Below are 57,671 nucleotides of genomic sequence, written 5' to 3'. Positions count from 1 at the left end.
GGGCTCCCGGTAATACCTGTGCTGGCGCAGGAAAGCAATGCAAGTATCAGAGAGTTAAAAGCGGTGATAGGGAAGTACCCTGATAGCCTGGGAGCGCATCACCAGTTTATAGCGGCATTCCGTAAAAGTATTCCCAACGCGTCTTTCCGCAATGGCGATTCTGTGGTGTCGCTGCTGAAGGGGCAGTATGAGCAATGGGCAAAACAATTTCCCAAATCAGCGATTGTGCCCTTTGCGCTGGGCGAAGCTTTTGCGGATGTAGAAAGTCCGAAGGCCAGACCGTACCTGTTAAAAGCGGTAGCATTGAATCCGCGCCTGGCGCCGGCCTGGAGGGACCTGTCTATTGATGCAGACCGCTGGGGAAACCAGGACGGAGCAAGAGAATATATGGGCAAAGCTGCTGCCGCCGATCCTTCAGAACCGGGCTACGCTTTTTATTATGCCATGGACTTTGAGCATGTTGACGGAAAGAAATGGCGGACCATGTTGTATGACCTGGCCAAAAAATTTCCGCAAAGCGAGCGTGGAGCGCAGGGGTTATACTGGCTGGGCGCCCGGAGCCGGGATACAGCAGAAAAAATTACGGTGTATGAACAGATGCGCGCGGCCTATCCGCCGGCAAAGTTTAGCTGGTCGTCGGGAGGCATGGATGATTTATTTAGCATCTACCTGAAAACTAATCCTGTCAAGGCGCTAGCATTGGCGGGAGCCCTGAAGAGCCAGGAAGGCTGGGGGGCAAAGGATACCCTGGCAGGAAAGATTGTGACAATCAATACCCTGATGGAACAGCGGCAATTTAAAGAAGCCGCTGATATGCTGGCCGGCATAAAACTGCCCCGCTATTCAAGACTGACCACCTTTATTGCTCAATTGAAAGCCCAGGCAGCCCACGGTATGGGCAATACCCTCGAAGCATATAATAGACTGGCCACTATTTACGCTAAGGAACCAACAGACGATTTATGGAAAGGGCTGGAAGTGTATGGAAAGGCCCAGGGAAAGGACCATCAGCAGATAGAAAATGATATATGGCAGATAAGGCAACAGACCATCAAACCTGCGCCTCCTTTCAAACTCGGCCTGTATACTTCTTCCGGAACTGCCTCCCTGGAAGATTATAAGGGGAAAGTAGTACTGTTGACTTTCTGGTTTCCGGGCTGTGGTCCCTGCCGCGGCGAGTTTCCTCATTTTCAAAGTGTAATGGACAAATTTAAAGGACAGGACGTAGCCTATGTGGGAATTAATGTATCGCCCGACCAGGACGAATATGTAGTGCCATTTATGAAAGGAACGGGCTATTCCTTTACCCCGCTGCGCGCCGACGGCGATTGGGCCGCCAAGGTATACAAAGTGCGCGGAGAGCCTACCAACTTCCTCATCGATCAAAATGGGCAGCTGGTGTTTACCGATTTCCGGATAGATGGAAGTAACGAACGGACGCTGGAATTGATGATTGGATCGGTATTGAAACGGAAATAATTTTAAAGGGCCAGCAGATACAAATCTGCCGGCCCTTTACTTTTTAATTTACTTTGCCAGTAACGCTGTTCCTTCCAACACAACCCCATCCCAACCATGCGTCATAAACTGCCGGATATTCTGGTGATCTGTTCCCTCCGGATGCTGTAACACCGATTGATAATGCTCCGCAAATAAATAAAGCGTGTCTTCTTTACTTAACTGCTGCAGCTTCGCAAATGCAAATACTTTGGCGCTGCCCTGGTTTTGCGTGGCTTCATTATAGGTGTCGCCGTTTTTAAACGCAGTGGGTTGATGCCGGTAATATGTTTCTATAAATTCAATCACCTCTTTGAAGGTGGTGGTGTTGTCTTTTAAATGCTTAAGTAAAGTAGTCAGTGCTTCTTTCATGTAGTATGTAATATTTAAGGGGAGCGGCAGTCCTTTTTTAAGGTAGCAAAAATAGAAATTTTCTTCAAAGGGTTTATTTAATACTCACTTCCGGTAATTTATACGCTGCCACGGCGTCTACCAACTTACTTTTTTCTGCCGGTAATTTTTTCAGAAAGGCAGTTATTGCTGGCCCATATGCCCGCTGGCTGGCGGCGAAGAGTAACAGGCCCTTAACGCCGTTGTTATCAACAGCATGATAGCGGTATACATTTCTTTCTATAATGGCAATATCTTTCCCATCTGCGGAGGCCTGACTGATAAGGAAGTCGAGGATGTATTCCTGGTTTTTTTCGTAAACGTTGTAATTAACCATTGGGTTGGTGGTTTTCAATTTCTTCAATTCTTCCACTTTCTGACCAGCCAGATCCCGGGGCTGGAAATTCCCCTGGAGGAAATCCACCGTAACGAGCGACTTAAATTTTTCCAGGTTGTCGCCGGTCGCCAGGTATTCCTGCTTGTAGTAGTTGTTGTTGGGGTGGGAGGTCCATGCCAGGTTGTAGCTGGTGTTGTTCAACTGAATAGGGCCTGGGATGTGGAGGTAGTCGTTTACTTTGGATTGTGAAGCTGCGGTAGTACTCCAGAGGCTTAGTGCGAGGCTGAGTAGTTTTATTTTATTATTCATGGATGAATGTTTTCCATCGACGGTACCTGTGTTAATACCGGATGGGGGTTAGCAATATGATTTTTCAAGGATCAAATATAGTGGCTTTGGCGTTAGTGGCAAAAAGGATGGACCGGCGCAAATGCCGGTCCGGTGAATTTATTATTGTTTTGTTTTCAGATAATGGTGGGTAGCATTTTGTATGAACTGTGCCAATTGTCTGTTTGGGAGACCATCGGCTGGCATACCTGGATTATTTTCGGCATATAGTTCACCGAGCTTTCTGAAGTATTCCAACTTGCCGGTTTCTATTTTGCCGCCAGTAAGGCGGGTGATAATCTGGTAACGGAGTGCAATACATTGTTGTACTTCCTGATTCCCCGGATCTTTCGACATCAGGGTCGTAAGCCGGGTGGAGATATCATGGAGAGTCGTTTGCATTTTCTCCATTTCGTCTTTACCCAGTTCGCGTAGCGTACTTTCCACGGCTGAAACAGTTTCATTGCCCCATTGGGAAATGGCTGCGGTTCTATAGGCTACCACTTTTTCTCTTGGTATACCTTCGTATAAATCTTCTGCCTGTAACATAGTTTGGTTTTTAAGTGTTACCAATGTTTTTTCTATGGTACCAATCAATGTATTTATTCTTTCCTTCCGGGCTAACAGCGCTGTTTTATGTCCTTCCAGGGCCTGCAAAAGATCAAATGTAGGATCATCCAGGAGAGCACCTATCTCTTTAAGCGGAAAATCAAGTTCCCGATAAAAGAGAATCTGTTGCAGCCGCAGCAATTCTTGTTCGCCATAAAGCCGGTACCCGGCCACGGTACGGACAGAAGGTTTTAATAAGTCCATCTTATCGTACAGGTGTAAGGTGCGCACGCTGACACCTGCCAGCCGAGATAACTTTTTTACAGAATAGTTGTCCATCGTTTGGATTTATACCTTTCGGAACAAATATAGGGTATGACGTAAGGTAAGAGTCAAGAGGGGAAAATAGATTTTTTAAAAATTGTTGTGCGTTTATGCCATCTTTCTTCCCATGATAATAAATACCTTAAATCAATAAATAAAATGAATAAAAATGGAATTGTATTCCCATTTTTTATGATTTTCCGCAATTATTTTTCCTATTTATCGAATAAAATTCGGTTTTTGCCCCTTTTTTCTGTAAAATTTTCGGTTATGATGAAAAATGTTTAATAATTTCGTTCTTTTGTTGAAATTTATGCAGTTAAAGGACTATTTTAGTGATTATATATATCGCCAAAACAATCATTCTTCATTTTTATCAAAATTTAAAAAGTTATTGCATCATGCAGATGACAAAGCCAGCTGAAGTATCTAAAGAAGAACTGCTTTACGGGGAAAAAGGCGTTTCCCTGATAAAGGATTATTTTTCCACACAGTTATGTAAACAGCTCTCCTTAACCAAAGTATCCGCGCCGCTATTTGTGAAATCCGGCACCGGGTTTAATGATGACTTAAATGGAGTAGAACAACCCATCCGCTTTAACCTGAAAAATATTCCCTACCAGGTAGAAATTGTTCAGTCACTCGCCAAGTGGAAGAGAATGCGCTTACACGAACTGAACATGGAGCCGGAAACCGGCATTGTGACTGATATGAGAGCTATCCGGCCCGATGAGGTGGTATCAGATATACATAGCTTTTATGTAGACCAGTGGGATTGGGAAAAATGTATCCTGGATGAACACCGGAACATCGCTTATCTGAAAGAAACGGTGAAGAAAATTTACCTGGCCATCCTGGATACTAATAAAATGCTGGAAGAAAGGCATGTACGGGTGTTAGACTTACCGGAATCTGTATATTTTATACACAGCGAAGAGCTGCTACAGCTGTATCCCGACCTGGACTGCAAAGAACGCGAAAACCGGATCGCCAAACTTCATGGCGCTGTGTTTATTATGGGTATTGGTGGAAAGCTTTCTAACAATGCCGTACATGACGACCGTGCCCCGGACTATGACGACTGGTCGTCCGACAACGAAGATGGCTACCAAGGCTTGAACGGCGATCTGATTTTGTGGAACCCGGCACTCGATAGGGCACTGGAAATATCTTCCATGGGGATACGGGTAAATGCCGCGTCGCTGAGCAGTCAACTTGCATTACTAGGTTGCGAGCAGAGAAGCGGTTTGCAGTTCCACAGCAATGTGCTCAATAACGTGTATCCGCTCAGTATTGGCGGTGGAATCGGGCAATCCAGGTTGTGTATGTTCCTGCTGCAGAAAAAGAAAATTTCAGAAGTACAGTCAGGCATCTGGCCCGACGCATAATAAGCAATATCTTATTATAACCGTTGCCGGTTGCTATTAGCGGCCGGCAACGTTTTTTTTATTCCGGTTGGACTACCTGTTATCGGCTAACTGGACTACTGCCACCTGGTTTGTGTAACGTACTTTTACCGGGTAAATGAATGATCGATGAAACATCAACAGCCATTGCTGCAATTATATTTAAGATGGGCGCTGGGCGCCAGCTATCTCTGTGCCGGACTGGATCGCCTGGGTGTTTGGGGCCCTCCCGGAGGCGCCCGTGTCAGCTGGGGCGACTGGCAGCATTTCATGACCTATGCCTATCAATTGATGTCCTTCTTGCCATATAAGATGGCCGAGTTTTTTGCTGCGGTAGCTACTGCCGGAGAAATTGGCTTTGGATTGCTATTGGTTATTGGGCTATGGACGCGCCTGGCCGCCCTGGGTAGCGGCATCCTGTTGTTATTATTTGGATTGTCCATGGCCGTAGCTTTTGGTATTCAATCTCCATTGAATTACTCCGTATTTACTGCCAGTGCTGCCAGCTTTTTGTTATCCTCACTCTCCGGGTATAAATGGAGTGTGGATGCGCTCAGGAGCAAGCAGTAAACTCACGGTTGGACGGGAGGATCGTATACGATCTTTACCAGGTTATTGCGTTGGAAATCTGTTTTCAGTTCCAGTGTTTTAGCCTGTGTCCCAAACCGGATGCGGAGTGCCGCCGTATTAGGCGGAATGCTGCCGAGGTTATCGGCCATAAACAGCAGCGCATTTTCGCCGGGTTGCAGCGATATTTTTATTTGCTGTACCGCTTTCTTTACCGGCAGCCCGGTGGCTATCCAGTTATCATTCAGTCGCAAGGAAATGCTGTCTCCATCTTCCTGTTGGGCATCCCATAATTCCAGTATAATATCTGCCTGATGTACAGTAAAACTGGTAAGTGATTCATTTTTCCGGGTTGTTGTTGGTGGGGGAAGCGCTTTGATAGCGCTTATGGGCACGGCGGGCTTTCTATAAAATTGCGCTACCAGGTAGGTGGCATACCAATTGGCACGGTGTGCAAAGTCAAAAACATGTGTTTTTCCTTCGGTGGTGATCCGCATATTGCCGGTATTGGGAGGGAGGCCTCCATAGTTGTCGGCAAAAAAGGTGAGGATGTTCATGCCAGTGTCCAGGTGGATGCGTTGTTCACGGGTTTGATCGTTCATCTCCATACGATGTAGCAATACGCGGCCGTTATGTACGAGGGTAACGGTATCTTTGTCGAGCTGGTCATCGTCTTTGATGGATAATTGAACGACGCTGTCGGAAGTAATCACCTTGTCGTAAATGCCAAAGTAAATGCTGTCTTCTTCGGGATGAATGATCCTGTTGGTATGCGGGCCTGTCCAGGGTTGTGCATTGATCTTTTTCAGCCGTATGCTGTCCTGGTATAGTAAGCCTCTGAGCGTAACCTTGGTACTGGTGTATATTTCATCATCGTCATCCAGTCCTTTCATGAAAAGGCCGAAATCCTTGATCCACATCCGGCTGAGCTGCATATAGGCGGGACCGTTATCAGGCTTACTATAGTTGAAGGTGCCATTCAGATACAGCATCCAGGGGCCGAGGCGGAACGGCGTTTCACTAACAGGATATTTAAACCGGCCAATGCCCAGTTGGGTAGCGCTTTTGGTGGCCAGCAGCAATTCATAAACGCCGTGAAAGGTATTGCCATAATCCAGTTTTAGTAACGCGGGATACAGCGTTTGCTGGCCGGGCAGTCCTACCTGGAGTGCTATCACAAGCGGAGGGCGGCCCGGCCAGGGCTTATATTCCATACGCCAGGTGCCGGTCCATTTATCGGCCTGTGCGTTGGTATGGGCTGCCAGGCCCAGGAATAGCAACAGTACGATGCAAAATATACGGTTCTTCATCAGTTAACTACAATGGACGGCAACATACGTCTTTTTCTTCAACACTACTTTATTCACTTTTCATCTGCCATGATTTTGTTTTGGTAAATGCCCGTAATCCCTGGTGGGAAAGGGTAGCGCCAAAACCGGAATGTTTCCTGCCGGCCCAGGGAAGGCCTGCTGTTACGCGGTCGCAACAGTTCCAGTAGCCGGTACCGCTGTTGACCTGCGACAGGATTTGTGCCGCCCTTTCCTGGCTGGCTGAGTATACCGCAGCGGTAAGGCCATAGTCTGTATCATTCATGAGGTCTACGGCCTCCGCATCGCTATGCACTTTCATGATACCGATAATGGGGCCAAAGCTTTCTTCCTGCATCACTTTCATTTTATTATTTACATCCGACAGGATAGTAGGCTCAAAAAAGTTGCCCTCGTGTTCAATACGTTTTCCGCCCAGCAACAGGGTAGCACCTTTGGCTCTTGCTTCGAGGATTTGGTCTTCCAATACTTTTAGCTGATCGGGGCGGGTGAGGGCGCCGAAGTAAACCCCTTCTTCCGTTGGTAACCCTAACTTCCAGGAGCGGACGGAGGCCACAAATGCGTTTACATATTCGTCGTATATTTTTTCGTGAACGTATATACGTTCTACGGCACAGCAACTCTGTCCATTGTTATAAAACGCACCGTCGGCGGTAGCAGCGGCTACAGCGGCGACGTCCTTAATGTCGTCGGCCACATATAACGGGTCTTTGCCTCCCAATTCCAGTTGGCAGGGCACCATTTTCCCTGCTACTTTTTCGTAGATATATTTCCCGGTTTTGTAAGACCCGGTAAAGAAGTAGCCATCCAATTTCATGCTCAGCAGTGCTTCGCCGGTTTCTTTTCCACCAGTAGCCACGATGAAAAGATTGGGGTCGAGCCCGGCCTGCACCAGCAGGCTTTCTATTTCCATACCGGTGAGGGTGGCATATTCCGACGGCTTATACAATACAGCATTGCCGGCCAGCAAAGCGGGTATAAATACATTCACGCCTACCAGGTAAGGATAGTTCCAGGCAGAGATATTGCAAACGATTCCCAGTGGCTCGTAGGAAATTTTTTCTTTTAATGCATCCGAGTTGGTGACCCATTCATCTGCCAGGAATTTTTCGGCATTGTCCAGCATCCATTGTATGCGGGTGCGGGCGCCATTGATTTCATTCCTGGATTGCTGCAAGGGTTTGCCCGTTTCTGAAGTAAGTATGCCTGCCAGTCTTTCTATATGGGTTTGCAGCAGCTGGCTGAATCGGGCGATGATCTTCATACGTTCTGCGAGGCTGGTACCAGCCCATTTGGGCTGTGTTACCTTCAGGCGCATGTACAGGTCCTGCAAGGTGTCGCGGGTATCATCACGCAATATTCTCAGGGTGGCGCCGGTGGCGGGATTAATGACTTTCATTTTGTATGGTTTCTTACTTCCTGGATAAATTGTGTTTTAATTTTCTGAGAAAGCGGATTTACTTCTTTCTCCGGCATTCTTTCCGGATGCCACTGTACGCAAAGCATGAAGGCTTTGCCTGTTTTATCCTTGAATTCAATGCCTTCAATAATGCCATCGTTGGTGTCGGAAGTAGCACTCACCATGAGGTTATTGCCCAGGTGGGCGGGATGAATACCCTGGTGATGGGCGCTGTTAACCTGCCCGTGGGTAGTGCCGGTAATAGCGTATAAGAGGCTGTCTTTGCGGATATTGACACCATGTATTTTGTCGGCGGTTTCTTTCTTATGAATTTTATTGGCTGGCTCTCCAATGTCTTCATATACCTTTCCTCCCTCCAGTATATTGATATACTGTAATCCCCGGCAAATGCCTAATACTGGGATACGTTCCTGCTGGGCATACTCATAGATCTTTTTTTCAAAAGCATCTCTTTCCGGTAAGAAGTGGTCAGGTTGATGGGGATAGTGTTCGGCGCCGCCATATAACGCTGGTAAAACATCTACGCCCCCGGTTAAAACAAATCCATCGCAGGCATAGATATCGTCCACATTATTGTTGATAAAGGAGAGACTGACCAGCTCTATATCCTCTCCCAGCTCTGCGGGCAGGAACCAATTTTGGTAATTAGCGAAGCTGGCTTCTGTATAACTGATACCAATTTTTTTCTTCATGATTATAAAGCGTTTTGGTACAGCTGTTTGAAGTCGGCCCTGGTGACTGGTTTCGGATTGTTAGGGTGTGCGAAGTCGGCAAAAGCAAGATCGGCGAGTGTATCGATATGACTTTCTTTTACGCCGATGTCGCTGAGATGGTGGGGTATATTCACCATAGTATTAAGGTCGAATAAATACTTCACCACGGCTTCCCCGGTTTCTTCTTTTAGTTCCAGTGTTCTGGCAATGCGGCGGAATTTATCTTCAAACCCGGCGATGTTGAACCGCATACCGTAGGGAATATTCACCGCATTGGCGAGGCCATGGTGGGTATCCAGCAGGGACGACAGCGGGTGTGCCAGTGAGTGTACTACGCCCAGTCCTTTCTGAAAAGCGATGGCGCCCATCATGGAGGCCATCAGCATATTGCTCCTGCTTTCGATATCAGGATTGTTAGTGGCTTTTACCAGGGAGTTTTTGATGAGCCATATTCCTTCCAGGGCAATCCCATCGCAAAGGGGATGTGGATTTTTGGCCAGGAATGCTTCCATGTTATGGGTCAGCGCATCCATACCGGTAGCAGCTGTTACGGAAGGGGGAAGTTCCATCGTAAGCAGTGGATCGGCAAATACGATTTTCGCCATTAGTTTGGGAGAGAACAGTATTTTTTTCTGGTGCGTTTCATCATCTGCAATGATGGCGCTTCTGCCTACTTCGCTGCCGGTGCCGGCGGTGGTAGGAACGGTAACAAAATGAGGTACATCATTGGTGACATAAATATCGCCGCCAATAAGATCATCGTATTTAAACAGGTCCTCCCGGTGATGCACGCGCAGTACGATGGCGCGGGCTACATCCAGTGCGGCGCCTCCGCCGATACCGATGATGCTGTCGCGCTGTGTATGATCAAATACCTCTGTGCCTTTATACACATCACTTTTTACCGGGTTTTTATGGATATCGCTGAATACTTCTACAGAAAGATGATGTGCCTGCAGATCGTTGACAATCGCTTTGAAAAATGATAGTCCTGCCACGGTAGGATCTGTTACAATCAAGGGCTTCGATAATCCGTTTTTCTGAAGATAGGCGGGAAGTTCACTGATAACGCCTGCTCCGAAGCGGATGGTAGTTGGAAAATTAAACTGAGCTGCCATATACCTGCTATTAAATGATTTCAAAATATCTTTTCAGTTCCCAGTCGGTCACTGCTTTTGCATACTGTCTCCATTCCCATTCCCTGGTAAGGGTAAAATGTTCAACAAATGAGGCTCCAAACAGTTCTTTTGCGATGTCGGAATGTTTCATTTGCTGGGTGGCGGCATGGAGATTTTGTGGTAATACACCATTGGACGTGTCTTTGTACCCGTTGCCAATGGTAGCTTCTTTGTGGAGTGGAAGATTATTTTTTACGCCATACAATCCTGCGGCGAGGCATGCCGCCAGCGCCAGGTAGGGGTTGGTATCTGATCCCACTACCCTGGTTTCCAGCCGCGTGGCTTTTTCGCCGCAGGGCAATGCCCGGAGCGCTACTGTCCGGTTATCTATTCCCCAGGTGAGCGTGGTAGGCGCCCAGGCGCCTTCTACCAGCCGTTTGTAGCTGTTGACGGTAGGTGCAATCATAGGCAGGATATGCGGTAGACAATGCAGTTGACCGGCGATATAACTTTTCATTACCGCGCTCATTTTGTGCGGATCTTTATCGTTATAAAACAGGTTTTGTTTGCTGTCGCTGTCCCAGAGACTTTGGTGTACGTGCCCGCTGCAGCCAGGGAGATTTTCATTTATTTTGGCCATGAAAGTAGCCATGATGCCGTGTTTGTAAGCAATTTCCTTTACGGCTGTTTTAAATAACAGGGCCCTGTCTGCCGCTGTTAATATTTCCCCGTATTTGATAGCGGCTTCATATACGCCTGGGCCGGTTTCTGTATGCAATCCTTCAACCGGTATATCAAATTTCACCAGCCATTCAAACAGGTTACTCATGTATTCATTTTTCAATGCACTACGCAGGATGGAGTAACCAAACATGCCGGGAGTAAGGGGAGTAAGATCGTGGAAATGTTTTTGGTGGGCAGTATCCGGCGTCTCAGAAAAATTAAACCACTCAAACTCCTGTGAAAAATAAGGCTTACATCCCAGTTGCGCCGCATCTGCCATCACTTTACGCAGCAGTTGCCTCGGGCAGGTATATACCGGCGAATGATCTTCCAGCACAAATTCTCCCAGGAAAAAAGGAATATCATTTTCCCAGGGAATGCGGCGAAAGGTGCTGAGGTCCAGGCGTACCAATGCATCGGGGTAGCCGGTATGCCAGCCGGTGAATTTCACATTATCATATACCACATCGCTCATATCCCAACCGAAGGTGACGTCACAGAAACCTAGCCTGCTGTCGATGACAGCGGCAAACTTGTCGGCCGCAATGTATTTGCCTCTCAATACACCATCAATATCAGCAACAGCTATTTTTACCTTACCGGATGGATGTTGCTTTACATACGCTAATATTTCGGAAGTTGTCATGTATTGGCGGGTTTAAAGATTTTGTATAGCAAAAAGGTGATGGCTATTACGGAGAAGTAGATGAGCCCTAATATACCATTGAAGATAAACATGGCAATAATAGAAACCGTGGCAATGACCAGGGCGATGATAGGAAACGCTGGGTACCAGGCCACTTTAAAGGGGCGGGGTAAATCCGGTTCGCGTTTTCTCAACACGATAATCGACACCATGGAAATGATATATAAGGTCAGCGCGCCGAAAACAGATACTACGATGATTTCGGCTGTTTTGCCCGACAACAGGGCCAGGATACCGATCACCATGTTACCGGTCAGGGCGTTGGCGGGCGTTTGAAAGCGGGGAGATATTTTGCCGAGGAAAGCGGGCAGGTTATGCACCCTTCCCATTTCATAGGTAGAGCGGCCGGCGGCGAGGATCAAGCCATGAAACGAGGCTACCAGGCCAAATAATCCCACGGTGATGAGCAGGTGATACATCAGGTGATTATCGCCCGTAATTTTTGCCATGGCGAGGGGCAAGGGAGAATCGGAAGTATCACCACTGACCCCGTTTTTATATACAATAGCTTCCCAGCCTGCAATGCCGGTAGCAGCTATAAATACCAGGATACATAAGATGGCGAGCGTAAGGATAGCCCAGCCAAATCCTTTGCTGATATCGCGTTGCGGATTTTTAGTTTCTTCGGCTACGTTGGCGATGCCTTCGATGCCCAGGAAAAACCAGATAGCAAAGGGAATGGCGGCAAAGGCGCCTCCCCAGCCATTGGGCAGGGCGTTGTGGGTGAGATGTACCGTTTGAAATTTGGGCAGGGTAAGCCCGGAAAATAGCAATAATTCTCCCACTGCGAGTACGGTAACAATCATTTCAAAAGAAGCAGCAGCTTGTACGCCATACACATTTAATGCAGTAAAAACGAAATAGATGGCAATGGCACTGGTGAGAATGGGCACCTGGGGAAAGAATGCGTTGAAATAGGCGCCGATAGCAAATGCGATGGCCGGGGGAGCCAGGATGAATTCAATGACCTGGGCGATACCTGCAATGAAGCCCATATCTTTTCCCATGGCCCTGTTCGCGTAGTCGAATACCCCGCCCGCTTTTGGGATAGCGCAGGCCAGTTCTGCATAACTAAATGTAAAGGTTATATACATCAACATGATCACCACCGTGGCGATAGCCATTCCCCCGGCACCGCCTTTTTCAAGGCCCAGATTCCAGCCAAAGTACATTCCTGAAATTACGTATCCTACTCCCAGTCCCCACAACATAAAGGGAGTAAGTGTTTTCTTTAAGCCCTCGTTTTGTGTCATTAGAAAGATCTCGATTGTGTGTGTCTCTAAATATAACGTAAAATAAAATATTATTATACTCCCTCTTTTGTGAGAAAATTTTAAGCACTGTTGCCCCTGGCATATTTGTAAGTGGTAACACCAGCCAATTTTACTGTTATCTTTAGGGCACACCGATACTGTATAACATGAAACTGATAGCCAACGGGCGCATCTGGATAGAAACTACCGAAGGGCCTTTCCTGGGATATGGAAGAATTGAGCTACTGGAGAAGATCGGCGAGTTAGGGTCTTTAAAAAAGGCAGCTACCGCCATGAAGCTATCTTACCGGCAGGCCTGGGATTTTGTAGACCAGATGAATAAGCGGACGGGCCATCCACTGGTCATCATGGAAAGGGGAGGGAAGAATGGCGGCGGCGCCTCGCTGACGCCGAAAGGCGAAGCCGCCATCCGGCTGTTTCACGAGCTGAATGCTTCCTTTCAGCAATTCCTGGTAACCGCAAAGGCCCGTATGGAAGAATGGCCCTGATATTATTCCTTCGCAAAACGTATCGTCATGGCCGTAACCTCCCAGATCCAGCGGGCGGGCTTTTTCTCACCAGGCACTACGATCCGGAACGGTCCTTTTCCTTCAGGCAACGGCTGCCCGTCTACCTGGCTGGCCAGTATCACCACACGATCCGTAAAAGCCGCATCGAGTTCGGGCAAAGAAAACAATACCTCATATCCATCACCTGATTTTATCAGCAAGTATTTCGACATGTTTTCTCCGCGGAGCTGTGCTCCCATGGTAACCCCTGCCCGTTGCAGGATATCAGCTACCGGTACGCCTGTGTAGCTATGTGCTTTCCCATCACGATCGGTGGCCTGTACGGTTACTTTTTTCATCGCAGCAATATCGGCGGCGCTGAGTTGCAGCGGATGGGCTACTTCTCCCGTTACGCTGATAGTGGCCGATTGTGCCGATATGCTGCTATGCAATAAAATAGTGGCCCAAAAAAGAAGCAAAGTATATTTCATGGATGCATCAATTAAAAGGATTGGAGAATTGTGGATTATTGATAAACGTTGAATCGGTGAGCAGTTGCAAAAAGGCGATAATATCTTTTTGTTCGCTGCGGCTAAGTTTAAGCGAGGTGCCGTTCATGTCGTTGGATGTATTGCGTAATACGGGACTTAAGGATGGGCTCTGGATGATATGCTCGCTGTAATGATCCAGCACTTCCTCCAGGGTGCTAAAGCGTCCATCGTGCATATACGGCGCCGTTAACGCGATGTTGCGGAGCGTTGGAATGCGGAACCGGCCCCTGTCGGCCGCAAGGCCCGTGAGCTTTTCCCTGCCAGGGTCCAGGGGCAGGCTATCCAGGCCATTGTTATGAAACAATTCCATGTACAATTTTGGACTACCATGACAATGGGCGCAGTTAGCGCCGCGTATCTTTTTTCCCGGATCTGGTGCAGTCATAAACAGCTGCATGCCTCTTTCCCCAGCCGGAGGGAGCTGGTACTGGCCGGCGAGATAGCGGTCGTATGGCGCGTTGGCAGAAATTAAAGTTCTTTCAAATTGTGCCAGGGCGTGTACGATCTGGTCGCCGGTGATGTTGCTGTTGCCAAAGGCAGCGTTGAAAAGAGCCGTATAGCGTTGACTGCGGCGTAGTTTTGATGCACTGATATCAAGCGGCTGCCCCATTTCATGCAATGCGGTAAGCGGCGTAAGGGCTTGCTGTTCCAGGCTTTCAACCCTGCCATCCCAAAAGAAATGGCGTACCCATAACAGGTTGGCCAGCGACATGCTATTGCGTTCTGTGGGGATGCTATCTATGCCGGTGCTGAATTTTTTTCCGTCGGTAAAAGCGCGCTGCTGCTGGTGACAGCTGCCACAGGATATTTTGTTGTTGGCAGAAAGCAGCGGTTCATAAAACAACATTCTTCCCAGGAGGACACCTTCTTTGGTCAACGGGTTATCTGCGGGGATATTTAACCGGTTGCCGAAGTTGGCGGGGTATACCGGCACATAGGGTTCGGGCATTGGCAGCCACCGGCTGCCCGTAAACAACAGGGCGGCCATACCAAACCATAGCAGGAGCCAGCGTTTATTCATCTCTCTAAAAATAAGTATAATTGAAAAGTACCCTGGCAAAATAATTCCTGCCCTGCTCAGGGTATCCTTCGGTGAGCATATAATTTTTATCAAAAATGTTATTCACGCCTCCTTGCAGCTTCAGCGAGTTGGTGAGCTTCACCATGGCGCTGGCATGCAGGAGAAAGAACGACGGCGCTTGGACGCCATAGCTGGTGCTATAGCGGTCGGCGTTGTATTCACCGTTCAACAGGATGCTGAAGCGGGAAATATGGTATTGCAGCCAGCCGATGGCTTTATGTTCCGGTACATCAGTAAAGCGGATGTTGGGGTTATCGAGATTTTTACGTTTGATGAACGTATAATTTAACCCGCTGGCAAAGGCAGTGCAAATATGCCAGGTGGCTGCTATTTCTGCGCCGTAATACGCTGCCCGTCCTTTGTTCTGGGCTTGCGACAGCCATTGGCGTTTGGTGGTGTCATACACGACATTATTCACATTTTGAATCACATCCTGTATGTGACTGTAGAAGATACTAGCGTCGAGGTTCACCTTCCTGATTCGTGTGTCGGTGTATTGCAGCGCAAAGTTCAGCGTATTTTCAGCCTGTAGGTCCGGGTTTGGGATGGCCGTACCCAGCCTGTAGGAATAACGGTCTTTGATGGTGGCAAATCGCGTCATACGGTCTGCTGAAAGCCGGAAGTCGCGGCCGGCTACAGGTGTATATACCAGCTTAGCCTGGGCGTTTATAGCGTGGCTGTTGTTACCCGGAAAATCGGTGATGGTTTTGGTTTGACTGTTATAGTTCTGTGCATCCAGACTTTGGCGATAATTAAACGCAGCGCCTCCATGTAAAGTCCAGTGCGTATTAAAGGTATGCTGTTCGGTGATGCCGGCGGATAAAGTATTATCGGATACTTTTCTTTCCGGTTCGCCTTCATTGTGTTCGCGGTGCACATCCTGTTTGAAATGAACGGCCCCTTTCAATTGGTTTTCGGCAGATAGCGTATAGCCGTATTCGATATTGCCACCCAGCGTATAGTCGTTATAGTAACTGGTGAAGGCATAGGGCTTTTTCTGTGTGGTATATGTGGCGTCATCGAAACTTTTCAGTACGTTGATAAACCGGTCGTAATACAGGCGCGTTTTTAGGTGGCTGTGGTCGTTCAGCGTACTATTCGACAAGAAATACACACTTTCTTTGTTCCATTTGGGCCATTGCCAGTAGCGGGGACTTTTATACTGTGAATTGAGTGTATCCGTGCCCGTATACACGGGCGTGCCTTTGGAGCCTTCCTGATGGGAATACCCGATAGCCAGTTCATTGCGGCTGTTGGGAGTAAATCCTAATTTGAAACCAGAGCGCCAGTCGTTGTTATAGGAGTTGTCTCTCCGGCCGCCATCTTCTGTTTTAGTGGATTGAAAATCTTTAGACAGATTGTAATAATCGCGTTGGTACCGGGAAATGTCGCCTTGCAGATAAAACTTGTTCAGCCGGCTGCCTATGTTCAGCGCTTCTTCGTGGCCCCCGGTAAGCCATCCGGCGGAGGCGTTTACCTCCAGTGTATGTATAGGTTTGGCCGAGATGAGGTTAATAACGCCGCCCATGGTGTTAGGGCCGTATAATACAGAGGCGCCGCCTTTTTCCACTACTATCTTCGACAGGTTGAAAGTCGTAAACCTGGCCAGGTCTACATACCCATCGTAGGGTACATATATGGGTATCCCGTCTATAAATACCGGCGTTTGCCGCAGGTCGAACCCACGTACATAAATCATAGATTCATTACGGGGGCCTACATTGGATTGACTGATGCCGGGCAGCAAGTTGAGTGCGGTGGCCACGTTCAGGCGATGAAAGGATTGTACCTGGCCAGGTGAAATGGTGCTAACGGAGTCGGTGTGCCGGCCGTAGGATACTACTTCTCCAAGAGTAAATACGCGGCTGCTGTCTTGTTTTACCTGGGCTGCTGCGGGAACGATCAACCCCATGGCCAGGGCAATGCTGAGTAACGCTTTGTGCATATACGTTTATTTTCGTTATTCATTTTTATGAATAACGGTTAAAAAATGCTTACCAGGCTGCACTGACAATGACACAATAACCGGGATGGAAAGCTGGGAAAAAGCTGAAGTGTTAGGGTGTATGGTTGAATCCGGATACAATGATAGGGGGAAATTGTTAAAAAGTCAATCGATTACCGGATTATAAATTTTTTAAATAAACCTGGAGGTAAAGTTAAAACGAGTATCTTAACAACCATTTTAAAGAGATATTCCATGTTAGGTAACAAGTCCGTTTTTGCAGGCCTCCCATTGCTATTGGGTGGCTGTTTGCATGCACAGCAACCCGATTTTTCCATTACACTGAACCAGGCGGGTTTTTATCCCCATGCGCCGAAAATAGCTGTGGTAACGCGACCCGTGAAGGGCGACAGCTTTTATATTACCCTTCCTCATTCGCAGCAAGTTGTTTTCCGCGGCCGGTTAGGCGCGGCCACCCGCTCTGCGCATTCATCCACTACTACCCGCATCGCCGATTTTTCGGCGTTTACCACACCGGGTAATTTTGTGGTAGTGGTGCCTGGTGCAGGACCGTCGCCGGTTTTTCCTGTCAATGCCAACGTGTATCATCCTGTAGCCGTGGCAGCGCTCAAAGGATATTATTACCAGCGTTCCAATATGCCGCTGGAAGCCCGCTTCGCGGGTCAGTGGCATCGGCCGGCCGGGCATCCGGATACGGCGGTGCTGGTGCATCCCGGGGCGGCTAGTGCTAACCGGCCTGCGGGTACGGTGATTGGCACGCCCGGCGGCTGGTATGATGCCGGAGATTATAACAAATACATCGTTAATTCCGGTATTACCATGGGTACGTTGCTCTCTGCCTATGAAGATTTTCCTGATTATTTCAAACAGTTAAACACGAACATTCCTGAGAGCAGCGATGCCATACCGGATATTTTAAACGAAGCAGTATACAACCTGCAATGGATGCTTACCATGCAGGACCCGGCTGATGGCGGGGTGTATAATAAATGTACCAACGCTGCTTTTGACGGGATGGTGATGCCGGGAGTAACCAAAGCACCGCGGTATGTAGTGCAGAAAGGCACCGCTGCCACGCTGGACTTTGCCGCCGTTACTGCCCAGGCAGCCCGCATATTGCAACCTTTCAATCCCGCATTGGCTACCCAATGCAAGGAGGCGGCCGGAAAAGCCTGGCAATGGGCACTACAGCATCCGGCGATGCGTTACGATCAGGACAGTCTCAATAAAGTGTACCAGCCTGCAATTACCACCGGAGGATATGGCGACCGGTCCTTTGCCGATGAATGGCTGTGGGCAGCATCGGAGCTATATATCACCACCCGTGATCCGCAGTTTTTCAGTGTGGTAGAAAAACATTTAGGCGACCGGGTTAGTTTGCCCGCCTGGGCAGATGTGGGTATGCTGGGGTACTATTCACTGCTGCGGGCGAAAGACCTGCCCGGCAGTACCGCCACGGTAATACAACAAATGAAGGAACGGGTACTGGCATTGGCCAACGAATACTTGATGGCGGCGAATACGAGCGCTTTCCACACAGTGATGGGACAATCGCCCCGGGATTTTACATGGGGTAGTAGTTCCGTGGCAGCCAACCAGGGGATTGTGCTGTTGAATGCGTATAGGCTTACCCGTGACCAGCGATATGCATATGCTGCGTTGGGTAACCTGGATTATTTGCTGGGCCGGAATGCCACCACCTATTGCTTTGTAACAGGTATCGGCAGCAAATCGCCCCTGCATCCGCATCATCGCCTTTCTATTGCCGACGGCATCACGCCGCCGGTACCAGGCTTGTTGGTGGGAGGGCCTAACCCGGGACGGCAGGATAAGAGCAGCTATGAGTTTACTGAACCGGAAACGGCTTATACCGATAAAGCCGACGCCTACGCCAGCAATGAAATTGCCATCAACTGGAATGCGCCACTGGTATATCTTGTAAGCGGCATCGATGCACTGAAACAAGCATTAGGTTACCAGTAAACATATCATGGTTTGGATACAGGTAATTTATTGTTCATGTATTGTTGGGGAAATGATAACAGGGAATAGCAAAATTGTATTAGCATTTTCCGGGAATTGATGCTTAAATTACATGGCATATAAACCGATGCTTCGATGAAACCTGGAAAAATAATCCCCGCCGCCATTACCATCTTTGGCGCTAAAGGAGATCTGACAAAAAGAAAACTGATTCCGGCACTTTACAACCTGTACACCGACAAACATCTTCCACCTGTATTCACCATCTATTGCGTGGATTTCCTGGAAGAAGAGGAGGCAGCCTTTAAACAGGATCTGCTGGCTGGTGTAAATGAGTTTAGCCGGAACGGAAAGGCCAATGACGAAGAATGGAATGAGTTCGCCAAGAATATTGTGTACCTGCAGGGCGATTTCGTGAAGGCAGAAACGTACACCGGTTTGAAAGACAGGCTGGACGCGTTTGAAAAGAAGCAGAAACAGAACGCTACCCGCATTTTTTACTTTGCAGTAGCACCCCGCTTCATTGAAATTATCGCCGAAGCATTGTCTAAACACAATGTTTGTAACCGCGATGAGCTGGATCGCATTGTAGTGGAAAAGCCTTTTGGTACCGACCTGGATACCGCTAAAAAACTGAACCGCTTTTTAGGAAAACGTTTTTCTGAAAAACAGATCTATCGTATAGATCACTACCTGGGAAAAGAAGCGGTGCAGAACATTATGGCTTTCCGTTTTGCCAACTATGTATTTGAGCCATTGTGGAACAGGCAATACATCGATCATATACAAATCAGCGTAGCAGAAGAAGTAGGCGTAGGGAAACGCGGCGGCTATTACGATGGCAGCGGCGCGCTGCGCGACATGATACAAAATCACCTGTTGCAGTTGTTGTGTATCATCGCTATGGAGCCTCCTAAATTTTATAAGTCAGAGCTGATCCGCGATGCCAAGGTAAAAGTGCTGAAATCCATCCGGCCGCTTACGCCCGCACAGGTGCTGAAAAGCGTGATCCGTGGCCAATACACCGCCGGCAACGTACATGGTACGCCGAGGGTGCCTTACCGCAAAGAAGAGCATGTACTGTCGTCCTCCAATACAGAAACCTTTGTAGCCGCTAAATTGTTTATCGATAATGAGCGCTGGAAAGGCGTACCATTCTTCCTGCGCACAGGAAAGTCAATGCCGGTACAATCTTCCGTGATAGTGGTACAGTTTAAAGACTCTCCGCATAAAATTTTCAAAGACGACCTTACGCCCAACCGCCTAATCATCAGCATACAGCCGGAGCTGGAAATAAGTTTATTGTTTGAAAGTAAAGTACCGGGGCTGAAGATGAAACTGAAACCGGTAGAAATGGATTTCACCTACCAGGAGTCGTACACAGAAACTATTCCCGAGGCATATGAAGCTTTGTTGCTGGACGTGCTGGATGGTAATACCACCCTGTTTATGAGGGCCGACCAGGTAGAAGCTGCCTGGAAAGTAGTGATGCCGATACTGGATACGTGGAAGAAATACCCTGCAAAAGAATTACATCTCTATAAAGCCGGTACCTGGGGCCCCACAGCGGCTACCGTCTTACTGAAGCCTTATGCCAAGGACTGGTTCCGGTTGTCGGCCAGGGAAGAAAGCATCAAGTAGAGCAGAAAGCTTAAAGCTATCGTAGCAAATAACCAACGCGATTTTTTATTCGCATTAATCATTTGCTACGATAGCTTTTAGCTTTTAGCTTTTAGCTTTCCGCTTATCAGGGGGTATACTTTACCGTGCTTCCATAAAGGATATTAGATACCCCTGAAAAGTAGGTATGCTTATCTGTGCTGGTAAGATTGTACCAGAGGTACACCCCATAACCATTATTTTTCGTTTGTGTCGCCAGCGAATTGGCAGTGCTTTGAGAAGTAGCCTGTATATCTACTGCGGCGGGTCCCAGGTTGCTCTTCGGTAACCCCGCTACATTAGGAACGGAGTAGCTACCATAAATAGCGTTCCAGCTATAATTAGCCATATCACCTACCCGCTTACCGCCCCATGACAAGCGGGAGGCCGCAGGGCCATAGTAATAGAAAGAAATGATCTTGGAAGGCATCAGCTGATGCAATTCATCTACCAGCATTACAAACGAGCTATCGTTGGGCTGGGTCGTGTTATTGTTACCATATTCGGCATACTCGTCATCGAAGTCGATGCCGTCCAGGCCATAGTAGGCTACGGTATCGCTGAGTTGTTTGGCAAAAGCATGTGCGGCGGATCTGCTGGTAAAGTTGCAGATGCCGGCGCCCTGGTGATTTCCCAGTATAGACAGCAATACTTTCATGCCTTTGTTTTGCAGGGGCACTATCTGTGTGGCTTTGTTGGTTAACACAGCAGATACGTTGGGGTTGTTGTACAAGACCGCCTGCTGGGTGGTGGTGTTGTAGTTGATATTGGCGGCAAAGATGATGGCAATGTCAAACAGTTGCTGACCACCGGTAGTAAGGGTGTATTTGCCGGTGTTGAGTAAACTGTTACTGTTTACTTCCACGTAGCAGACGGAGATGCCTCCTGCTTTGGTAACGGTTTCCGTTTTTGCCCCGGTATTTTTAACAGACGATGGGGCGTTATTTTCTTTTGTACAGGCAGCTGCGAGGAATAGGGCCATAGCAGCAGTGATGGCTACGGCAGTACGCCGCAGTGGGTGGAATTGTTGTTTCATACCAACTTGCTTGTTTAAATGAATGAAAAAATGTGGGTTCGGGTTTTCGTACTGGGTCTCCTTGCTAATGATACAAACGATGGGTGCTTTTGTGATAGTGCTCAGGCTAACGTTGAATTTTTTATAAACCCGGTGGCTGGTACTGTGTCAGCCACCGGGGTGGGTATTATCAGGCTTTATTTACGGGTATCCCACCAGAGCGGCGTACCACCGTTGTCGGCACCATTCAGCAGCTTTACTGCGTCGGCTACTGTTTGTGGGTTCGTATTATATTCATTTTGCGGGAAGGGCAGCCTTCTGATCTGCAGACTGGATGAAATGGCCGGTAGACCTTTATTGACTACTACTTCGAAGAGTTTAGGATAGCCGGTCCGACGGAATTCTGTCCAGGCTTCCTGTCCTTCGGGAAACATCGCAATCCATTTCTGGGTGCTGATACGTTCCTGCTTTACTGCTGGTGAGGCGGCGTCATCCCATTTGATGGTAATGGTAGACGGCCTAAGTGCATCATTGGCGGAGTTTTTTGGATCCGTGTAGGCATCCGGGGTGCTGGTACCATCGTTGATGTATCCTGGCGCGGCTACGTTCCATTGTTGCATAGAGGTAGCGATACCCTGCTCATATAACTGCTGTGCAGTACCGCCTGCATTAGACCAGCCTTGTAACGCTGCTTCTGCGCGCAGGAAATATACTTCTGCCGCATTCATCAGCACAGGAGCTGTTTTCAGGCTAAATGCCGGTGTACCATCGTTGAGGTTAAGGTTAGAGTATGTTTTGTATTTGTCTTTATCTACTACGCTACCTATGCGGATGCCTTTGTATTTGCCGGCCAGCGCGGGATCAGCGTCGGTGCTTTTATCCATGTAGCGGGCAATGCGCGGATCTTTATAACCGGTGAGATAACATTGAATAGAGGCGCCGATGCGGATATCTGCCCAGTTCTGCGCGATGAATACCAGCGGATTGGTAAAGTTACCGGTTACTTTCACAGCCATATTGCCGCTGTTGTCGGTGATCAGGCCGCCGTTAGCAGGGTCCAGTGCTTTTTCTGCCTGTATTTTTGCGGTGGCCTGGTCTACATTCCGGATGTGCATGGCTAAGCGTAAACGCAGGGAATTGGCAAAGCGCAACCACTTTGTAAAATCACCATCGTATATTAGGTCAAAGGTGGAAAAGTTGAATGGCAACTTGGTTCCGCTGTTGATTTGGGTACGCAGTGCCTGTGTGGCTGCATCCAGTTGTTGAAAGAATTGATTATATACGTCCTGCTGGCTGTCGTAAGGAACGGTAGATAAACCTTCTCCTACATGTTTGTAAGGAATAGGGCCGTATACATCTGTCACCCGCGCCATAGCAGTTACCTGTACAATTTGCGCTACAGCCCATACTGCCGGCGTTTTTTGTTCGATACCGGTAGCTTTCAGGTTTAGTATAGGAGACATTACACTCAGGTATCCTACTTTGTAGGTTTCGCCATTCCAGCCGCTTACCAGTGAGTAGTTGGTATTATTGGCATTACCGAATGCATTGGGCGTCATGAAATACCCGGAGTAACAGTCCGCATTCAGGTTTTGTTGTAACTGGTAGGAGTTGGGATCGCCACCCCCGGAAAAGTTATAGATGGCCATCTGGGCAGATTTCAGGTAGAGCCCGAGCGCATTGTAATCAGGGCCAAACTGGCCGTTGGAAACACCGGTATTATCTGTATTGTAACTTTCAAAATTCTTGGTACAAGCACTCAATCCGGTCACGAGTGCAGCTACTGCGATGAGCAGGCCTGATCTGTGACTTTTCATTTTATTATAAAGTTTCATCTTTTTCAGTTTTTCGGTGATTGATTTAGAAAGCGGCATTTAATGTAAGACCATAGCTGCGGGTAGCAGGTAACATAAATACATCTACGCCTCCCAACCCATTAGCAGTAGACATGGTTTGTTCAGGATCAAACGGTGCTTTCTTTGAAATGTAAAACAGGTTACGGCCGGTGAGCGACAGCTTCAGTGATTTTACCACAGAGCGGCTAACAGGGAAGGTATAGCCCAAGGCAGCTTCTCTCAATCTCACGGTAGTGGCGCTGTACATATATTCGCCAGAGACGCCGTCTTTACCCCCTACGATTGAATACCAGGATTTGGCATCAACAGAGGATACGGCATTGCCATTTTCATCTACGCCATTGATCTTCACTCCGCCGGCATCACGGGCATCGCCACTGGCTTTGGAAACGCCGTAGCTATCCATGATAGCCTGGGTAACCGACATTACTTTTCCGCCGAATTTACCGTCGATCAGGAAAGAGAACGTAAAGTTGTTGAACACGAAATTGTTATTCCAACCCAGTTGCCATTTGGTATTAGCATTGCCCAGGTATTGCATGTCGCCGCCTTTTTTGCTGGGAGAGCCTTTGGTAATTTTCACGCGGCCCTGATCGTCGCGATCCAGCACTGTACCATAAATGTCTCCAAAAGAGCCACCTACTTTAAACAGGGATGCATAGTTGGCGCCGGAAGCACCGCTCAGCGTAAAGCGATCTACCTGCGGAGAAAGGGCGATGATTTTATTGTCGTTGGTAGCGAAGTTGATACCGGTATTCCATTTCAGCTTGGTATCTTTCAATACATCATATCGGATCATCGCTTCTACGCCCTGGTTCTGGATATTACCAGCGTTGATGAAATAGGTATTGTAGAGTGTGGCGTTAGGTGCGGCAATTTCCAGGGTCTGGTTGGTAGTATTCGTTTTGTAGTAAGTAACGTCTACTCCAAGGCGATCGCCAAAGAAACGCCATTCGGTACCCAACTCGAATGATTTGGTTTTTTCTGGTTTAAGCGTATTAAAAGGCCCTGCTGTTCTTACAATCGGGTTGCCATCGGTACCCAACAGGTTTTCAGGCGCATTACTCTGATAAGCCAGCGGAGAGTTGCCTACGATGGCATAGGAGCCGCGTACTTTGGCAAATGAAATAGCCCTCGGCAATTGCAATAACTGGCTTAACATCACATTCAAACCTGCGGAAGGATAGAAATAAGACAGCTGGTTAGTAAATGCCAGATTGGAAGCCCAGTCGTTACGGGCGGTGAGATCCAGGAATAACCATTCTTTATAAGAAATGTTGACGCTCGCAAATACGGATTGCCATTGGCTGTGTTTCTGCTGTAAGGTACCGGAGTTGCGGGCATTGAGCGCCGACATATTCTGAATAGTGAAGATGTTCGGTAAATGCAGGCTATCTTGTCCGGATACGAGATAATCGCCAGTGGTTTTTACATCACGAATACTACCTCCTACTAGACCTGTAAAGTGGAAGTCTTTCGCTGGGATGTTGAAGTTGGCAATCAGGTCGCCATACTGTTGTGTGGTCGTATTGTTGTTGTAGTTATAACCGCCGTTCCTCGTAGCCAGTGCCTTCTGTGAGCTGGCGTATATTTTCTGTTCGTAGAGATCGTTGATGCGGTCTATACTTCCTCTTGCCTGCACATTCAACCAGGAATTCACATCATATTTCAGGCTGGCATTAGCCAGTATCCTGTTACGTTTGAGTGAATTGGGATTGCGGTTGATGATCCACCATGGATTCTGTTGCAGGTCTTCATCGAAAGGCCAGTTTTGTACCGGCAGAAAGTTCCTGGAAGGATCGGGAATTTCGAATTGGTTTTTATAAGGCCGGATATCTTTACCACGTGGGAAAAGATACAGGCCGGTCAGCGGGTTGAAATAATAACCAGTCAGCGGTGTATTGTCAATTTCCTGGGTCATGTAGTTTACATCAGCAGACGCAGTGAGCTTATCGTTCAGGAATTTGCCTGTTTCTTTAAAGTCGAGGTTATGACGGCCCAGTTTATTGCCAGGCTCAATGCCCCTCGCAGAAGTGTTGGCATAAGAAAAATAAGTCTGCATCTTATCAGAGCCGCTGGACATACTGATGGCGTTGGTAAAGTTCTGACCATTCTGGAAGAAAGGAGAGAGGTTATCGCCTGCCGGACTGCTCAGTTTATCGCCCCAGCTTTGGCTGGCTACATCTTTCGACTGGCCATAGTTGTTCTGGAATTTGGGCTGGTAAGCTGCCTGGGTGATGTTAAAGCCGGAAGAGATATTAATGGATGCGTGACCAGCTTTACCGCTTTTAGTGGTCACAATAATCACCCCGTTGGCTCCCTGGCTGCCATACAGTGCAGCTGCTGACGCGCCTTTTAATACTGAAATGCTCTCGATGTCTTCCGGGTTCAGATTGGAGATAGGATCGCCTCCATCGTAGGAGGTGCTACCACCGTAGATGCTGGAAGGCTGATTGGTTACGGCATTGTTCATGGGCACCCCGTCGATCACGTATAACGCCTGGTTGCTTCCCAATCCTGATTTGCTACCCCGGAGAATTACTTTCGCAGAGCCGCCTACGCCGGAAGCGCTGGAAGAGATGGTTAAACCGGCCACTTTACCGTTCAGGGTATTTACCAGGTTGGCATCTTTTGCTTTGGTAAGTTCTAACCCGTTGAGCTGCTGAGTGGAATAGGTAATAGATTTCTCAGACCTTTTAATACCGAGGGCGGTTACTACCACGGCTCCCAGCTGAGAATCCTGGCTGGTGAGGGTGATTGGCAGGTTGGTATCTGTACCTACCGTAATGGTTTTGGTTTCGTAGCCAATGAAGCTTACGATCAGGATATCGCCGGTATTGGCGGTCAGGGTAAAGCCTCCGTTTACGTTGGTAATGGTGCCTTTACTGGTGCCTTTTATTTGTATGGATACCCCCACCAATGGCTGTCCTTTGCTATCCGTTACTTTTCCTTCCAGGGTAATGGGTGGTACTGCTACGGTAGCGAGATTGGTGGTTGGGGGCTTTGGACTGATCACGATTGTTTTGTCAACAATGCTGTAGTTAAACAGTTTGCTGTTCAGGCAGGCGTTCAGTACTTCGGTGAGAGGGGCCTGGGTCATGTTCAGGTTTACCGGGGCTGCCTTCCGGAGTAAATTTTCATCATAGATAAATTCATAACCTGTTTGCCGGCTAATACTATTGAATACATCATAGAGGGGGAGATGTTTCCCTTTGATGGTAACAGACTGAGAGAATGATTTGGCGCTCAGATTAAGGGTGAATACCAGTGTCAGTATTGCAGTTAATCGCATAATCAGGAGTAATTTTCTTTGCATACGGCCTCCTTTACAGGGGACTTTGCAGGTACCAGGTAGTTCCATACTTTTGTGTTGTTGGCTTAATAATTCAATTTTCTTTGATTCAGGGAGTTGGGTTGCCAGCTATAGCCGGGAGCATTGCAGTGCTTCCGGTTTTTTTTACAACCGATGGTGGAATTATTCACGTCTTCATAACTCAAATAATTTTAAAAGTTCAATTCATAAGTGGACAAATAGTTGTTATTGTGGATCGTACGGACTTACCACGACCCGGTTGTCATTGATGTCAAAGTGAACGCGTTTTGTTGTGGATAAAATTTTTAATAAGGATGCTGCATTCTCTCTACGGGAAATGATCCCGGTTAAGCGTATATCAGACAAATCGCCTTCGTAGGCTACTTCTATATTATACCATCGGGCTATCTGGCGCATAATGGTTTGTACGCTGGTATTGCGGAAGCGGAACTTGCCTTCTTTCCAGGCGAGCGCCTGTTCCATGTCTGCTTTTTCTACCAGGAAGTTGTGCTCACCGGCAGCGAGACTACCGCCAAATCCTGGTTTTAGCAAGGTTTTGGTGTCGTGATGCACCAGTTGTACAGCGCCATCTTCCAGTGTAGTGGTAATGGTTTGTTCATCAGCATAGGCCATGATATTGAAGCTGGTGCCCAGTACATTCACTTCCATATCGGTGTTACCTTTTACTTTTACCCGGAAAGGTTGCTGTGCATTGCTGGCTACCTGGAAATAGCCTTCCCCGGAGATTTCGACCACTCTTTCGCTGCCGGTAAAGGAGGTAGGAAAGCGTATGCTGCTGGCGGCATTTAGCCAAACCTTGCTGCCGTCGGCCAGGGTGAGCTGGTATTGTCCGCCGCGGGGTGTTACTACGGTGTTGTATACAGGGGCAGCAGGGCTGCCATCTGTTTTGTAGGAGAGGCCCTGGTGAGTATTTACAATACTGGTATTGCCTTGCTTGGCCAGTGAGCCGATATTGGCGCTATCCAACGGAATGGTTTTGCCATCTGCCAGTACCAGCATGGCTTTATTGGTGCCCGGATCCAGTGGTGATAGGTTGCTGGCAGCCAATGGCGCCGGGTGCCGCAGTTGCCGGGTGATATATAAACTGCCCGCCAGCAGGGTCGCGCCCAGCAGGCAGGCAGCAGCGGCATACCATAGTTTCCGTGTAATGCTGCGGGGTTTGGTTTGCAGGATGGACTGCAATATTTTTTCGCTGTCGGCTGCCGGCCAGCCGCTATCCGGTACGTTACCGTGCAGGGCCGACAGGATGTCTGCTTTTATCTCTGGTGCATAATCGTCGGTTGCTACCATCGCTTTCAGGCGCAATAGTTCTTCCTCACTGATCTGGCCATTTTTATATTTTTCAAGTAATAACTGTACTTCTGTCATGGACATATACAAGATTTTGGAAGGGTGATGTGGGTAAAGACGCGCGACAAATAGAAAAGGAGTATCCGTGGTGGAAATTTTTTTTGGGCGAAGAAAAAAATTATTTCCGGAGGGTGAGCAGTAACAGGAGGAAAGGGATAACATCGTTATGGAGACGGGCCTTTACAAAGGCGCGTACGGCGTTCATAGCCAGGCTCATTTGTTTTTTTACCGTATGCACGGAAATATTGAGTTGCAGCGAGATTTCTTCATTGCTCCAGCCTTCTTTCCGGGCCAGGTATACTTTTTTTCGCTCAGGGGGAAGCCTGGCTACCGCCTTGTTTAGCATGGCGTCATATTCCCGTTGTAATAAAAGATGGTCGGTATCATTCCGGGTAACTGGCTGGTGTTGCAGGTGAATATCATAGGCTTTCAGCCGTACCAGCTGCTTTTTGAAGCTGTCGTAAATATGATTGCGGGTGAGGATAAAGAGATAATCTTTGAAGCTTTTCACCTGGTCCATCTCCGTTCTTTTCAACCAGACTTTCAGGAATACTTCCTGTACTATTTCACCGGCCATGCCTGTATCCTTCAGGTACACCATAGCCACGTCAAATACCTGCCGGCTGTAGTGTCGGAACACAAGGGTGTAGGCATCCCCGTTGCCTTCGGCAACCAGTTGCAGCAGTTCACGTTCATCTGGTAAGGAGTTGTTTGACAAATTTGGTGGTTTTGGTGCCCTTACAAATCAATACACAAAGTAAATTTAGGGGACACCGATTTAATAATAAAATAATTTATGTAGATAGGATCAGCGCAAGTGTGTATAATTAGGATAGAATTATTACGTAATTTCACTATATGCCGCAACGTTATACTGATATCCAATGGGTGGTTCAGCGGAACCTTACTCATGCGAAAGATCTTGAAAACCTGGAGTTAGCCTGTAAACAAAAGGGCATCCCGTTTTTAATGATCGATATCATTCCTTTTGCCGGAGAACTGCCGTATTTTGATACCAGTCGCCGCAGCATTTTTTACGGGTCAACGACCTTTTGTGCATTAGTGGATGCACGGCCGGAATTGAAGAGTGGATTGTTTTTTGACAATACCCGGTTTTCTATAGCGAATTATATTGGGCAGTGGGGAAAGCATATGCTGAATGCAGATGCGCAGATTACCAGTTTCCGGGAATTGATGTCGAGGAATGAGGCAGTGGATAAGTTGTTTTTTATTCGTCCGGATGATGATAATAAAGCATTTGCAGGGGAAACAAAGTCATTTGGCGAACTGAGAAAATGGTATGATCAGTTGTCCATGTGGGATAACACCAGTTTGTCGCCTGAAAGCCGTATTGTAGTGTCTGCACCCTATGATATCCGCTATGAGTGGCGGTTGTGGATTGTAGCAGGAAAGGTGGTGGCAGCCTCAAAATACAGAACTTATTTTAAGCTGACAAAAGAAGCGGGTTGTCCGCCGGAAGTAATCGCTTATGCGGAAAACCGTTGCCGGGAGTACATGCCGCATGATGTGTTTGTAATGGATATCTGTTTGTGTGGAGAAGAATTTTATATTGTGGAGTGTGGCTGTATGAATGCGGCCGGTTTTTATCACGCGGCAATTGCCGATATTGTGGAAGCGGTATCGGGGTATTTTATAGGTAGAAATGACCAGACGTAATGTGGCTACGCAATTCCAATGCGTTTGCAAAGTCTATATTGCGTTCATCATACTTAATTGTTACGCTTATGAATGAAAGCAGATTCTGGGAGATTATAGAACAGGCATGGCAAGCTTCTCCGGCATTGCTGGAAATGCGTAGTACTGCATTGGAAACCAATGATGCAGTGGTGATAGAAGATCTTACCAGCGAGGTATATGGCGCTATTACGAACAATATCAGGGATATTTTATTAGGGCTTGATAAAGAGGCACTGACCGGGTTTAACCATCTTATGGAAGAAAAACTATACCATATCGACAGAAAGGATATTCACGCATATACGGACGGCTCAGATGATGGATTCCTGTATTGCCGTTGTTTTATTGTAGGCATGGGAAAAAACTATTATGATAAGATTGATCGGGATCCGGCCATGGCAACCAGTGATGCGGAGGCGGAAATCGTAGGTTTTATCGGCTACATGGTTTACCAGGAATTATTTGGCGAAGAATTTGAACGTAATACTATTCATTGTATTGAAACCTGTTCCAACTCCCGGGGATGGGAAGCATAATTAACCGTAAATACATTCCTATGAGTGAAGAAATTTTTGGTATTGCTAAAGTGCATGCGCATCCACGAGCCGTTGCACTGATGCAGGACGAGTTTTTCTGGGATTGCTCAGATGAACTGGCCCCTTTCGGCTCCGATGAAGGGGAAAACGCCCTGACTGAATTCCTCGAATGGCGGAAGACCCATCCGCATACCCCTACTATGGAGTGCCTGAAATGGGCCATTGAATCCATTGGGGATATGCCCTTTGAAGACTACAATGAAACCTTGCTGGACCGTGACTATATCGCGCAGCAAATGGAAGACCCGGCATTTGACGCTCACCAGTGTATATTCATCCTGGATACGGCCATCATTGCCACCGGTTTCGGGCAACTGGTGCTCGAAGGCATTATTGATGAAGAAAATAAACCAGTGATTACCATTGCACTGGAACGCCAGGTTTGTTGGGCCCTGCTGTCAGAAAGCTGGTCTTATGCTGAACAGCGCATTGGCTACCTCAATATCCTGAAGCGCGCGCTGGAAGAAGCGTAGTCATCGGACCAGTACAGTATATCCACAGCGATACGGTGTTTGTAAATCCCCCTGTTAACCTTTTGTCGCCGCTATTGATTTGCTGTAACCTGGTAATGTTCCATTGCTGTGATAGGGTTGTAAAAGCCTTTCACCAGCCGAAAGAAAGGAGAAAGACTGCCCTTTTGCGAATGCCGTCCGGGTGCGTTTCTATGGAAGTACGGCTAAACGTTGTTATCTTGTAGTGGCTTTTTATACCGTCGTTTATGATTACGCTTCACGATAAAACCTACACCTGTCCCGTAGACGTAACCCTGGGATTCATTGGTGGAAAATGGAAACTGTTAATCCTTTTTCATCTCCACTATTTTACAAAAAGAAGTTATGCAGATATCCGCGATAACCTGCCCGGCGTGTCCGAGAAGATGTTAAGTCAACAGTTGAAAGAACTGGAAAGGGACCGGCTGATAGAAAAAACAGTGTTGTCTGCAAAACCCTACAGGGTTATGTATGAGCTGTCGGCTATGGGTAAATCCCTCGCGCCGCTTTATGAGTTTGCCAGCGAATGGGGTATTACTTACCTAAAAACGCATGGTATCGATTATATACAGGATCAGCATCTGTATAAGTAATCTGCGCTTCCTTTTCTGCCATCTATATGTTATCTTTTATCATTAAAAGCTATGTTATGAAAAAGCTATTCATATGTTTAACCTGGTTGCTGGCATCGCTGAGCGTAGTAAAAGCGCAAGAATCGCCGGTAGGGGCATGGACAGCCACCTCCGGGGATATTACCAGCGTGTTGTTGATAACTCCCTCCTGGTTTACGGTAACGGACTACCGGGCCGCAGACTTTGTAAGCACCTATGGTGGTACCTGGCAACAGGCAGGTAATGGAGAAACAACGGTTGCTATTTCGTTTAATACAGCCAATCCTAACCAGGTGGGACAAGATGCCCGTGTGCCAGTAACGATGGAAAATGGCCAGCTGGTTACCAGCACTGCCGGCGGAGGTAGCCAGCGGTGGACCCGCCTCGATGATGGCAGCGGCCCGCTCGCCGGTAAATGGAAAATTACCGCCCGGGAAAACAACGGGAAAATGAATACTATCCCCGATGGCCCCCGCCAAACATTCAAGATCCTTACGGGTACCCGCTTTCAATGGGTGGCAGTGAACTTATCTACTGGCGAATTCTTCGGAACAGGAGGAGGTACCTATACATTTGATAATGGTACTTACACAGAAAAGATCGCCTTCTTTTCCCGCGATAATACCCGGGTTGGAGCAGCGTTGTCTTTTAAAGGCAAAGTAAACGGCAACGAATGGGATCATAGTGGACTGAGTTCCAAAGGAGATCCGATTCATGAAGTGTGGACTAAAACACAAGAATAGATAGAGAGCACAAAGCATAAAGCACAAAGCTATTGAAGCGAATGATCTTTGCGAATATTAAAAATCGCATTGGGCATTCGCTTCAATAGCTTTGTGCTTTATGTCTTATGCTTTACGCTTTATTACGTTACCAGCCTATTCCATAATCCTCGCCATGGTTACTGCTCCCGCCCCAAATGCTGCCATGCGCGCGATCTATGTAAATAGCGTTTACAGGACCGCTGGTGCGCTCTCCAAAGCTGAGGTGATACCCCATCTGCTCCAGTGCCTTACGCGTTTTTTCGCTGGTATTATTATTCAGTAATATGCTTCCGGGGCGGGGCTCCCTGTCTTTTATCGTGCTGCCTCCCAGCGATAGCCACAATTGATTGGTATTGAAATTAGCAGCTTCCGTGGCTTGTTGTACCGTCATCCCAAATTCCACTACATTCAGGAAGAACTGTAACAAGTTTTGATCCTGTGTATCGCCACCCTGCACGCCAAAGCAAAGAAACGGCTTACCTTCTTTCAACGCCAGTGAGGGCGTAAGGGTGACCCGTGGACGTTTGCCGGGAGCAATAACGTTGAACGGACATACAGCAGAATCCAACACAAAGCTTTGTGCACGCTGACTCATACCAATGCCTGTTTTCCCTGCAATACAGGCGGGCAGCCATCCGCCACTGGGAGTAATAGATACCACCCATCCGTCTTTATCGGCGGCTTCCACGCTGGTAGTGCCCCGCCATAGCCGGTCCATATAGGCGCTGTCTACTTTGTTGCTGGCGTATACCTGGCTTAGGTCAGCGCCAGTTTGTTGCCACGCGGCATCATGTTTGGGCACAAAGCCTCCCGGTTGCCGCCCGTTGCTGGTATCAGTGAGTTGAGTACGCTCCTGCAGGAAGTGCAGGTAGGGATTGGTTTTACCAATGTAAGGATAAGGGTCGCCGGGACCTGCACCGGCATCATTGTGCGTTCGGTTAATCTGTTGCGCCCTGGCTTTTGCATACTCCTTGCTCAACAACCCCTGGATAGCAGGGTTTTTATTGAAAGCAGGATCGCCGTAATAAAAATCGCGGTCGGCAAAGGTAAGATTCATGGTCTGGTACAGCGTATGGATATATTCGGTGCTGTTATACCCCATGGCTTTCAGGTCAAAATTTTCAAGGATATTGAGACTTTGCAGCAGCATGGGGCCCTGGGTCCATTCCTGTAGTTTATACACGTCTATGCCCTTGTAATTTACATGCAGGGGCGTTTCTTCTATTGGCTTCCATTTGGCCAGGTCTTCCAGGGTGATCAATCCTCCTTGTTCCTGGCAGCCCCTCACAAATTCAGCTGCGATATCGCCTTTATAGAAGCGGTCGTACGCCGCCATGATGGCTTCTTTCCTGCTTTTATGCTGATGTAGGGCGTTTTCTTCGGCTGCTACTAATTTATGGAGGGTGGCCAGCAGGTCTTTCTGCACAAAGATTTCTCCCGCTTCAGGTGCTTCTCTTTTTTCACCGGGGTGGGTCAGGAAGACAGCTTTGCTATAGGGCCATTCTTTGATATATTTTTTACCACGTTCTATGCTGTTGGCGGTTTGTGCTTCTATGGGGTAGCCGGCGGCCATTTCCATAGCTGGCGCCAATACCTGTTTCAGGCTCATGGTGCCATATTCGGCCAGCATATAACAGAGTCCTCCTACGGTGCCGGGTGTTACGGCGGCCAGGGGGCCATATTCCGGTGGAAAGTCGTAGCCTTTACCTTTATAAAAGGCAGGGGTGGCGCCGGTAGGAGCTACGCCCAGGGCGTTGATGGCGATTACTTTGCCTGTTTTCGGATTATAGATCAATGCCTGGGTTTCGCCGCCCCAGCTGAGTACATCCCACATGGTGCAGGTAGCGGCCAGCATGGCGCAGGCGGCATCTACGGCGTTGCCTCGTTGTTGGAAGATTATGGCGCCGGCGGTAGCGGCCAGCGGTTTCCCGGTAACGGCCATCCAGTTTTTGCCATGTAACGGCGGTTTCTGCGTTTGCTGTGCCTGCATACCGGTATAGCTACCCAGCAACAGGGAAAGGACGAGTAAGCGTTTCATGGCGCTAATTTAAAGGATTACGACAGTACTTTTACCGTCACCAGTAGCTGGCCCGTATGCCGCATAGTATGCTCTGCTGCATGAAACAGCAAGCCCAGTACGGTGGAAGGAAGTTGTTTTCGGCCCACGCCCCGGAATTCGGTGAGGGTATTTTCTGGTGTGGCCGACAATTGCAGCAGGGTTTTATGTACCTGTGCATCAAATTGTTCGAGCAAATCGTGCAGGGTGGCGCCGGGAGTACCTTCGGCTTTCAGTGCTGCCAGCTGTGCTTCGCTCAGTGCTTCTGCCCGGGCGTAGGTACAGAGGCGGTCCAATACACCGCTTACATGCTGCAGGTGAAATCCGGGAGAAGCAACACCAGCAGGTCTTTCCCACAACTTTTCTTCGGGGAAGTCCTGCATGAGATGATTAATTTCCAGGTTGGCCTGTAGCAACGCATGTGCTACAGGCTGGAGTAATGCCGGTATATTATCTACCGGCCCACTCATCCAGTATTCTGTTGCCATAGCGTATAATTATACTTCTACTGCATCATATACAATCACTTTTTCCCACAGGTGGCTGCAATTCTTCACAAACTCCAGGTGTACGGGGTGAGTCTGGTAAGTGGCCTGGCCGGCCAGGTCGCTGAAAAATATCAGCTCAGACACTGCCCAGCTGTTGTCTACCACATCTCTTTTTTCCGTACTCGCTACTACGCCTACACGCAGTTCCCGCACGGTTTCAATTTTTGATAATGTTTTTACACCGGCAATCAATTTGTCGCGGTCTTCTTTGGAGTCCGGGTTTTTCAGCCAGAAAAATACATGATGTACAATCGGATAACGTTTTTCCATATTTGCAGAAGGGATTGCTGCAGCGGCGGCTGTGCCGGCGGCCAGCGCGGCTGCGGTTCCTAAAAATTTTCGCCTGTTAGAGGTATTCATACATATAGTGTTGAAGCGATGAAAATAATAAAGATTGGCGATTTATTATAATTATTGCTGTTGGGGCGACACTTATCAGATATCCTTCAAATTTTTCGCATTCACCCCATATTCCGGTACTTTCATCCCATTTTAGGATGGCGGCTACCGGGTAATGGCTAATATTGCGATATAATGCTTTCTCCTTATGAATCAATTTAAAAAATTCGAATTTGGTTTCGTAACGGCGGTGTTCCTGTTACTGCTGTTTTCGCTGTTGTATCCCAGTATCATTTACAATGTATTTGAGCTGCAAAGTATTTATGGGCATAAGTTTGCGCAATATCACCAGGTATTCGACTATTACCTGCATTACCTGTTGCCCGTCATGGGACGGGTAGTACTCGTATATGCGGCGTTTCTGCTGGTGAATTTTATTATCGTGCCGGAATTCTTTGAGCGGGAGAAATGGGTGAAAGGCATGTTGATGCTATTGCCGCTGGCAGTATTCTATTTCCTGATGATGATGGTGGCCGATTCCTATTACCGGGGTTACCTGTTTGGGGTATATGATACTATACAGGGAGCGCATACGCACTTTGCCAAATCTGCTTTTATCACTACCATATTTTCAGGCGTGCTATATGTGATTTATTATTATGTGAGAAGAGTATTGCTGGACCTGTTTTACCCCCGTTATGTAAAGGACCCTGTTTTCCGGCAAATGATGACGGAGATCCTCTGGGCCAGTGGTTTGATCGTAGTACTTTTTTGCCTGTCGTTCAGCGATTCGAGAGACACGGCGTTAATGATATTTTTCTTCGGACCTACGTCTATCGTGGTGTTTTTTGTGCTGCGTTATAAGGTATTCCCTGAATATGCAGCCTCCAATAACCGGGCGCTGATGCTACGGGACGCCATTTTTACCATTCTGGGCAGCAATGTGTTGATGGCGCTGATCTGCCGGGCTGTCGGGCACCGGAATGGCGGCTGGTTTGTGGCCCTGGGCGCCACCGGTATTTTCGTATCCACTGCCATTGTGGCGCCGCTCAGCTGGTTGCTGTTTAAAACCCGGCAACAGCAGGTGGCTACGGTGGTAACGCTGAAAAAGGCACTGGGGCATTCTGCCGCCAACCTCGACTTCCTCCGTTCCCAGATAAATCCCCATTTCCTGTTTAATGCGCTCAACACCCTCTATGGCACCGCTTTACAGGAAGAGGCTGCCCGTACCAGTGAAGGCATACAAAAACTGGGGGATATGATGCGCTTTATGCTACATGATAACCATTTGGAAAAAATACCCCTGGATAAAGAGGTGGCGTATCTCCAGAATTACATAGCTTTACAGCGACTGCGGGTGTTATCTTCTCCTGATATCCTGATCGAGGTAAATATAGATGAAAGTCAGTGCCAGCATGAGATAGCGCCTATGCTACTGATCCCGTTCGTTGAGAATGCCTTTAAACATGGTATTAGTTTAAGACATCGCTCCCGCATTGTTATCTCTCTCAGTTGCACCGCAGAGCAAATATTTTTCGATGTATACAACAGTGTGCATCCACGACCGGAAAATGATCCCGAACGCGAAGGAATGGGCATAGGATTGAATAACGTAAAAGAAAGACTGGCCTTACTATATCCTCACCGGCACGAGCTGAGTATTCGTCATACTGCTACAGAATTTTTTGTCCATCTGACTATTGATGTTAATAAATAATAAGGAGATGAAAAAAGGAGAAGAGGAAGTGACCGCAGCGCCCGATGGCATGACCCGTTTTTTATGGTGGTTGGCTGCTGCCGATGCAGATATATTAAAAGATTGCAGGACGGAGAAAGAACGGTACCGCATTATCGGCATATCCGTGCTCGTTACCTGGATGTTTGCTACCCTGGCCTGGGGATATTTCTTTTCTACCGTGGTAAACGATGATATGATCGTAGCAGGACTGGCCCTGTTTTTTGGCTTCGCTATCTTGTCGGTCGATCGCACCTTGATTGCGGCCATGTCGCGTACCAATGGCAGCATAAAAGTGATGCCGGTCATATTTCGTTTAGTCCTTGCCGTTACCATAGGTTTGTTTATTTCTCAACCGGTGGTATTAATGTTATTTAAAAAAGACATTGATGCGCAGCTGGAGCTGAGTAAGCAGTCTAAACTCGACGCCTACCGGGCGCAACTGGTAAAGCTCAATGCCGGCCAGATGGCTACCCTGCAGCAGTCGCTGGACCAGGGAAAGCAGCAGCTGGCGCAAAAGGCAGCTGAAATGAAGGTGTACAAAGATGGTTATATCAAAGAAACTGATGGTACCGGCGGCTCCGGCAGGATAGGAGAGTCGGACATTGCCCGGGTGAAAAAGTCAGCCTACCTGAAATCAGAAGAAGAACTGGAGACCATGCAGCGCGCCTGGGAGCCACAGCAACAGCAGCTGCAGGCACAGATCGCCCGCATGCACAGTGCAGACAGCACCAAGGAAGTGGTGTACCTGGGTACGCTGACGAATGGCTTCCTGGCACAGGTAGAAGCACTGCAGGAATTAACGGAAACACATCCGCCGGTGAAACAACGATATCGCCTCATTGTATTTATTATAACCCTGATAGAAGTAATGCCTTTACTTAGCAAAATACTGATGCCCAAAGGAGAATATGATGAAAAAGTAGCAGCTGCTACGGCCAATGGCGTCAGCGCTGCGGAGCTGGAAACACAAACCGGCAAAGCATTGCAGGAACATTACCAGGCAGCTGCCCTGGCAGCAGATAAAGAAACAGTGGATCATCTTTTCGAATCTACCCGCGACATCCGCAAAGAAGAAGCGGAAACTCTGGTCAGAGACTGGCGGCAACGCGAGAATCGCCAATATCATCAACTCTGGCAACAAGCCAAAAAATTATTACTGGGCCGCATCAGTTAATCCCTATATTGTTTATCCGTAAAATAGCCATATGAAGCTGACTGCTATAGCAATAGATGATGAACCCGTGGCGCTGGCTGTTATTAAAAATCATGCTGCCATGGTGCCTTTCCTGGAGATGAAAGGCTTTTTTACCAACGCATTTGATGCCATCGACTTTTTGAGTAAAGAAAAAGTAGACCTGCTGTTTCTCGATATCAAAATGCCGGATATTTCAGGGCTGGACTTTTTATCCAGCCTCCCCACACCGCCCATGACCGTTTTTACCACCGCCTATTCTGAACATGCGGTGAAAAGTTTTGAGCTGGATGCGATCGATTACCTGCTGAAACCTTTTTCACTGATACGTTTTATGAAAGCCTGCAATAAGGCCCACAGCCTTTTGCAGCTGAAACAACAAACAGGAGCGCCCGCAGTAAAAGAACAGCCGGATTACATTTTCGTGAAAAGCGGTTATGAACAATTCCGTATCGTGCTCGATGATATCCTCTACCTGGAGAGCGCCGGTAACTATGTGAATTTTATCCTCAGCGACCGTAAGCTGATTTCCCGCCTGTCGATGCAGGAGGCGGTAGACCTGCTGCCCATCAATGCTTTTACCCGCGTACATCGTTCTTATATTGTAGCCAACAACAAAATAGAGCGGGCCGACCGGAACGCGCTCTATATCAAAAATGTACCTATTCCCATCGGGGCTGCTTATGCCCCGGCTATTGAGCGTATCTTAAGCCTGTAGATTTTTTTGTTAAATCAAACCGATTGGTCTAATTTTATCTCTCATGGGAAAAGCAGCACTCACCAGGCAGTTCATCATAGAAAAATCGGCGCCTATTTTCAACAGGAAAGGAGTAGCCGGTACTTCGATCAGTGATATTCTGAAGGCCACCAAGCTGGCCAAGGGTGGAGTGTATGGCAATTTTTCCTCCAAAGAGGAAATTGTAATGGCCGTATTTGACTATATGGTGGAAGAAGAGAAACAGCGACTGAAAAACGTGACCGCCACCGCTACTACCTCTGCGGGGAAATTTGAAGCCCTCTTTGCCCATTACGAACGCTTTCCGATGGAGCAAACTGTATCCGGGGGCTGCCCTATGCTCAATTTCGGGGTAGAGGCCGACGATACCAACCCCGGTTTGAGAAAGAAAGTGGGTGAGCTGGTGCTTTACTTTCAGTCGCGCATCGCGAAGATGGTGCAGTATGGAAAGGAGCACGGCGAGTTTCGCGAGGATTGGGATGAGAAAAAATTTGCCATCAGGATGTTTAGCATGCTGGAAGGGGCTATACTGGTGAGCGGGGTGCTGGGGCATAATAAACAAATGTTGGTAGTAATAGACGCTTTACGGGAAGAAATGAAACGTCACATGCTGTGATTTTTTTTATTGCTAAAAATAAACCAATCGGTCTAAAAATGCAACACCAGGTTTTACCATTGTCGCTCCGCATGGCCGGAAAAGTACTTTCCGCCATGAGCCGCCCTTTTCCAGGCGCCACTGCCCGGATATTTTACCGGCTGTACTGCACGCCACCAGCGGGCAAACTCCGGCCCACCCATATGGAACTCCGCAACCAGGCGGTAATGCAGTCCCTACAGGTAAGCAGCTATCCTTTCGATAACACTCCCCTGAAAGTAAATATCTATCGCTGGGGAAATACAGGACCAAAAATTTTATTGCTACACGGATGGGGAGGCAGTCCCCTGCATTTCAAACAGCTCATCACCGCCCTGCTGCAACAGGGCTACCAGGTAGTATCCTACGATGCGCCGGCGCATGGCCTCTCCGGTGGAAAACGTACCAACCTGGTACAATGGATGCATGTGCTCGAACAGGTAATGCAGGAAGAAGCGCCTTTCTACGCGGTAATAGGTCACTCATTTGGCGCCCTCAATGCAGCACTAACCCTCTCCCGAAAAAATGTAGCCGTACCCCGCCTGGTATTACTCAGCACGGCATTGAGCGCCCCGGTTTTCTTCAATGAAGCACTCCGCTTATTCCGCATTCACCCGGTGGTAATGCCCAAACTACAGCAACTGATCCGTACCCGCCTGCGGGAAGACCTCTCCGATATGGATATGCACCGCTACATTAATGGCATTAAAGCAGAAAAGATCTGGCTGGGCTACGATACCACCGACACCCTGGCCCTGGCTACGGAAATAGATGACTACCTGCAACAATACCCTACTATCCAGTCGCTTCGTATTACCGGCGAAGGACATTTCCGGATTATGCGCGATACTAAGGTGCTGAATGGTATCATGACGTTCCTGTCGGCCCCGTGATCTGATATTAAATAGAAATTTTACGATTTGCATGCAGGTATTTTTTCCTTAGCGCGATTTAGTTGGTGCATTCGTAATCTTTACAGACATTCCGGCTCATATACCCAATGCGGGGGTTGCAAAAGAAAACTATAGCACGCGCCAACGCCGGCTTTATCCCTGGCGTAAGCCTTATGTCGCTATTACCATTTATTGCCGACCGGCCGAAACAACTATCACGTATATACGCTGCATGTAAAGCCCGTGGCGTCCGGTATCTCTTTCCTGCCTTCCTTGCCTTATGGAAAGATTGTGTGAAGCTGACGGTAAGCCACTGATACTGCAGGCCATCGCGCAATACAAACCTGGTAACCAGCAGTTGTTTCCCCCGGCACTGCACTGTACCCGCCGCAGTAGTTAGTGTGGCGGCCACTTATAACCTTCCTGCCCAAATGCATTTTAAGTAAGGGATCCTTAAAATTTATTTATTTAGACTTGTTTTCCCTCCTGTAAAACGATATTTTAGAACTGTTAATTTTAAAACCCACGTATATGCGTAATCTAAACAACCGTCGGGAATTCCTGCGTCAAATGGGGTTATATACCATGGGACTGGGCATCTTACCCGCTGTACTGGCAGCTTGCAATGAAGGGAAATCTACTGACAAAAAAGACAAAGACAGCACCGCCGCCAGGGGCGGTGATGCTACCGCTGCCGCCAAAGAACTATTCTTCAAAATTTCCCTGGCAGAATGGTCATTCCACAAGGCATTGTTTGCTGGCAAAATGAACCACCTCGATTTTGCTTCCCGCGCAAAAAATGAATTCGGTATTCAGGGTATTGAATATGTAAACCAGTTTTTCAAAGACAAAGCCAAAGACCAGGCCTACCTCACGGAAATGAAAAAGCGCGCCGACGACCTCGGTGTACGCAGTGTGCTCATTATGTGCGATGGAGAAGGTGAGATGGGGGACCAGGATGTTAAAAAAAGATTACAGGCCGTAGAAAATCACTACAAATGGGTGGAAGCCGCCAAATTCCTGGGCTGTCACGCTATCCGGGTAAATGCGGCCGGGGAAGGCGATCCGCAAGAAGTAGCCAAAAGGGCAGCCGAATCTCTCACTAAACTGGCCACCTTCGGAAAGGAACACGATATCAATGTAATTGTGGAAAACCATGGTGGCAACTCTTCCAATGGTAAATGGCTGGGCGGCATCATGAAAACCGTTAACATGCCCAACTGCGGCACCCTGCCCGATCTGGGTAATTTCTGTATCAAGAGAAGTAAACCTGAAAACAATACCCCCGAAGCCTGGGCTAAAACCACCTGCCTGGAAGAATACGACCGCTACCAGGGAGTACAGGAACTGATACCCTTTGCAAAAGGCGTAAGCGCTAAAACCTACGACTTCGATGCCACAGGCAATGAAACTACGATCGACTACAAACGCATCTTGTCTATCGTAAAAAATGCAGGGTTTACCGGCTTTATAGGTATTGAGTATGAAGGAGAAAAGCTAGCAGAAGAAGAGGGTATCCGGAAAACAAAAGAGCTGCTCCTGAAAGTAGGAGCAACGGTATAAGCAAAACGCTGAAAGCGTAAAGCAAAAAGTTATCTTACCGGATCATTAGCGCAGCTAATTATTCGCTATAGTCATTCGCTAAAATAACTTTTTGCTTTACGCTTTTTGCTTTCAGCTTTTAGAAGGTAATGGTGGCCTTGTTATCACTGATCTTATATTTGAAATGCTGTTGTTCGCCTAGATTATGCAGTACCTCATCCAGGGTAGCATGAAAAAAGCGGGCATTGGTGATCACCGGCGCTTTGGACGCATCTCCCTTCATTTCCACTTCTACCCCAAACCAATCTTCCAGCACCCTTGAAATAGCCATGGGATTGGCGTTTGTGATAGTTAGTGTGTCCGATAACCAGGTTTCGAGTTCTTCCGGATGATAAGTTTCCTTTTCCATCAGGTCTATTTCATTATTAGCCAGGATCATTTGTCCCCGCTCCAGTACCTCCGGTTGATTATCGGTAGGAGAGTGGTAAGATTTGCTTACCCTTATTTTTCCATGAAGCAAGTATACGGTAGCGCCATGTTGACTGGCAAAAGAGCGCATTTTAAAGGCGGTGCCCAATACGGTAGCTCTCAATTTATCGCTGGTAACGGTAAAGGTATCACTGGAGGGCGTTACGTTAAAAAAAGCGTCGCCATCCAGTATCACCGACCGGTTGCCCTGGCTATAGTTTTCCGGTACATCCAGTACCGAGGCGGCGTTCAGGATCACCTGGGAACTGTCGGGTAGCGTTACCACTGTTCGTTGGCCGGTAACGCCTTTATGGGTAGTGTATTTAATGCCCGGTGTTTGAAGAGTGGCGTTGTTGTGGACCGGCGCGGCCGGTTTACAGCTGCTGAATGTTATTCCCCCCATAAGCAACAGGACAAGCATAGGTTTCCAGGGCGATGTACAGGAGATAGTATCAGATTTAAATAGCATATTCAGGGAATTTTGTATGTAAGAGAAAAGGCCTAAAATTAGTAAAATAAACAGCGGCAAAAAGGTATGCTTAAACAATTTCTGAGAAGCAATAGACAATATCGGATAACGCTGTTAAAAAGATATGCTGATATTATAATGATTTTTGGCTGGAAGCTATACGCACCCTAACTTTGCGGCCCATGGAAAAGCAGCTATCTTTATCTTTTGATAATACGGCTATTGCATTTGAGGCAAAGACCGACCACGCACTGAAAAAAGCCAATTTTCTCTTTAGTAATATCGGGAAGCCCTGGTTGGTAAAATTCGGTTCTGTGATGACTCCCATCGCCTTTAAACTGAGATTACCCATTAAAGGCATCATCAAAAACACCATCTTTTCACAATTTTGTGGCGGAGAAAGCCTTGAGGAAGCGGCCACAACAGCTTTGCAGCTGGGCAACTACCACGTTGGCGTAGTACTGGATTATGGTGTAGAAGCGATGGAGGGGGAAGACAGTTACGACGCTGCAGTACCCGAATTTATCCGTGCCATTCAATATGCTGCTTCCAGGCCGGATATCCCTTTTATCGCGATCAAAGTAACCGGTTTTGCCAGGTTCGAGCTGCTGGAGAAGGTACACCGCAAGGAGGCATTAACCAGCGCAGAACAGGAAGAATATACCCGCGTTCGCGGCCGTGTGCGCGCCATTGCAGAAGCCGGCGCCAAACATAATGTAGCCATCCTGATAGATGCGGAAGAGTCCTGGATTCAAGGACCGGTAGATGAACTTACTGATGAAATGATGGCCTTGTTTAACAAAGACAAAGTCATTATATACAATACTTTCCAGATGTATTGCCACGATCGTTATGCTTTCTTGCAGGTATCGCTGGCAAAAGCACAGGAAAAAGGTTACCTGCTGGGCGCCAAACTGGTACGGGGCGCCTACATGGAAAAAGAAAATAAACGCGCCGCGGAAAATAATTACCCCACTCCCATCCAACCCAGCAAAGCCGCTACAGATAAGGACTACGATGCTGCCGTCAAATTTTGTATCGATAACATCGATAAACTGGCGGTATTTATCGGTACCCACAACGAAAACAGCTGCATGCTGGCAGCACGTATGCTCGATCAGAAAGGGATACCCCATAACCATTCCCATGTAAGCTTTTCACAGCTGCTGGGCATGAGCGATAATATCACCTTTAACCTCGCACACGCCGGCTATAACGTCACCAAATACCTGCCCTATGGCCCGGTAAAAGATGTAATGCCTTACCTGCTCCGCAGGGCCCAGGAAAACACGTCCATTGCCGGACAAATGGGCCGTGAGCTGGGATTGATCAGGAAAGAAATGAAGCGCAGGGGATTGAATTAAGCATAAAGCGTAAAGCTATTGTAGCGAATGATCAGCGGGTATAAATCCCATTGATCATTCGCTACAATAGCTTTATGCTTTACGCTCTACATCATTGATTACTTTCATTCTGTGGCAGCGGATACCTCGCCCATACGTCATCACCGGCGCGGTCGATAGGAAGCTGACTTAGCCGGCCATATCTTCTCATATCAATCCAACGGTGCCCTTCCATGAAAAGGGAGTAACGCCGATTGTACAGCAGTTCATTAATCAACGCATTGAAGGTGACGGCGCCTGCATACGGAGTCAGGTTATGAGATACCCGTATCCTGTTCAGCGCTACAATGGCATCAGGGAAACTACCCGTCTGGATCTTGGCTTCTGCGTAAATTAAGATCAACTCTTCATTACGGATAATGGTAACAGGAGCGTTCAGGGAGCTCCAGAGAATCACATCACGATTACCGGTTAATCCGCTCTGGCTGGCGGATGAATTACGCAACGCTGTTTTGGTTGATACCCGGTCATCGGTTGGCAAGGCATCAGTAACAAAGGCAGGATGTGCTACTCTTACTTCTCCGTTACCATTTGGTGGCAGATATAATGTATTAGCGATATCGCCTCCATTGGTGGAAAAGGTATGATATACGCCATCATTTAATGGACCGTTCAGGTTGAAGAAGGACTCATTCAATGCCGTCAGCGCAGCCGTCCAGTTTTTGCGATAAGTATAAATCCTGGCGGCAATGGCCCGGTTGAATTTTAACAACCCAGCAGCATTGCTGTAGTTGCCAAAACCGGATAAGGGAAATATGACTTCAGCACCTGTCAGGTCTGCTTTGCCATCATCCAGGAATTTCAGTGCCGCATCCATCACTGCTCCGGGATCGGTAATAATCGAACCTATTGGTGAGCCATTGGGCTGCGGTATGCGGGCGCCATTGGAATCTGTCATGTTAATATTCAACAAAAGCTGATAGCCGATAATGGTTTTGGCAAAACCTGTAAAGGCCTTCTTTTGGGCATCTGTAGCTACAGCACTTCTGGTATTCTTGACGGCATCCAGCAGAATAAAGCACTGCCGCATTACCTGGTAACGGGAATTCCAGGGATTGGTGAGATAAAAGGTATTGTTGTCCAGCACTTTTGTACCAGCACCAAGTAAGTCGGTTGTATAACGAGGTTCTGCCCCAGAGAAGCGATAGATTTCCCGGCCAATAACGCCCAAACCATCCAGGTAAACGGCCATGTTAAAACGCATACCGGATTCGGCTCCGGTCACCAGGTTAAACAGATCACTTTTGGAAGGGTCGGCCGTAATCCCCGCCACCACTGGCGTATTTAAGCTGTTGATTTCTCCCTTCTGACAAGCCGCAAAGCCCAGCAGAAAAAAGAATATCGAAATAATGGAAATATGTTTTTTCATATACTATGATTTTAACAGACAGATAATGATCAGAAATCTATACCAACATGGAAACTGGCTCTCTTGGAAGCAGGGTATGGCGTTACGTCTACACCTGTTGATAACCCGTTGCTACCACGGCTTTGAGAGGTGGTAATGGTGTTGCTTCCAAAATTGGATACTTCGGGATCATATCCTTTGTATCTCGTCCAGGTAAAGAAGTTGTTCGCAGAAATACCTACGCGAATCGATTTGATCTTCTCTGTATTTTTTAATGGGATACTATAGTAAAGGCCTATCTCGCGGATACGCACGTACGAAGCATCCTGTACATAAATGGAGGCGTCGCCTGCATTCTGACGGTAAAGACCCGCCTTCATTCCGTTGATAACATCATCGTAGTCAACAGTAGTAGAGCCCAGGTCAGTCAGCAGCTCAGTGAGATTAATATTATCTCCGCCTTTCTTCCAGTGAATCAGGAAACGGAGGGAGAAGTTCTTAAAGATGGTGAGCTCATTGGAGAAACTCGCCTGGAATTTAGGCTCTGCGTCGCCCAGGAGTTTTAACTGCCCTCCTACATTACCTTTGATCTGTGTGGCAGGTCTACCCTGTTCCAGGTAGAAAGTACCCAGTGAGTTACCAAATGCACCTATCGCAAAAGGAGGTATAATCAATCGCGTTACCTTCGACCGATTACGCCACCAGTTAAGGTTACTGGTCCACTTGAAATTAGGCGTATTCACCGGTATCACGGTAAGCCCGAGTTCTATACCCTGGTTTTTAAGGTCGCCACTGTTTTTCCATTCGGTGGAAAAACCGGTAGAACCGGGAAGGTTGTGCCGCAGCAACACATCAGTAATGGTTTTGTCGTAGTAGGTAGCTTCCAGGCTGATACGGCCTTTTAGTACACTGATATCCAGACCGGTTTCAAATTCAGCCTGTCTTTCCGGTTTGATCTGGGCATTTCCCTGCAGGTTATCCACCAGTACGCCCGGAAGCCCGCCAATATTGCTTCCCAACATGGCGGTAAACTTACTACCATAAGGAGGTACGTTACCGGATTGACCATACGCAGCCCGTACTTTCAGGTTGTCGATGGCATTTACTTTCCAGAATTTCATTTTAGTAAGATTCCATGACACCGCTCCTTTAGGGAAGACGTAGTATTTTTTAAAGTCACCGTTGTTGGTGGATCTGTCGAAACGCACACCACCACTAATGGTAAATGCATCTATCAGCGTCAATTCTTCCTGTACGAAGAAACCATTATCGCGGTATTTCTGGCGGAATTGCCGGGTGGTGGTGTTACCACTCGCATCCAGGTTGCTCTGCCCTGACACCATGTTGCTGGCGGATGTCACAATATTGTCTATGAAACCCGTTTCCAGCGTGGCACCGGCACTGCTGGTTAAACTGATATTTTCATTAGGAATAAATGTATTTACAAAAAATCCACCCCAGTTAGTATTGGAGCTGTTAGTATTTCCCTGTATAGACTGTCCCAGCAAGCCATTTTCTTCAAATTGCAGATCGCGGGGAAACAAGGCTGCGGTTTTGAAGTTGAAATAGTCCAGACCGCCACGACCCACAAATTTGGTAGTAGAATGTGTGCTTTGCTGGAATTTAATGTCAATATTGGCGCCACCCACAAAACGATTGGTCAGCTCGTTGTTGATGATCTTGTCTCTCGTTTCCAGCGGATTGGAAGCTGCAAAGGGGTTACGGGGATATTCGCCCAGCGCATTGGGGTGCAGGTCTATGAAATCCGGTGTGGAAGAAAGTGCCACACCAAAAGTAACACCATTATTATCGTTGTTGGTAAGCCCTCTGTCGGACGAAGAACCAATATAGTTGGTAGTAACGCCGAGGGATATACGATCGTTTATCTTATGATCTACATTCAGGCGCAAGGCATTGTTGAAATAGCCGGTACCTTTGATAATACCTTGTTCCTGCCGGCGATTGCCTGAAAGGTAAAAGGTGGTTTTATCTCCTCCGCCACTCACCGACACATTGGTGTTCAGCAAAAGTCCGGTTTGTCCGTACATTTCTTTTTCATAATCATAAATTTTTCCTGCGCTTTTTGCGGCGTTAAACTGTGCTTTTAATGCGGCGCGGTTAGCCTGCACAGTAGGATCGGGATTGTCGGCAGTACCGGCCAGGTCTGCAGCTGTTTCAGGAGTAAAGGTGCGTACTCCCAGCAGATGCCGTTCTTTCACGAAACCTGTTTCCTGGTTTATACTGATTTTGGTTTTTCCTGATTTCCCTTTTTTTGTGGTGATGATAACTACGCCGGCAGCTGCTTTCGCGCCATACAACGCGGAGGCAGAGGCGCCTTTCAGGATCTCTATATTTTCAATATCTTCAGGATTGAGATCAGCAATACGGCTGGAGGGGTTATCCTGGTTGTTTGGGTTACCGGCAGTAGCTGCCCCGGTTACATCATTGAGTCCTGCAGGAATACTGGCGCTGTTGAAGAAAACGCCGTCTACCACATACAGTGGCTGTGAATTACCGAATACGGAAGTAATACCACGCATTTTTACAGAGATACCGCCACCGGGAGCGCCCGAGTTGGCAGTGATCAATGCACCGGGTATTTTACCACTCAGTGCAGCATCGAAGGTTTGTGCAGGCGCTACACCAGTTAATTCTTTACCAGAAATAGTAGCTACCGCATTCGCAAGGTTGGCACGCTTTACATTCGTAGCCAAACCGGTTACTACAATTTCTTCGAGACGAGCAAAGTCTTCTTCCATAGAAATATTAACTACAGATTGGTCAGCTTTGATCGGGATGGTTTGGCTTTTATAGCCAGTATAGCTGACCAGTAAACTGGTTGTGCCGGCTGGTACCACCAACGTATAATTACCGCTGGCGTCTGAAATGGTGCCTTTATTACTATTGGGTACCCGCACGGTTACACCGGGAATAGGTTTACCACTAACGGCATCCCTTGTTTTTCCGGTGATATTTTGTTGGGCAAATAATGCCAGGGTACTGCAAAGACAAAGCAGTACCAGCAAGCCTGATTTTGGTAGAAGCATAGCTTGTTTGGTTTATAAAATGATGATAGTGATGAAATAGGTTATCTTATCATAGAGCTGATAACAGATTTAATAATGAAGTAAATAGTAATTCCTGATTTTGGTTGCTAATAATAGCTGATTTTGTTGCCTTGGTTATGCAGTGAAGTGGCCATGGTCATTGAGGTTTTCCGCACATACTTCCTGCAAGTTTCTCATTAAGCCAGTCTCAGTAAGTCGAATACTAAGCAACAAAATTTACGTGATTTATACGTATCTACCGTTTTTTTCTTTGACTGGAATACATTATATTTTTCATCAGTAAACTTTGTAAATTGCAGCCTTATGGATCAGTATTTATCATTATTACAACATATTATCCGGGAAGGCGCCGTGAAAACTGACCGCACCGGAACAGGAACCACCAGTTGCTTCGGTTACCAGATGCGTTTCAATTTACAGGAAGGCTTTCCGTTAGTAACTACCAAAAAATTACATCTAAAATCAATTATATACGAGCTGCTCTGGTTTTTGAAAGGCGATACCAATATTGCCTGGTTGAAAGAGCATGGCGTAAGTATCTGGGACGAATGGGCCGATAAAAACGGCGACCTGGGCCCTGTTTACGGCAAACAATGGCGCAGCTGGGAAGCCCCCAACGGGAAAGTGATCGACCAGATCACAGAAGCGGTCAATACCATTAAAAACAACCCTGATTCCCGCCGTATTATCGTCAACGCCTGGAACGTGGGAGAGTTGCCTGAAATGGCTCTCAGCCCCTGTCATTGCCTGTTCCAGTTTTATGTAACCCCGGCAGATAAGGAAAAAGGAGAAACCCGTGGAAAACTGAGCTGCCAACTTTACCAGCGCAGCGCCGATGTATTCCTGGGCGTACCATTCAATATCGCTTCCTACGCCCTGCTGACCATGATGATGGCACAGGTATGCGACCTGGATGCCGGCGACTTTATACACACCTTCGGTGATGTACACCTGTATAGCAACCATATGGAACAGGCGCAACTGCAACTGAGCAGGCAGCCGTTCCCGCTGCCGGTCATGAAAATCAACCCGGAAGTAAAAGATATCTTCTCTTTTACCTTCGAAGATTTCGAGTTACAGCACTATCAGTTTCATCCGGCTATTAAAGCTCCGGTAGCTATATAACCTTTGCATATGCGCATTTCCATCATCGTAGCAGCGTCAGAAAATAATGCTATTGGTATCAATAACATGTTGCCCTGGCGCCTGCCTACTGATCTCAAATATTTTAAGGCTACTACACTGGGTAAACCCATTGTAATGGGACGCAAAACTTTCGACTCACTCGGCAAGCCCCTCCCGGGCCGCCCCAATATTGTTATTACCCGCCAGGCTGATTATCACCCGGAAGGGGTATATGTCGTTAGCTCTATTGAAGAGGGCATTGAAAAAGCCCGCTCTTTCGGAGGCGACGAATTGTTTATCACGGGCGGCTCACAAATCTTCAAACAAGCCTGGGCCAAAGTAGATCGCATCTACCTCACACGCGTATATGCAGTGGTACACGGCGATGCTTTCTTTCCGCAAATAGATGGCGGTGAGTTTGAACTGATAAGCGATGAACGCCACGAAGAAGATGAGAAAAACCAATATCCTTTCTCTTTCCAGGTATGGGAAAGAATATAGGAATGCTAACGCTATTGGCTATTTGAAAATAACAGTGCCCATGCCATTGGTCAGTTCTTTTTCCAGGGCATTCAAATGCTTCTGCATTTCCAGGCAGGCAATAATCTGATCCATTTCAGTGGCTTTTTTAGCCTCTTCCTGGTTTTCGTGGATCAGCTTTTTGATCTTGCGCAGTATCAGGTAGTTGGTGGTAGAGATGGTATCTCTCAGGTAGGCATTGTCGCCATACACGGTATCAATTTCAAAACGGTCTTTCCAGTTAATACTCAAATCCGCTTCTTTATCTTCCAGGATATTGGCAATCTGTTTGGACAATGCCTGGTCTTCATGATACAGGAACCAACGCTTGTCCTGCAAATTACCCGCATCATACAGCGCCTTGTATTCTCTCAAAATTCTTTTCACCAGCTCACTTTCTGCCAGTGCCTCAAAGTCGTACGGCAAATGAAACACATAGTCCGCTACTGTGCTGTTTTCTTCTTCACTGAAGGGTTTATCCCCGAAACGCAGTAATATTTTTACCAGTTCCTTTTCTTGCCTTTCGTGCCCGTTGAGCAGCGACTCTACCGAAATACCGGTTTCTGCGGCTTCCATAGCAGCTATCGCCTCTTCGCTCAATGCATCGTCGTCTGTAGCGGGTTGGTTGCGGGCATGGGCCTGTTCGCGTTTAACGAGCCGGTCGCGAATAAATTTATTGACCAGCTGGATCAGCCCCTGTTCGTCGATATGCAGTAGCTGACTGCATTGGCGGATATAATCCTGCTGCCGGGTAAAGTCTTCCGCCTTATCAATTTTGGAAATAGTTTCGGCAATTTCATTGACCAGCTGCGACTTTTTTGTACTGTCGCTGCCCGCTTCCTGCATGCTCAATTGCAGCTTAAACAGCACGAAGTCCTGCTTATGCTCCTGGATAAACTCCCGGAATGCGGCGGCGCCTATTTTCTGTACGTAGCTATCCGGGTCTTCTTTGTCTGGCAACAGTACCAGTTTCACATTCAGGCCTTCTTCAATAGCCATATCCAGGCCGCGGAGCGCTGCCTTTACCCCGGCGCTATCTCCATCGTACAAGATGGTGAGGTTATTCGTGTATTTCTTGATGAGCCTTAGCTGGTCCTGTGTGAGGGAGGTACCACTGGAGGCCACCACGTTTTCCACACCAGCCTGATGCAGTGATATCACATCGGTATAACCTTCTACCAGTAGGCACTCGTTCTGCTTATCTATCGCATGCCGAGCAAAGTAAGTACCATACAGTACCCGGCTTTTTACATAAATCTCGTTCTCGGGGGAGTTAATGTACTTGGGCGCCCGGTCTGATTTGGCTCCCAAAATACGGGCGCCGAAGCCCAGGATCTTACCGGATTGGTTATGTATCGGGAAGATAACACGGCCCCGGTAATTGTCGGCGGGCTGGTCATTGCGAATAGTGACCAAACCAGTTTTTTGCAGGTATTCCAGGTTGTAACCCTTTTCCAGCGCCGATTTGGCGAAGGCGTCGAAGGTGTTCAGGCAATATCCCAGCTGGAACTTTTTGATCGTTTCTTCCGTAAATCCCCTTTCTTCAAAGTAGCTTAACCCAATATTTTGTCCTTCTTCCTTGTTGAATAAGGTATCCGTGAAATACTCCCGTGCATAGTTGTTGATGATAAACAAACTATCCGCCATCAACTGGTACTGCTTCACCTCCGGGCTCACCTCTGTTTCTTCCAGCTCTATCTGGTAACGTTGAGCCAGCCAGCGCAGGGCTTCTACATAGGAGTATTTTTCATGCTCCATGATAAAGCTGATCGAGTTACCGCTGGCGCCACAACCAAAACATTTATAGATCTCTTTACCAGGAGATACAGTGAAGGAAGGCGACTTTTCGTTGTGAAATGGGCACAGACCGAGGTAGTTGGCGCCCCGTTTTTTCAATTTAACGAAGGAACCCACTATATCCACAATGTCTATGCGACTGAGGATCTGCTGTATGGAGTTTTGAGATATCACGGTTCAGTCAATGCAACTGCAAACATACCTAAATTCTGGCAGAAAGCAGAAAGCTACGGAGACAGGCGACTGGTGAGACTTTTAGATATTCGTGAAGATTCGCTTCCATAGCTTTATGCTTTCGGCTTTCTGCTTTAAGCTTTTCCGTATATTTGGTAGATTATAAACTAGCCAAATCAATCTTATTTATCAGATGAAAGAAGTATTTATAGTTGCTACCGCCCGTACGCCCATTGGATCCTTCAATGGTGCCCTGGCGGGTATTCCGGCAACACAGTTAGGTGCTACCGTTATCAAAGCAGCCCTCGAAAGAGCCGGCGTAGCGACAGCAGCGGTGAATGAAGTGTATATGGGTAATGTACTTAGTGCTAACCTGGGACAGGCGCCTGCCAACCAGGCCAGTCTGGCAGCAGGCATCCCCAATACGGTTCCCTGTACTACCGTGAATAAAGTTTGTGCCTCCGGGATGAAAGCCATTATGTTGGGCGCACAAAGCATCATGCTGGGCGATAACGACGTAGTGGTAGCCGGTGGTATGGAAAATATGAGCGCTGCTCCCTATTACCTGGATAAAGCCCGCACGGGTTATAAACTCGGGCATGGCAGTGTAATAGACGGTATTATCCGCGATGGCCTGTGGGACCCTTATAAAGATTTCCACATGGGTAATGCCGCGGAATTATGTGCTACCGAGTATCACATTACCCGGGAAGACCAGGATGCATACGCTATCGAAAGCTATAAGCGCGCAGCAAATGCCTGGGAAAAGGGATACTATAAAGCAGAAGTAGTACCGGTGCAGGTGCCTGGTAAACAGGTAGTAACCGTAGCGGAAGACGAAGATTACAAGAAGGTGATTTTCGAAAAAGTACCTACCCTGAAGCCAAGTTTCCAGAAAGATGGTACCATCACTGCTGCCAATGCTTCCAATATCAATGACGGCGCAGCCGCGGTGGTATTGGTAAGTGGCGAAAAATTAAAAGAACTGGGTCTGAAGCCGCTGGCGAAGATTGTCAGCTTTGCAGATGCATCCCAGGCGCCAGAATGGTTTACTACTACGCCGGTAAAAGCAATTAACAATGCGTTGCACAAAGCAGGCCTGAAGATCGGTGACATGGACTATGCCGAAGTAAATGAAGCATTTTCCTGCGTACCTATTGCCAATGCAAAAGACCTGGGTCTCGCCATGGATAAGGTAAATGTATGGGGTGGCGCCGTAGCGATGGGACATCCTATCGGTTGCAGCGGTGCCCGTATCGTGGTAACCCTCAATGCCATCCTGCATCAGCAGAATGCCCGCTATGGAGTAGCCGGTATTTGTAACGGTGGTGGTGGCGCCAGCGCTGTTATCATCGAAAAAGTATAAAATATTCGAGAAGCCGTCTCTATTTAGTAGTGACGGCTTTTTTTATAGATAAAAAATACCGATCGGTATTTTTTATCTATACTTTAATTACCTTTATGCCTGTAAAAAAAGACTTATCATGGAAACGGTTAATTACGATATAGTGGTAATCGGTGCAGGCCCCGGCGGCTATGTATGTGCCATACGGGCGGCGCAACTGGGGTTCAAAGTGGCGTTGGTGGAAAAATACGACGTGCTTGGAGGCACCTGTACCAATGTTGGCTGTATACCTGCCAAAGCTTTATTGGACAGCTCGGAGCACTATCACAAGGCGGCGGTGCAATTTGGTACCCATGGTATTGACCTGGAGGGTCTGCAGCTCAATTTTCAGCAATTTATTCAGCGGAAACGGGAGGTGGTGAAGCAAAATACTTCCGGGCTGGTATACCTGATGAAAAAGAATAAGATCGCCGTGCACTATGGCCTCGGTAGTTTCCTCGATGCCCACCAGTTAAAGGTAGGGGACCAGGTATTGCAGGGACGATACTTTGTTATTGCCACTGGCTCCAAGCCGGCTTCTTTGCCGGGTATCACCATCGATAAAAGAAGGGTCATTTCTTCCACGGAAGCGTTGTCATTACCTGTTCAACCGGCATCTATGATTATTATAGGTGGTGGGGTAATTGGAGTGGAAATGGCTTCTGTATATGCCCGCATTGGTACGAAGGTAACCATCCTGGAATACGCGGGCAGCCTCATTCCCACGATGGACCAGGAATTGGGTAAAGCGTTGCAGAAATCACTGGCGGGGTTGCCGGTAGATATCCGGTTGAACTGCCGGGTGCAATCGGCCGTAAATACCGGCAGTGCTGCAGCGGTAGGGTATCTTGATAAAGACGGCCAGCAGCAGGAGCTAACAGCTGATTATTGCATGATGGCGGTAGGTCGCCGCGCTTATACTGCCGGTCTGAACCTGGCCGCAACAGGTATTGAAACGATGAAGAACGGGAAGATACCTGTGAATAAAACGTTGCAAACAGCGGTCCCACATATATATGCCATTGGCGATGTGATAGAAGGGCCTATGCTGGCACATAAAGCAGAAGAAGAGGGTACCCTGGTAGCAGAAGTATTAGGTGGATTAATATCGCATCTCAATTATAACCTCATTCCCAATGTAGTGTATACCTGGCCGGAAGTGGCGTCGGTAGGCGCTACGGAGGAGCAATTAAAAGCCGGTGGCATTGCCTACCGCTCCGGTAAGTTCCCTTATATGGCCAGTGCCCGCGCCAGGGCTTCCATGGATACGGAGGGCTTCGTGAAAGTACTGGTAGCGGAAGCTTACAACGAAGTGCTGGGCGTACATATCATTGGCCCAAGGGCAGCCGATGTGATTGGACAGGCCGCGGTGGGCATGGCGCATGAAACTACCGCTGAAGAAATGTTCAGGATCTGTTACGCGCATCCTACCTATTCAGAGGCGTTGAAAGATGCTTTCCTGCTCGGAGCGGGAAAAAGCGCTATTAATATCTGATACGGCGCCACGCCTGTTTATTCCGACAGTAAGAGTACGGTGTCTACTTTGTGGCCTGTTGTTTTCAACAGGATCCTGACACTGTCTTTACCCCTTTTTTCCATTTTCAGGGAACCGGGCGCCGCTCCCGGCCGGATAACATCCGGTGTCAGCTTCTCAAAAAATAGGTATTTATCGGCTACCAGGCTGTAAACCGGGTAAATCGATAAAATACTGGTGCTCTTGGTTTGCAGGGCGAAGTCATTGTCGATATCGTAACGCTGAAACTCGCTGTCAGACAGCAGCGTAATAGCTGCCACCAGCGTAATGGTGCGCAATGGCGGAATCAGCAATCCCAATAGCAACGCAAACGGAAACCCGAAAAAGCACAGCAGGTAAGCATAGCGGGCATCGTTGTCGGGTTTGGCGAGTCCATATAACAACATGCCGGTGCCGGCATATAGGGTAAAGAATACCCGCTCTGTTTGTGTGCCCTTAAAACCGTAGTTATTAAGCATCAGGAACAGGCATATCAGGCTGATACTACCCAAAAACAGGTGAAAGTACCAAAGGAGTACCTGGACGACCGGCGCTTTCACTTTTTTTATTTTACAGGATAGGGCAGCTAAAAAGCAAAGTGTCAGGATAGTAATCGTGATCATGACGATAAACGAGTTAGCACGGGCTTCAATAAAGTTACAAAATATAAATATATGTATTTTTATTAATTAATAAGCTACCACCCTTATATCATTGTCATAATAATTATTAATCGGGCGTTTACTTTGCTTTTTCGTGAACAAACAATATTTTTGCCCTGCCTTTAAATAAGGCATTTAAACTTTCAATTAAGAATAGCATGCGTCAGATAGCTTTCAGACAAGCCTTAAGAGAAGCCCTGCAGGAGGAATTTCGCCGTGATGAACGCGTATTCCTGATGGGGGAGGAAGTAGCCGAATACAATGGTGCTTATAAAGTGAGCCAGGGAATGCTGGATGAATTTGGTCCAAAGCGTGTAATTGACACGCCGATTGCAGAACTTGGGTTTGCCGCCATTGGAGTAGGTGCCGCTCAAAACGGCCTGCGTCCGGTGGTAGAGTTCATGACCTGGAACTTTGCAGTGCTGGCTTTGGATCAGATCCTCAATACCGCCTCCAAGATGTTGGCGATGAGTGGTGGACAGGTAGGATGTCCGATCGTTTTCCGCGGGCCTAACGGTTCTGCCGGACAGCTGGGTGCACAGCACTCCACTGCATTCGAAAGCTATTATGCCAATATCCCCGGCCTGAAAGTAGTATCCGTTTCTAACCCATATGATGCAAAAGGTTTGCTCAAAGCGGCTATCCGCGATGACGATCCGGTTGTTTTCATGGAAAGTGAATTGATGTACGGCGATATGGGTGAAGTACCTGAAGAAGAATACATCATCCCAATCGGTAAAGCAGATATTAAACGTGCTGGTAAAGATGTGACCATCGTTTCTTTCAACAAAATGATGAAAGTGGCTTTGGGCGCTGCAGAAGAACTGGCAAAAGAAGGTATCGAAGCGGAAGTAATCGACTTGCGTACCATCCGTCCGCTGGACTGGTTTACCATCCTGGAATCTGTAAAGAAAACAAACCGCCTGGTGATCGTAGAAGAACAATGGCCGTTCTCCAGCGTTTCTTCCGAAATCGCTTACCGTATCCAGAAAGAAGGTTTCGACTACCTGGATGCACCTATCCGCCGTATCACTGCACAGGATGCGCCTATGCACTACGCGCCTAACCTGGTAAAATTATACCTGCCGGATGTAGAACGTACCGTGAAACTGGTGAAGGAAGTAATGTACATGAAGAAATAGCCGAAAGCATAAGGCTAAAGCATAAAGCTATTGTGGCGAATGATCAAAGCGATTTTTAATATACGCTCTGGTCATTCGCCACAATAGCTTTATGCTTTTAGCTTTCAGTTCTTAGCTCAGGAAAACAAATCGCTCGATAAATACCGGTCGCCGCGGTCGCAGATGATGCTAACGATAATGCCACTACGTAACTCGCGCGATAACCGTGCTGCTGCTGATACAGCGCCGCCACTGCTCATTCCGCAGAAAACAGCTTCCTCTTTGGCCAGTCGTTTAGACATCGCCCGGGCATCGGCCTCGGCAATATCCATAATCCGGTCTACCCGGGATTTGTCAAATATCTTAGGGAGATAAGCCTCCGGCCACTTACGGATACCGGGAATCTTCGATCCTTCTGTAGGTTGACAACCAACGATCTGTACATCCGGGTTTTGTTCCTTCAGGAACCGCGATACGCCCATAATAGTACCTGTAGTGCCCATCGCGCTGACAAAGTGCGTTACTTTCCCCGCCGTATCCCGCCAAATTTCCGGCCCCGTGGTTTTGTAATGCATACCGTAGTTATCGGGATTGGCAAACTGGTTCAGCATATAATAACCACCCTTCGCCACTTTGTCGTTGGCATAATCGATAGAACCTTCCATAGACAATTCCTTAGGTGTGAGCGTTACTTTGGCGCCATACACTTCCATCGTGAGCACCCGTTCCCGCGTGGCATCTGAAGGCATGACCAGTTCTATTTCCAGTCCGAACAGGCTGGATATCATGGCCAGCGCAATGCCCGTATTCCCGCTGGTGG

The 57,671-nt window shown here is 47.7% G+C and carries 49 protein-coding genes (2 of these 49 only partly in view); 23 read left to right on the top strand and 26 right to left on the bottom strand.

The window, feature by feature from the left end:
* On the top strand, positions 1 to 1,479 hold the 3' portion of the coding sequence (locus HGH90_RS07040) for a TlpA disulfide reductase family protein (RefSeq protein ID WP_169190719.1). The gene continues 48 nt to the left of window position 1, outside the view; only the last 1,479 of its 1,527 coding nucleotides appear in the window; the start codon falls outside the window, past its left edge; its stop codon occupies positions 1,477 to 1,479.
* 48 nt (positions 1,480 to 1,527) lie between these two features.
* Here the strand turns inward: HGH90_RS07040 and HGH90_RS07035 are convergent, their stop codons facing one another.
* From HGH90_RS07035 to HGH90_RS07025, 3 genes are all read right to left on the bottom strand, one after another.
* Positions 1,528 to 1,869, bottom strand: coding sequence for a HopJ type III effector protein (locus HGH90_RS07035; RefSeq protein WP_168762348.1), 342 nt, complete (start codon positions 1,867 to 1,869; stop codon positions 1,528 to 1,530).
* A gap of 73 nt (positions 1,870 to 1,942) precedes the next feature.
* Positions 1,943 to 2,533, bottom strand: a complete 591-nt coding sequence (locus HGH90_RS07030; RefSeq protein WP_169190718.1) for a hypothetical protein — start codon at positions 2,531 to 2,533, stop codon at positions 1,943 to 1,945.
* Positions 2,534 to 2,674: 141 nt separating this feature from the next.
* On the bottom strand, positions 2,675 to 3,439 hold the full coding sequence (locus HGH90_RS07025) for a MerR family transcriptional regulator (protein WP_169190717.1): 765 nt from the start codon (positions 3,437 to 3,439) through the stop codon (positions 2,675 to 2,677).
* Positions 3,440 to 3,825: 386 nt separating this feature from the next.
* On the opposite strand from HGH90_RS07025, the gene asnA reads away from it, so the two are divergent.
* Both asnA and HGH90_RS07015 read left to right on the top strand, forming a co-directional pair.
* On the top strand, positions 3,826 to 4,812 hold the full coding sequence (gene asnA, locus HGH90_RS07020; protein WP_247679790.1) for an aspartate--ammonia ligase: 987 nt from the start codon (positions 3,826 to 3,828) through the stop codon (positions 4,810 to 4,812).
* A 147-nt stretch (positions 4,813 to 4,959) separates the two neighbouring features.
* A complete protein-coding gene (locus HGH90_RS07015) occupies positions 4,960 to 5,400 on the top strand; it encodes a DoxX family protein (RefSeq protein WP_168762351.1) in 441 nt (146 codons plus the stop codon).
* Positions 5,401 to 5,402: 2 nt separating this feature from the next.
* On the opposite strand, the gene HGH90_RS07010 is transcribed toward HGH90_RS07015, so the two are convergent.
* Genes HGH90_RS07010 through eat form a run of 6 tightly spaced genes read right to left on the bottom strand, consistent with a single transcriptional unit; the run spans position 5,403 to position 12,658 of the window.
* On the bottom strand, positions 5,403 to 6,707 hold the full coding sequence (locus tag HGH90_RS07010; protein WP_168762352.1) for a hypothetical protein: 1,305 nt from the start codon (positions 6,705 to 6,707) through the stop codon (positions 5,403 to 5,405).
* Between the two features lie 49 nt (positions 6,708 to 6,756).
* Positions 6,757 to 8,124: an aldehyde dehydrogenase family protein gene (locus tag HGH90_RS07005; RefSeq protein ID WP_168762353.1), complete on the bottom strand. Its 1,368-nt coding sequence runs from the start codon at positions 8,122 to 8,124 to the stop codon at positions 6,757 to 6,759.
* Positions 8,121 to 8,837 (bottom strand): gamma-glutamyl-gamma-aminobutyrate hydrolase family protein, encoded by a 717-nt coding sequence (locus HGH90_RS07000; RefSeq protein ID WP_168762354.1) that lies wholly within the window; start codon positions 8,835 to 8,837, stop codon positions 8,121 to 8,123. Before HGH90_RS07000 ends, HGH90_RS07005 begins: the two co-directional genes overlap by 4 nt.
* Positions 8,838 to 8,839: 2 nt before the next feature.
* Positions 8,840 to 9,976 (bottom strand): iron-containing alcohol dehydrogenase, encoded by a 1,137-nt coding sequence (locus tag HGH90_RS06995; protein ID WP_168762355.1) that lies wholly within the window; start codon positions 9,974 to 9,976, stop codon positions 8,840 to 8,842.
* 10 nt (positions 9,977 to 9,986) lie between these two features.
* Positions 9,987 to 11,345 (bottom strand): glutamine synthetase family protein, encoded by a 1,359-nt coding sequence (locus tag HGH90_RS06990; protein WP_169190716.1) that lies wholly within the window; start codon positions 11,343 to 11,345, stop codon positions 9,987 to 9,989.
* Positions 11,342 to 12,658, bottom strand: coding sequence for an ethanolamine permease (eat, locus tag HGH90_RS06985; protein ID WP_168762357.1), 1,317 nt, complete (start codon positions 12,656 to 12,658; stop codon positions 11,342 to 11,344). The genes HGH90_RS06990 and eat overlap by 4 nt, the downstream gene beginning before the upstream one ends.
* Positions 12,659 to 12,825: 167 nt before the next feature.
* Between eat and HGH90_RS06980 the strand changes: the two genes are divergently transcribed.
* Positions 12,826 to 13,167 carry a winged helix-turn-helix domain-containing protein gene (locus tag HGH90_RS06980; RefSeq protein ID WP_168762358.1) on the top strand — a complete coding sequence of 114 codons (342 nt, stop codon included), beginning with the start codon at positions 12,826 to 12,828 and terminating at the stop codon, positions 13,165 to 13,167.
* Positions 13,168 to 13,169: 2 nt separating this feature from the next.
* On the opposite strand, the gene HGH90_RS06975 is transcribed toward HGH90_RS06980, so the two are convergent.
* The 3 genes from HGH90_RS06975 to HGH90_RS06965 are packed head-to-tail and all read right to left on the bottom strand — an operon-like array spanning position 13,170 to position 16,744.
* The gene (locus HGH90_RS06975) at positions 13,170 to 13,658 is read right to left on the bottom strand and encodes a molybdopterin-dependent oxidoreductase (RefSeq protein ID WP_169190715.1); all 489 of its coding nucleotides are present in this window, start codon (positions 13,656 to 13,658) and stop codon (positions 13,170 to 13,172) included.
* Between the two features lie 7 nt (positions 13,659 to 13,665).
* A complete protein-coding gene (locus HGH90_RS06970; RefSeq protein ID WP_169190714.1) occupies positions 13,666 to 14,739 on the bottom strand; it encodes a cytochrome-c peroxidase in 1,074 nt (357 codons plus the stop codon).
* A gap of 4 nt (positions 14,740 to 14,743) precedes the next feature.
* Positions 14,744 to 16,744, bottom strand: a complete 2,001-nt coding sequence (locus tag HGH90_RS06965; RefSeq protein WP_169190713.1) for a TonB-dependent receptor plug domain-containing protein — start codon at positions 16,742 to 16,744, stop codon at positions 14,744 to 14,746.
* A 255-nt stretch (positions 16,745 to 16,999) separates the two neighbouring features.
* Here HGH90_RS06965 and HGH90_RS06960 point away from each other — a divergent pair, with 255 nt between their 5' ends.
* A complete protein-coding gene (locus tag HGH90_RS06960) occupies positions 17,000 to 18,748 on the top strand; it encodes a glycoside hydrolase family 9 protein (RefSeq protein WP_169190712.1) in 1,749 nt (582 codons plus the stop codon).
* Between the two features lie 135 nt (positions 18,749 to 18,883).
* Complete coding sequence (zwf, locus tag HGH90_RS06955; RefSeq protein WP_168762363.1) at positions 18,884 to 20,389, top strand: glucose-6-phosphate dehydrogenase; 1,506 nt, start codon at positions 18,884 to 18,886, stop codon at positions 20,387 to 20,389.
* Positions 20,390 to 20,495: 106 nt separating this feature from the next.
* On the opposite strand, the gene HGH90_RS06950 is transcribed toward zwf, so the two are convergent.
* The 5 genes from HGH90_RS06950 to HGH90_RS06930 form a co-directional block, all read right to left on the bottom strand.
* The gene (locus HGH90_RS06950) at positions 20,496 to 21,443 is read right to left on the bottom strand and encodes an endo-beta-N-acetylglucosaminidase H (RefSeq protein WP_211092860.1); all 948 of its coding nucleotides are present in this window, start codon (positions 21,441 to 21,443) and stop codon (positions 20,496 to 20,498) included.
* Between the two features lie 176 nt (positions 21,444 to 21,619).
* A complete protein-coding gene (locus tag HGH90_RS06945; RefSeq protein WP_169190711.1) occupies positions 21,620 to 23,239 on the bottom strand; it encodes a RagB/SusD family nutrient uptake outer membrane protein in 1,620 nt (539 codons plus the stop codon).
* Positions 23,240 to 23,282: 43 nt separating this feature from the next.
* On the bottom strand, positions 23,283 to 26,594 hold the full coding sequence (locus tag HGH90_RS06940; RefSeq protein ID WP_247679791.1) for a SusC/RagA family TonB-linked outer membrane protein: 3,312 nt from the start codon (positions 26,592 to 26,594) through the stop codon (positions 23,283 to 23,285).
* Between the two features lie 222 nt (positions 26,595 to 26,816).
* Positions 26,817 to 27,986, bottom strand: coding sequence for a FecR family protein (locus HGH90_RS06935; RefSeq protein ID WP_168762364.1), 1,170 nt, complete (start codon positions 27,984 to 27,986; stop codon positions 26,817 to 26,819).
* 94 nt (positions 27,987 to 28,080) lie between these two features.
* Entirely contained in the window at positions 28,081 to 28,680 is a 600-nt protein-coding gene (locus HGH90_RS06930) for an RNA polymerase sigma factor (RefSeq protein WP_168762365.1), read from the bottom strand.
* 140 nt (positions 28,681 to 28,820) lie between these two features.
* Between HGH90_RS06930 and HGH90_RS06925 the strand changes: the two genes are divergently transcribed.
* From HGH90_RS06925 to HGH90_RS06905, 5 genes are all read left to right on the top strand, one after another.
* On the top strand, positions 28,821 to 29,639 hold the full coding sequence (locus HGH90_RS06925) for an ATP-grasp domain-containing protein (protein WP_168762366.1): 819 nt from the start codon (positions 28,821 to 28,823) through the stop codon (positions 29,637 to 29,639).
* 68 nt (positions 29,640 to 29,707) lie between these two features.
* Positions 29,708 to 30,196 carry a DUF4240 domain-containing protein gene (locus HGH90_RS06920; RefSeq protein ID WP_168762367.1) on the top strand — a complete coding sequence of 163 codons (489 nt, stop codon included), beginning with the start codon at positions 29,708 to 29,710 and terminating at the stop codon, positions 30,194 to 30,196.
* Between the two features lie 20 nt (positions 30,197 to 30,216).
* On the top strand, positions 30,217 to 30,729 hold the full coding sequence (locus HGH90_RS06915) for a hypothetical protein (RefSeq protein WP_168762368.1): 513 nt from the start codon (positions 30,217 to 30,219) through the stop codon (positions 30,727 to 30,729).
* Positions 30,730 to 30,974: 245 nt separating this feature from the next.
* On the top strand, positions 30,975 to 31,340 hold the full coding sequence (locus HGH90_RS06910; RefSeq protein WP_168762369.1) for a winged helix-turn-helix transcriptional regulator: 366 nt from the start codon (positions 30,975 to 30,977) through the stop codon (positions 31,338 to 31,340).
* A gap of 56 nt (positions 31,341 to 31,396) precedes the next feature.
* Positions 31,397 to 32,101: a hypothetical protein gene (locus HGH90_RS06905; protein WP_211092861.1), complete on the top strand. Its 705-nt coding sequence runs from the start codon at positions 31,397 to 31,399 to the stop codon at positions 32,099 to 32,101.
* A gap of 127 nt (positions 32,102 to 32,228) precedes the next feature.
* Here the strand turns inward: HGH90_RS06905 and HGH90_RS06900 are convergent, their stop codons facing one another.
* Genes HGH90_RS06900 through HGH90_RS06890 form a run of 3 tightly spaced genes read right to left on the bottom strand, consistent with a single transcriptional unit; the run spans position 32,229 to position 35,086 of the window.
* On the bottom strand, positions 32,229 to 34,160 hold the full coding sequence (locus tag HGH90_RS06900) for a gamma-glutamyltransferase family protein (RefSeq protein ID WP_168762370.1): 1,932 nt from the start codon (positions 34,158 to 34,160) through the stop codon (positions 32,229 to 32,231).
* 17 nt (positions 34,161 to 34,177) lie between these two features.
* Entirely contained in the window at positions 34,178 to 34,666 is a 489-nt protein-coding gene (locus HGH90_RS06895; RefSeq protein ID WP_169190710.1) for a DinB family protein, read from the bottom strand.
* A 9-nt stretch (positions 34,667 to 34,675) separates the two neighbouring features.
* The gene (locus HGH90_RS06890) at positions 34,676 to 35,086 is read right to left on the bottom strand and encodes a Dabb family protein (protein ID WP_168762372.1); all 411 of its coding nucleotides are present in this window, start codon (positions 35,084 to 35,086) and stop codon (positions 34,676 to 34,678) included.
* A gap of 187 nt (positions 35,087 to 35,273) precedes the next feature.
* Between HGH90_RS06890 and HGH90_RS06885 the strand changes: the two genes are divergently transcribed.
* The 6 genes from HGH90_RS06885 (at position 35,274) to HGH90_RS06860 (ending at position 41,821) form a co-directional block, all read left to right on the top strand.
* Positions 35,274 to 36,782, top strand: a complete 1,509-nt coding sequence (locus HGH90_RS06885) for a sensor histidine kinase (RefSeq protein ID WP_247679792.1) — start codon at positions 35,274 to 35,276, stop codon at positions 36,780 to 36,782.
* 7 nt (positions 36,783 to 36,789) lie between these two features.
* On the top strand, positions 36,790 to 37,977 hold the full coding sequence (locus tag HGH90_RS06880) for a DUF4407 domain-containing protein (protein WP_168762373.1): 1,188 nt from the start codon (positions 36,790 to 36,792) through the stop codon (positions 37,975 to 37,977).
* Positions 37,978 to 38,008: 31 nt separating this feature from the next.
* Positions 38,009 to 38,713 (top strand): LytR/AlgR family response regulator transcription factor, encoded by a 705-nt coding sequence (locus HGH90_RS06875; RefSeq protein ID WP_211172582.1) that lies wholly within the window; start codon positions 38,009 to 38,011, stop codon positions 38,711 to 38,713.
* 43 nt (positions 38,714 to 38,756) lie between these two features.
* Positions 38,757 to 39,347: a TetR/AcrR family transcriptional regulator gene (locus tag HGH90_RS06870; protein WP_169190709.1), complete on the top strand. Its 591-nt coding sequence runs from the start codon at positions 38,757 to 38,759 to the stop codon at positions 39,345 to 39,347.
* 38 nt (positions 39,348 to 39,385) lie between these two features.
* The gene (locus tag HGH90_RS06865) at positions 39,386 to 40,258 is read left to right on the top strand and encodes an alpha/beta hydrolase (RefSeq protein WP_169190708.1); all 873 of its coding nucleotides are present in this window, start codon (positions 39,386 to 39,388) and stop codon (positions 40,256 to 40,258) included.
* Between the two features lie 531 nt (positions 40,259 to 40,789).
* Entirely contained in the window at positions 40,790 to 41,821 is a 1,032-nt protein-coding gene (locus HGH90_RS06860) for a sugar phosphate isomerase/epimerase family protein (RefSeq protein WP_168762382.1), read from the top strand.
* Between the two features lie 118 nt (positions 41,822 to 41,939).
* On the opposite strand, the gene HGH90_RS06855 is transcribed toward HGH90_RS06860, so the two are convergent.
* Positions 41,940 to 42,737: a FecR family protein gene (locus HGH90_RS06855; protein WP_169190707.1), complete on the bottom strand. Its 798-nt coding sequence runs from the start codon at positions 42,735 to 42,737 to the stop codon at positions 41,940 to 41,942.
* Between the two features lie 182 nt (positions 42,738 to 42,919).
* Here HGH90_RS06855 and HGH90_RS06850 point away from each other — a divergent pair, with 182 nt between their 5' ends.
* The gene (locus HGH90_RS06850; RefSeq protein ID WP_168762384.1) at positions 42,920 to 44,101 is read left to right on the top strand and encodes a proline dehydrogenase family protein; all 1,182 of its coding nucleotides are present in this window, start codon (positions 42,920 to 42,922) and stop codon (positions 44,099 to 44,101) included.
* A gap of 91 nt (positions 44,102 to 44,192) precedes the next feature.
* On the opposite strand, the gene HGH90_RS06845 is transcribed toward HGH90_RS06850, so the two are convergent.
* Both HGH90_RS06845 and HGH90_RS06840 read right to left on the bottom strand, forming a co-directional pair.
* Positions 44,193 to 45,509 (bottom strand): RagB/SusD family nutrient uptake outer membrane protein, encoded by a 1,317-nt coding sequence (locus HGH90_RS06845; RefSeq protein ID WP_168762385.1) that lies wholly within the window; start codon positions 45,507 to 45,509, stop codon positions 44,193 to 44,195.
* A 29-nt stretch (positions 45,510 to 45,538) separates the two neighbouring features.
* Complete coding sequence (locus HGH90_RS06840; RefSeq protein WP_168762386.1) at positions 45,539 to 48,535, bottom strand: SusC/RagA family TonB-linked outer membrane protein; 2,997 nt, start codon at positions 48,533 to 48,535, stop codon at positions 45,539 to 45,541.
* 324 nt (positions 48,536 to 48,859) lie between these two features.
* Here HGH90_RS06840 and HGH90_RS06835 point away from each other — a divergent pair, with 324 nt between their 5' ends.
* Positions 48,860 to 49,681, top strand: a complete 822-nt coding sequence (locus HGH90_RS06835; protein ID WP_168762387.1) for a thymidylate synthase — start codon at positions 48,860 to 48,862, stop codon at positions 49,679 to 49,681.
* A 9-nt stretch (positions 49,682 to 49,690) separates the two neighbouring features.
* Positions 49,691 to 50,182 carry a dihydrofolate reductase gene (locus HGH90_RS06830; RefSeq protein WP_168762388.1) on the top strand — a complete coding sequence of 164 codons (492 nt, stop codon included), beginning with the start codon at positions 49,691 to 49,693 and terminating at the stop codon, positions 50,180 to 50,182.
* Positions 50,183 to 50,200: 18 nt separating this feature from the next.
* On the opposite strand, the gene dnaG is transcribed toward HGH90_RS06830, so the two are convergent.
* Entirely contained in the window at positions 50,201 to 52,171 is a 1,971-nt protein-coding gene (gene dnaG, locus HGH90_RS06825; protein ID WP_168762389.1) for a DNA primase, read from the bottom strand.
* A 193-nt stretch (positions 52,172 to 52,364) separates the two neighbouring features.
* Here dnaG and HGH90_RS06820 point away from each other — a divergent pair, with 193 nt between their 5' ends.
* Together HGH90_RS06820 and lpdA are read left to right on the top strand one after the other, a co-directional pair.
* Positions 52,365 to 53,537: an acetyl-CoA C-acyltransferase gene (locus tag HGH90_RS06820; protein ID WP_168762390.1), complete on the top strand. Its 1,173-nt coding sequence runs from the start codon at positions 52,365 to 52,367 to the stop codon at positions 53,535 to 53,537.
* Positions 53,538 to 53,655: 118 nt separating this feature from the next.
* Positions 53,656 to 55,050, top strand: a complete 1,395-nt coding sequence (gene lpdA, locus HGH90_RS06815; RefSeq protein ID WP_168762391.1) for a dihydrolipoyl dehydrogenase — start codon at positions 53,656 to 53,658, stop codon at positions 55,048 to 55,050.
* Between the two features lie 17 nt (positions 55,051 to 55,067).
* On the opposite strand, the gene HGH90_RS06810 is transcribed toward lpdA, so the two are convergent.
* Positions 55,068 to 55,691, bottom strand: coding sequence for a hypothetical protein (locus HGH90_RS06810; RefSeq protein WP_168762392.1), 624 nt, complete (start codon positions 55,689 to 55,691; stop codon positions 55,068 to 55,070).
* 185 nt (positions 55,692 to 55,876) lie between these two features.
* Between HGH90_RS06810 and HGH90_RS06805 the strand changes: the two genes are divergently transcribed.
* The gene (locus tag HGH90_RS06805) at positions 55,877 to 56,872 is read left to right on the top strand and encodes a pyruvate dehydrogenase complex E1 component subunit beta (protein WP_345725725.1); all 996 of its coding nucleotides are present in this window, start codon (positions 55,877 to 55,879) and stop codon (positions 56,870 to 56,872) included.
* A 116-nt stretch (positions 56,873 to 56,988) separates the two neighbouring features.
* Here the strand turns inward: HGH90_RS06805 and cysM are convergent, their stop codons facing one another.
* Positions 56,989 to 57,671, bottom strand: partial view of a cysteine synthase CysM gene (gene cysM / locus HGH90_RS06800; RefSeq protein WP_410493675.1) — the 3' portion only. Its footprint extends 232 nt past the window's final position; only the last 683 of its 915 coding nucleotides appear in the window; its start codon lies off the right edge, out of view; its stop codon occupies positions 56,989 to 56,991.

The organism is Chitinophaga sp. Ak27, from assembly GCF_012726295.1.
GTDB lineage: Bacteria > Bacteroidota > Bacteroidia > Chitinophagales > Chitinophagaceae > Chitinophaga.
The sequence above is the reverse complement of the archived record's forward strand: the minus strand, read 5'-3'. Positions and strand labels throughout refer to the sequence as shown.

Excerpts from the sequence above, each read along its gene's own strand:
- HGH90_RS07035 (WP_168762348.1), bottom strand. The coding sequence starts at position 1,869 with ATGAAAGAAGCACTGACTACTTTACTTAAGCATTTAAAAGACAACACC.
- HGH90_RS07030 (WP_169190718.1), bottom strand. The coding sequence starts at position 2,533 with ATGAATAATAAAATAAAACTACTCAGCCTCGCACTAAGCCTCTGGAGT.
- HGH90_RS07025 (WP_169190717.1), bottom strand. The coding sequence starts at position 3,439 with ATGGACAACTATTCTGTAAAAAAGTTATCTCGGCTGGCAGGTGTCAGC.
- asnA (WP_247679790.1), top strand. The coding sequence starts at position 3,826 with ATGCAGATGACAAAGCCAGCTGAAGTATCTAAAGAAGAACTGCTTTAC.
- HGH90_RS07015 (WP_168762351.1), top strand. The coding sequence starts at position 4,960 with ATGAAACATCAACAGCCATTGCTGCAATTATATTTAAGATGGGCGCTG.
- HGH90_RS07010 (WP_168762352.1), bottom strand. The coding sequence starts at position 6,707 with ATGAAGAACCGTATATTTTGCATCGTACTGTTGCTATTCCTGGGCCTG.
- HGH90_RS07005 (WP_168762353.1), bottom strand. The coding sequence starts at position 8,124 with ATGAAAGTCATTAATCCCGCCACCGGCGCCACCCTGAGAATATTGCGT.
- HGH90_RS07000 (WP_168762354.1), bottom strand. The coding sequence starts at position 8,837 with ATGAAGAAAAAAATTGGTATCAGTTATACAGAAGCCAGCTTCGCTAAT.
- HGH90_RS06995 (WP_168762355.1), bottom strand. The coding sequence starts at position 9,976 with ATGGCAGCTCAGTTTAATTTTCCAACTACCATCCGCTTCGGAGCAGGC.
- HGH90_RS06990 (WP_169190716.1), bottom strand. The coding sequence starts at position 11,345 with ATGACAACTTCCGAAATATTAGCGTATGTAAAGCAACATCCATCCGGT.
- eat (WP_168762357.1), bottom strand. The coding sequence starts at position 12,658 with ATGACACAAAACGAGGGCTTAAAGAAAACACTTACTCCCTTTATGTTG.
- HGH90_RS06980 (WP_168762358.1), top strand. The coding sequence starts at position 12,826 with ATGAAACTGATAGCCAACGGGCGCATCTGGATAGAAACTACCGAAGGG.
- HGH90_RS06975 (WP_169190715.1), bottom strand. The coding sequence starts at position 13,658 with ATGAAATATACTTTGCTTCTTTTTTGGGCCACTATTTTATTGCATAGC.
- HGH90_RS06970 (WP_169190714.1), bottom strand. The coding sequence starts at position 14,739 with ATGAATAAACGCTGGCTCCTGCTATGGTTTGGTATGGCCGCCCTGTTG.
- HGH90_RS06965 (WP_169190713.1), bottom strand. The coding sequence starts at position 16,744 with ATGCACAAAGCGTTACTCAGCATTGCCCTGGCCATGGGGTTGATCGTT.
- HGH90_RS06960 (WP_169190712.1), top strand. The coding sequence starts at position 17,000 with ATGTTAGGTAACAAGTCCGTTTTTGCAGGCCTCCCATTGCTATTGGGT.
- zwf (WP_168762363.1), top strand. The coding sequence starts at position 18,884 with ATGAAACCTGGAAAAATAATCCCCGCCGCCATTACCATCTTTGGCGCT.
- HGH90_RS06950 (WP_211092860.1), bottom strand. The coding sequence starts at position 21,443 with ATGAAACAACAATTCCACCCACTGCGGCGTACTGCCGTAGCCATCACT.
- HGH90_RS06945 (WP_169190711.1), bottom strand. The coding sequence starts at position 23,239 with ATGAAAAGTCACAGATCAGGCCTGCTCATCGCAGTAGCTGCACTCGTG.
- HGH90_RS06940 (WP_247679791.1), bottom strand. The coding sequence starts at position 26,594 with ATGCAAAGAAAATTACTCCTGATTATGCGATTAACTGCAATACTGACA.
- HGH90_RS06935 (WP_168762364.1), bottom strand. The coding sequence starts at position 27,986 with ATGTCCATGACAGAAGTACAGTTATTACTTGAAAAATATAAAAATGGC.
- HGH90_RS06925 (WP_168762366.1), top strand. The coding sequence starts at position 28,821 with ATGCCGCAACGTTATACTGATATCCAATGGGTGGTTCAGCGGAACCTT.
- HGH90_RS06920 (WP_168762367.1), top strand. The coding sequence starts at position 29,708 with ATGAATGAAAGCAGATTCTGGGAGATTATAGAACAGGCATGGCAAGCT.
- HGH90_RS06915 (WP_168762368.1), top strand. The coding sequence starts at position 30,217 with ATGAGTGAAGAAATTTTTGGTATTGCTAAAGTGCATGCGCATCCACGA.
- HGH90_RS06910 (WP_168762369.1), top strand. The coding sequence starts at position 30,975 with ATGATTACGCTTCACGATAAAACCTACACCTGTCCCGTAGACGTAACC.
- HGH90_RS06905 (WP_211092861.1), top strand. The coding sequence starts at position 31,397 with ATGAAAAAGCTATTCATATGTTTAACCTGGTTGCTGGCATCGCTGAGC.
- HGH90_RS06900 (WP_168762370.1), bottom strand. The coding sequence starts at position 34,160 with ATGAAACGCTTACTCGTCCTTTCCCTGTTGCTGGGTAGCTATACCGGT.
- HGH90_RS06895 (WP_169190710.1), bottom strand. The coding sequence starts at position 34,666 with ATGGCAACAGAATACTGGATGAGTGGGCCGGTAGATAATATACCGGCA.
- HGH90_RS06890 (WP_168762372.1), bottom strand. The coding sequence starts at position 35,086 with ATGAATACCTCTAACAGGCGAAAATTTTTAGGAACCGCAGCCGCGCTG.
- HGH90_RS06885 (WP_247679792.1), top strand. The coding sequence starts at position 35,274 with ATGAATCAATTTAAAAAATTCGAATTTGGTTTCGTAACGGCGGTGTTC.
- HGH90_RS06880 (WP_168762373.1), top strand. The coding sequence starts at position 36,790 with ATGAAAAAAGGAGAAGAGGAAGTGACCGCAGCGCCCGATGGCATGACC.
- HGH90_RS06875 (WP_211172582.1), top strand. The coding sequence starts at position 38,009 with ATGAAGCTGACTGCTATAGCAATAGATGATGAACCCGTGGCGCTGGCT.
- HGH90_RS06870 (WP_169190709.1), top strand. The coding sequence starts at position 38,757 with ATGGGAAAAGCAGCACTCACCAGGCAGTTCATCATAGAAAAATCGGCG.
- HGH90_RS06865 (WP_169190708.1), top strand. The coding sequence starts at position 39,386 with ATGCAACACCAGGTTTTACCATTGTCGCTCCGCATGGCCGGAAAAGTA.
- HGH90_RS06860 (WP_168762382.1), top strand. The coding sequence starts at position 40,790 with ATGCGTAATCTAAACAACCGTCGGGAATTCCTGCGTCAAATGGGGTTA.
- HGH90_RS06855 (WP_169190707.1), bottom strand. The coding sequence starts at position 42,737 with ATGCTATTTAAATCTGATACTATCTCCTGTACATCGCCCTGGAAACCT.
- HGH90_RS06850 (WP_168762384.1), top strand. The coding sequence starts at position 42,920 with ATGGAAAAGCAGCTATCTTTATCTTTTGATAATACGGCTATTGCATTT.
- HGH90_RS06845 (WP_168762385.1), bottom strand. The coding sequence starts at position 45,509 with ATGAAAAAACATATTTCCATTATTTCGATATTCTTTTTTCTGCTGGGC.
- HGH90_RS06840 (WP_168762386.1), bottom strand. The coding sequence starts at position 48,535 with ATGCTTCTACCAAAATCAGGCTTGCTGGTACTGCTTTGTCTTTGCAGT.
- HGH90_RS06835 (WP_168762387.1), top strand. The coding sequence starts at position 48,860 with ATGGATCAGTATTTATCATTATTACAACATATTATCCGGGAAGGCGCC.
- HGH90_RS06830 (WP_168762388.1), top strand. The coding sequence starts at position 49,691 with ATGCGCATTTCCATCATCGTAGCAGCGTCAGAAAATAATGCTATTGGT.
- HGH90_RS06820 (WP_168762390.1), top strand. The coding sequence starts at position 52,365 with ATGAAAGAAGTATTTATAGTTGCTACCGCCCGTACGCCCATTGGATCC.
- lpdA (WP_168762391.1), top strand. The coding sequence starts at position 53,656 with ATGGAAACGGTTAATTACGATATAGTGGTAATCGGTGCAGGCCCCGGC.
- HGH90_RS06810 (WP_168762392.1), bottom strand. The coding sequence starts at position 55,691 with ATGATCACGATTACTATCCTGACACTTTGCTTTTTAGCTGCCCTATCC.